The sequence below is a fragment of the uncultured Clostridium sp. genome, assembly GCF_963527835.1.
Lineage (GTDB): Bacteria > Bacillota > Clostridia > Clostridiales > Clostridiaceae > Clostridium.
The window spans coordinates 1-57,671 of sequence record NZ_CAURTC010000014.1 but is presented as its reverse complement, the minus strand read 5'-3'; the positions used below and the strand labels follow the sequence as shown (position 1 = coordinate 57,671).

Genomic DNA, 57,671 nt, shown 5'->3' with positions numbered 1-57,671 from the left:
TTGGGTATTAAATAACTATTAAATAGTTTATAGATAATCTAAGATAAATCTTTATTTAAACATAAAAAAATATATAAAAAAATAACAAAAAGAAAGATTTAGCTTATAGTATAAATAGAATTCTTAGCTTCAGATTAAATATCTTAATACTTGATAATTGAAGCTAAGAAGTTGTTATACAATTTTTATTTTTAGTACTGTTAAACAATAGTGAAAAAGTTAATGCTCAAGTTTTATCTAATTTTTATTAGAAATATAGAAGCATTTTTCTAAAATACAGATTTATTCAAAAGTTTTTATTAAATCAACTAAGTTTTGCTTTATATCATCGATTTTATTAAAATCTATTGCATTAATATATATCTTTTCTAAATCGTCATGATAAGATTTAGCTTTTGCAAGATATAGAGTCGCTTTTGAAATTGTTTCTTTATATTTGTTTTGAATAACAGATAAGTTATGAGCATATTTTTCGTCAGTACCTTTAGTTATTAATTCATCATACATATCTATCATATAATCATTTTCTTTAACTGGAAAATATTCATGTGGAGCAGTTGAATCAAAGATACAGATATCTAATTCTCTCATTATTACCATATCAAGGCTATCTGGATCGAATCCACAATGATACACTTCTGCATCAATTCCTCTTACTTTACATTCTTTTACTAACTTCTTTAACAAAGTAGATTTCCCAGAACCAGGTCTTCCTTTTATAAAATATCTATTAGAAACATTCTCTGTTAAGTTGTCAACAAAATTAACAGCTCCTTTAGGTGTAGCACCACCCAAAAATCTATCTTTTATTATAGCAGTTTTATCAAATTTACTATTTCCTACAAGCTTATTTATAACTTCTATTGTTAATTCATTTGCTTTTTTAAAATCCATATTTTCAATATATATTTTTTCCCAATCATCATGTGTAACAAGAGCTTTTTCAAATAACTTATAAGCATTAGTATAACAAGATGAAATATGCTTTTTAATTTTTAATATATCTTTTGTATGTTCTTTTAATTTATTAGTATCCCAAGCAACGCCTAAGTTAACATATTCTTCAATAGCACCAGGTGCAGTAGGTTCAATAACATGAGGAGCAGTTCCATCAACTATTGCTACTTTAATTTTTGGTATTATTACACCATCAAGAGAATCATTATCAGAAGAACAATGAAGAAATTCTATATCATAACCTTTATTGCACCATTCATTTGCGATAGATTTTATAAGTGTAGATTTTCCTGAGCCAGGTCCACCTTTTAGAATATATATTTTATCCAAATTATCTAAATTAGATGAAAATAAGTTAAAAAACCCTTTTGAAGTATTGGCAGAAGCAAAATAATTTAAAATTTTACCAGACATTTTCATCAACTCCTAAATTAAAATAATTTTAACACTAAATATTATATGACTAGAATTTTTATATGTGTAAATTTAAATAAATATACATTAATTAAGTATTAAGATTTTTTGTATGATTTAAAACAGTGTTGATATATACAATGCTACTTTACCTATTGTATATATCAACACACATTTAAAATAGAGATAAATTTTTATATTTAATAAAAGTATAAAAGTATATATAAAAACACATAATATCTTTGTAATAAATTATAGGGAGTGAATGATATGGATAAAAATCCAAGTATAAAATGTTCAGTTATGTCATGTAAATACAATAATGAAGCGCAAAGTTATTGTACACTAGATCAAATTAATGTAGGTACACATGAAGCTCATCCAAAACAAGTAGAATGTACAGATTGTGAATCTTTTCAATTAAAATAAGTTCAATTTAAATTTGAATTATAGTTAACCCAAACATTAAAAGAGATTTAAAGAAAGTTTTTCTTTAAATCTCTTTTTCTATTATAATTAAATTTAGTACAGTGATTTTAAAATTTAATTAATACTATATTGCAAGTAAAGGTTGATATATACATAATAAGTAAAGATGGACGTAATAATTGAACTTAGAATATGGAGGAATTTTATGGAATATAATTGGGAGAGAACTTTGCCCTTTTTTTATATAGATTTAGATATAGCAAAGGAGCTTTTTAAGGAAACTTTATTAAATGAAGAGGTAAATAATATAGTACCTATTAACGAAGGATGTAGAAGCAGCAATTATGTACTAGAAACTAATAATAGGAACAAATATATACTTAAAATATTTCCTGAGTATGATTGCTATTATGAAAGAGAGAACAACTTATTAAATCTACTTAAAAATGATATTTTAGTACAAAAAGTTTATTTAATATCTAGTAGTAATATTATAAAAAATAAAACCTTTGGTATCTATCAATACGTAGATGGCGTTAATTTAGGTAGAACAATTAGAAGTGGATTTAAAATTAATAAAAGTTTAATGGAAGAATTAGCTATAACATTAGCAAAGATACATAAATTTAAATATAAAGAATGTGGAAAACTAGATAAAGACTTAAAAGTAATACACAATTTATCCCCATTATATAGATTATATGAAGAAAATATGGGGATAAACTTTAGAAATAGATTAGGTGATTATATAGTTAAAAAAATAAACTATATAATAAATTGTAATAAAGAAGTATTACTAGAGTTAGAGAAAAATATCTCTTTAATTCATGGTGATTTTCAAGGAACTAATATACTTATAAAAGATAATAAGATATCTGCAATAATAGATTGGGAATTTTCTATGGCAGGAAATCCATTAATTGATATAGGTCAATTATTTAGATATGAGGATTGTTTTTCTAATGATTTAATTAAAATATTTGAAAAACAATACAATAAATGTTCAGATGATAAATTAATTAATCAGTGGTATAAAATATCTAAGCTAGTTGATTTAATTAGCTTAATTAAATTAATTAATACAAAAGAGGATATGCCTAATAAACATAAAGAAATAAAGAAACTTATAATAAACACATTAGAAATGTTTTAATAGAGTGTTGATATATGCCACTTCACCTATTGCATATATCAACACACATTTAAAATAGAACCTATAAAAATAAAAAATCATAATAAAGATGTTTTTTAGGAATACTAACTTTATTAAAGATTCTTAGTAGAACTATATGTATAGGGGAGAATAATAGAATGGAAGAGAAAAAGATATTTTTAGAGATAGAGAAGCATTTACTTAATGATGAAAAACCAGCCTTGTTTTTAAATGAAGCATTACATAAAGGTAGTTTTGATAAATATCCACTATCAATGATTAAAGATTTAAAGGAAGTACCTCAAAATCCCAAGTATCATCCAGAAGGAAATGTATTTATACATACAATGATGGTAGTTGATGAAGGTGCAAAAAGGCGTGAAATAAGTAATGATAAGAGAATATTTATGTGGACATTATTATTACATGATATAGGAAAAAAACCTACAACTAAAATGAGAAAAGGAAGATTGACTTCATATGATCATGATAAAGTTGGAGCAGAAATGGCAGAAGAATTTTTAAATTACTTTAATGAAAATCGGGAGTTTGTAAATTATGTGAGAAAATTAATAAGATGGCATATGCAAAGTTTATTTGTTGTTAAAAATACAAGATTTCAAGATGTTGAAGGAATCCTAAAAGATGTTGATGTAGATGACATAGGACTAGTCTCACTATGTGATAGATTAGGTAGAGGTGGATTAAATGATTCATCAATAGAACAAACAAAAAATGATATAGAATTCTTTAAAAAGGTATTAAATAGCAAGAAATAAGCTCTGTTTTAATAGAGTGTTGATATATTGATAAGTAAGTGGACTAAAACCCCTTTGTCTATTAGATATGCGAATATACATTTAGAATAGATTAAAATAAAATTTAACTTCTTAAAATTATGAAAATAAATAATTTTAACATTTAAAATTATTTTTAATAATATGAATTAGAGTAATTATTAAGGAGTATATAGATGTTCAAAATGTTTCCATTCAAATTTTGGGGAACTATAAATATAGAAAATTTGGGAAATATGATAGGATCTTTTTTGGAGGATATAGACTTATCGGGTTTAATAAATGAGCTTGATGAAGAATACGAAGAAGAAAATTCTAAAGAATCACAGGAATCTGAAGATTCAAAAGATGAAGATATGGCCGAATTCATACAATTAGAAGAATATGATGATATGTATATATTAACTATTGAATTGAGTGGAGTAGATTTAAGGCAAACCAGTATACAATATAATCCTGGAATATTATCAATAAATTTAAATAAGATGGAAGAAGTATCACAACATATAGGTATGTTTTCATCGAATTGTATGGTAAAGAAAAACTATAGAAAAGAATTTGATAAGATTGAATCTATAGATGAAAGTAAAATCATGAAAATATTAGAAGATGGAGTACTTAAAATATCTATGCCTAAAAAATATGCACTAAATGAAGACTCTAAAATAATAGATGTTAAAAATTATATAGAAAATTAAAATTAGGGAAGATTAAATCTTCCCTAATTTTGTAAAAGTCCTAAATATTATTTTCTTTTATTAGCTACTTCAACATTAACTTTTTTTCTGTTTATTTTACCGCCGATACATTTCTCTAATACTTTAGAAGAAACATCTTCATCTATAGTTACAAATGAGAAATTATCCATAAGATCTATTTTACCAATAGCAGAAGCTCTTACTCTAGTTTGATCTTTTATATAATTTATTAAGATCTTTGGAGTTAAGCCATCTTTTTTTCCAACAGAGAAGAATAAACGTACATCATTTTTTGAAGCACTAGGTGCATCTAATGTATCAGTATTATATTCAAAACTGCTTTCATTTTCGAATTTTATTTTCATTAAAGATGCTATTATAGAAATTGGATCATAAGCTTCATTTAATTCAATAGCACTTGGAACAAATGTGCTAAAATCACCACTATCAATAGTTTCTTTAATTTCAATCATTATGTTAGTAAATTTTCTACTATGTATTTCATTAGCTGTTGGAACTGATTTTTCTGTTATTGTACTCTTAGTTACTCTTTGAATTTGTTTAAGCATACCTAATTCTTTTGGAGATACTAAAGAATATGCAGTACCAGTTCTATTTGCTCTACCAGTTCTTCCTATTCTATGAACATATGATTCTACATCTTGTGGTAAATCATAGTTTATTACATGTGTAATACCGTCAACGTCAATACCTCTAGCAGCTACATCAGTTGCGATTAATAGGTTTAATGAACCTTCTTTAAATTTCTTTAAAGTAGTTAATCTATGTACTTGAGACATATCTCCGTGCATACCCTCAACTACATATCCTTTACCTTGAAGTTCTTCAACTAATTCGTCAACGCCCTTTTTAGTTCTACAGAATATGATAGCAGAAGAAGGATTATCTAAATCTAATAATCTACAAAGTGCTTCAAGTCTATGTTTATTGTTAATCATGAAATAGTTTTGTTCTATTTTAGATACTGTAAGAGAACTTCTCTTTATTGCTACATGTTTAGCATCTGCTTTCATGTAATTCTTAGCTAATTTTGCTATTGGAGCAGGCATTGTAGCTGAGAATAATAAAGTTTGTCTTTCAGCAGGAGTATTACTTATTATAGTTTCAATATCTTCGATGAATCCCATGTTAAGCATTTCGTCTGCTTCATCTAATACTAGGAAATCTACTGTATTTAATTTAAGTATTTTTCTGTTTATAAGGTCTAACACTCTACCTGGAGTTCCAACAACAATATCAATATTATCTCTTCTTAAAGCTTTGATTTGTCTATCGATAGACTCTCCACCATAAACAGGTAATACATTTGCTTTTTCATATTTTGAAAGCTTCTTAAGCTCATCATTTACTTGTACAGCAAGCTCTCTTGTAGGAGCTAAAATAAGTGCTTTAATTCCGTTCGTGTCATTTAATCTGCTAAGTATAGGACAACCATACGCTGCAGTTTTTCCTGTACCAGTTTGTGCTTGACCAATTAAGTCAAAACCTTCTAGTGTTACAGGTATACTTTCTTCTTGTATTTGAGAAGGGGTATTAAATCCTAAATCATCTATTGCTTTTACAATTGTGTCTTTAAGACCTAAAGAATAAAATTTGTTATCGTTCATTAAATATCCTCGTTTCTTTTATCTAAAATTGGTTACTTTATATTACTTAATTTACATAAGTCAAATAAAATAAGTTTAACAGAGTAGTTTATATAATGTCAAATCTAAAAAACTTACAAATTTTGAAAGTTTTGCAATTTATAAGTTTTGGAATTTCTAATTATCTCTATATTTACTGCACACTATTGATCTAACTTTATTTGGAAGTTCATCTTGCTCTTCCTTTGTTAGATTTTTTGTATAAATTGGTGCATGTACTACAAGCTCTACATTTGCCGACTTTATTCTATTGGTTTGTTCTAATAATTTGTAAGTTCCATTAATAGTAAGAGGAACTATAACGCATTTTGATTTTAAAGCTAATTTAAAACTACCTGCTTTAAAATCACCGATTTCTTTTCCCTTACTTCTAGTACCTTCTGGAAATATAACCATAGAATAGCCAGTTTTAAGTATGTTAATTCCTTGAACTATTGCTTCAGCAGACTTCCTTAAATTTTTTCTATCCATGAATACGCAATTTATGTATTTCATCCATGTACTAATAAAAGGAAGAGTTTCTAATTCCTTTTTTGCAATAAAGCCTTTTGGTACATCGATAGAACTCATTAATAATGGAATATCAAAATTACTTTGATGATTAGATATAAATAATATAGTTTCACCTTCAGGTATATTGTCTAATCCTATCACATTAACTCTCGCACCACAAGCTTTCATTATAAATCTTGCCCACTTAGAAGTAACTTTATGAATAAATTCTGTTTTTTCTTTTAAATTGCCTTTCTTTTCTAAGGATTTAATTTTTAATTTATTCATAGATACGAATAATAAACTAAAAATTATGGCTATAAAAAATATTATGGTCCTTATCATATTTACACATCCTTAAATTTAATTACTACATAATATAGTATATTATAAAAATGCATTATTTAAAAGATAGCAGTAAATACTTAAATGATAAGTATACAATTTAATTCTAGCCAAAAAATAAGAATTTTAGAATATATAATAAGATTTATTTAAATTTATTTTAATATAAAATTAAAGGAAAATAACATAAAAAAGGATATAATTATTATAGTAGATAAAATATTGTTAATTATATAAAAAATTACGATAAATAATACGATAAATAAAATGAAGATAAATAAAGTAGAGGAGAATCAAATGGATATAGATGCACTGGAGAAAAATAATGATCTTATGGGCCTTAGTGATGAAGAAGTAACTGAAAGAATTGCTGAAGGAAAAGTAAATTATATTCCAAAAGCTCCATCAAGAACATTATGGCAAATAATTAGAGCTAATTTATTTACTAGTTTTAATGCTATAAATTTTATATTAGCAATTATAGTAATAATAGCTGGATCACCTAAAAATTCGATATTTGCTGGCGTTATATTAGTTAATACTTTAATTGGTATAGCACAAGAGCTTAGAGCTAAAAAAACATTAGAAAAATTATCTGTTATAAATGAAGCTTACGCTAATGTTTTAAGAAATGGAGAGGTAAAAAAAATACCTTTAGAAAAAATTGTTTTAGATGACATATTGTATTTGGATACAGGAGCACAAATACTAGCAGATTGTGAAGTTATTTCATCAGTAGAACTAGAGGTTGACGAATCTATGTTAACTGGAGAATCCGACTCTATTATAAAATATAGTGATGATAAATTATTTTCTGGAAGTTTTGTTGTAGCTGGGGAAGCATATGCCAAAGTAACTAGCGTTGGTAAAGAAACATATGCATCAAGACTTGCAGAAGAAGCTAAAAAGTTTAAATTAATAAACTCAGAATTACAAAATGCTATAAATAAAATATTTAGAGTAATAATATGGATAATAATTCCGTTATCAATTTTACTTACAGTAACTCAACTTATGATAAATAATGTAACGTGGCAGCAAGCATCTATTTGTACTGTAGCTGGAATTATAGGAATGATTCCAGAAGGATTAGTACTTTTAACAAGTGCTACTTTTATAGTTGCAATAGTTAAACTAGCTAAGTATGATACGTTAGTTCAAGAATTATGTTCAACAGAAGTTTTAGCTAGAGTAGATGTACTATGCTTAGACAAAACTGGTACATTAACAGAAGGAAATTTAAAATTAGTTGAAATAAAAAATATTAGTGATATTAAATTAGAAGATATAGATACAGTATTAGCTGCACTTATGCAGAATCTTCCTAGTAGTAATGCAACTCAAAAAGCCATATTAGAAAGATACAAAGAGTTTAATAATAATTTAGAATGTACAAATAAAATAGTATTTTCATCTAAAAGAAAATGGGGTGGAGCTACTTTTAAAGATTTAGGTACTTGGGTAATGGGAGCACCAGAAATTATATTAAACAAAGAATATAGTGATATTAAATCATTAGTAGATGAGGAAGCTGCAAAGGGAAGAAGGGTATTACTTTTAGGTAAGGTTAAAAATAATAAACTTAATCATAAATTAAGTGGAGAAATTGAAGCGGTGGCTTTAATATTAATAGAAGACATAATTAGAGAACAAGCACCAGATGTACTAGAATATTTTAATAAACAAGATGTAGAAGTTAAGATAATATCAGGTGATAATCCACTGACTGTTTCAACTGTTGCTAAAAAGGCAGGAGTAAATGGATGGGAAAACTCAATAGATGCTAGAAATCTTCCGGAAAATGAAGAAAAATTTAATGAAATGATTAAAAGTAATACTGTTTTTGGAAGAGTAACGCCTCATCAAAAGAAGAGAATAGTTAAATCACTTCAAACTTTAGGGCATACTGTTGCTATGACAGGTGATGGGGTAAATGATGTACTTGCATTAAAAGAATCAGATTGTGGAATAGCAATGGCAAATGGATCAGATGCAACTAAAGCAGTGGCACAGTTAGTATTATTAAAATCAGACTTTTCAGCGTTGCCTAAGGTTGTTGAAGAAGGAAGAAAACAAATAAATAATTTAGAAAGAGTTGCTGAGTTATTTTTATCAAAGACAGTATATTCTATAATATTAGCTTTAGTTTTCTCATTATTACTTTTACCATTCCCAGTTTTACCAATACAAATGTCATTAGTAGGAAGTTGTGCGATTGGTATTCCAGCATTTTTCTTGGCTTTACTTCCTAATGAAGGTGGAGTAAAGAAAGGATTTTTACATAGAATTTTAACTGTTAGTATTCCTAATGGTATATTTTTAGCTTTATTTACAACATTAACATTTATAATTTCACTTTATGTAGGAGCTTCAATAGAGTATAGTAGAACTTTAGCATTACTTATGTTTGCTGGAGTAAGCATGATTATTTTACTTAAAGTATCAAGACCATTAACAACATTTAAATTTTGTTTAGTAGTATTAATGTTTGGTATAGTTGTAATTGCATTTATTACTCCAGCAGGAAGAGTGATTTTTACGTTAGAAAAATTAAAATTAAGACATTGGATAATATCTTTAGCAGTAATAATATTATCAGCGCCATTGATTACTAAAATTGTAGACTTAGTAAGGAAGAAAGTTAATAAAGTATTTAAATTCGAATATTAGGTATTGGGAAGTGATAGATTAATGTTTAAAAATGATTATATGAAGGAAATGGAAAACAGTTTAGATTTAATAAAGGAAGAAGTAAATAAAAAACTAATAAATGAGGAAATTAAAAAGGCTAAAATTGCAGTAAATACTCAGCTTAAAAATTTAGTTGGATTAGATATAAATGCTATTGATACTTTATCGTTTAATAGTGTTAGAGAAATAATTAGTAAAGATGCTTCTTATAATTTAGGGAAATATATTGCACTAGGAGAATTATTGCAATTACAAGGAAAGATTTGCTTAAAAGATAATGATGAATCAATGATGTTAAATTATTATTTAAAATCACTAGAAGCCTTTTATGAAATATATGATGAGGAAGAGATTAATAATGATAAGTATATTAAAGATATAGAATGTTTAATAAATGATTTAAGAGAATATGATGTTCCACTAGAAAGTGATATGGAAATCTTTAAGTTCTATGAATTAATGAATAAGTTAGATAAAGCAGAAGATATGTTGTTTTACATTATAGAGAAAAGCAATAATGATAAAAGTAACATAGAAATGGGATTAGAATTCTATAATAAATTAAAACAAAGACCAGAAGAAGAACTAATAAAAGGAAACTTACCATTAGAAGAAGTAGAAGATAGCTATTTAGAACTTAGTAAAAAACTTAAGTAAGTATGTTGAATATTTTAATATAAAGCTCACTGAGCTAAGGAATTTACTTTAAGAATACTAGAATAAAGCTTAGTCTAATTAATGCGTGTTCCCAATGAAACATTGTACGGTGTGAAAGTTCATGTTACCAAATATAAAATTTGGACACTTACTTTTGACAAGCAATTAATTCAACAAATCTTTATTAAGGATTCTAAAAAGTAAATTCTAATGTCAGATTCGCCTTTATATTAAAATACTAACATTAATAAAAGGTAATGCTTTTAGTAATTTAACTTGGTTGGAATGTTAAAGTGAGTATAGTCCCATTTTAGCTTGCTCCCAATATAAAATTGAGACAAGCAGCAAATGTGAATTAAAAAGAGGAAACTCGACTCCTGTATAGTCGCTGAGTAAGTTCGATGGACATAATATAAAATTCTGATTCTCAAAGTCCAATTACAATGCCAACTTTACATATTGCATATCTCAACATTTTAATTGCTTTAGTGAAGATGGATTGTATAAATAGCATTACTTGACAATGGATAATAACTATAATAAAATTTAATATATAATTTCATAATTCAAGTCCTCATAGTTAAATGGATAGAACAGTCCCCTCCTAAGGGACAGATGTAGGTTCGATTCCTACTGGGGATACCAATTAAAATCCACAAACTATTATATACTATAGTTTGTGGATTTTTTATTACCAAAGTACATTCTTAAATAAATATAATGTAACCTTATCTTTTCATTAAATAATAAATCTTTGGTGAGTCATATCTACCTTTGTTTTTATTATATATTTGTTCAATAATCTGCTTAAATTTTTTATTTTCTTTATTTCTTTTTTCTTATCAATCCAACCCACTCATAGTTGATTTCTCGCAATACCATATTCGCTGTTTAGCTCCGCTAACGTCATTCCTGTCTACTATCATATTCTTATATTCTTGTGTATATCTCTTACCATTACCCATATGGACACATCCTTACTTAAATAAATACATTTTACTTGTGTCCACTAATTTATACTAACACCAATAATACCTTTTAATGAGAATATTAAGAATTAAGACTAGAAACGTAAAGTACGAACAATGATCTTTGAAAACTGAATAATACGGTATTATAAAAAAAACTATTTTCCATTTTATGTGTGAGTGCTATTATGATAGCATGAAAAATACAGGATGAGTGTAATGTGCTAAATTACAATTATTTGATATTGTGATGCTAAGATTATTTATTTTTGGGCGTGATCTATCTATATGATAACTCATAGAAAAGAAATAGTCTATACTTTTTTTTATTTATCCGTATAATTATTATTGTTGCAACAAATAAATAATTGGATTGGAGAAAGAATATGATAAAGAAGAAAATAGCAAATATCCCTTTTGGACCATTTATTACAGTTTTAGCAGGGGCGATGGTTAATGGAAAGCCAAACTATGCCACACTAGGCGCATATGGTGTTGTAAGTGAGAAGCCTGTATTGTATATTTCATTGAAAAATTCCCACTATACAACTTCAGGCGTATTGGAAAATGGATTCTTTAGTGTAAACATACCATCCTCTGAGTCTATTGATAAGACTGATTTTTGTGGGTGTATCTCTGGTAATAAAGAAGATAAATCGAATGTTTTTGATTCATTTTATGATGATGCAGGAAATGCGCCAATGATAAAAGAATGTCCTGTAAATTATCTTTGTAAGGTGATACAGACAATTCCTATATTTGATTTTACGATGTTTATTGGAGAAATTGTTGCAGTATATGCGAATGAAGACTGTTTGGAAAATGGAAGACCAAATGCTCTAAAAGTTAAACCAACAATAATGATGGGTTCAGGGTACTTTGATCTAAAGGATAGAGTTGGTTCAATATTTAAAACATATAGTACAATAAGTACCGCTGATCCTAAACAATAAGTATTAATATAAGGATGATACAGAATTTTATTATCTTACGTCCTAACTTAAAATCGAATAATTAATAAAAATACCGCATTATTCAGAAATGAATCTTACGGTATTTTTATCTCTATTTTTTAAAATTTTAAACATAATATATATAATATATTAAAGTACAGTATACTAATATTTTTTTAAGTAGGTCTTGATAATTTTATTTTAAAACAAAAGAAAAGAATGCCCCATCTAATCCTAAAAGATAAGCATTCTTTTCCTTAACCGTTAAAAATCTAATAGCCCTAATACTAAAAAACGTTCTAGGAGAGTGTCATGTTACCCGCATGGCACTTTTTTATATCTTTATTATATTACAATTCAAATAAAAATAAACATAAAACATGACTAAAAAACTTTAGTAAGAATATTTAATCTTAAAGTATTGTTAGGGTATAAATTTAGCATTCCTAAGTACAATTACTCAGTTCACTTCAACTTATGTACATATCAACACTGTATCAAAGCATGTTATTGAAATTTTTTTGTTCATTATATGGATAATTATGTATTAAATTTTGTGCAGTTTAACGAAATAAGGGAAATATTAAATTTTATAATGCATTTTTTAGTAAATTCAATTAAAATATATATATGTAAACTAAATTCATGTTATACAAATTAAGTAATTAGTAAAAACGCATAAGTCATAACAAAGGAAAGGAAGTATATTGCATGGAGATTTTTGCTGAACAATTTATTCCTTCAGACAGATCGCATGAAAGTAGCCAAGTAATGAAAAAGATTTCAATAGTATTGTTTATACTATCTTTATTTATAATTTTTTTATCATTAATGATAGCTATATCAGTAATGTTATTATCAGTAGTTTTATTTTTAACTAGTATGTGTATGTATGTTGATTATGAGTATGAATTTTTTGATGGAACTTTAACTGTAACTAAAATATTTAATATGAGTAAAAGAAAAATTGCATTAAAGGTGGACAAAGGTTCTATAAAAAATTTATATGCTTTAGAAGCTAAGAATGATAATAATTCAAAAATAAAAAAATTTTATACTACTAATATTGAAGGTCTTAAGAAATATAATTTTGAATTAAATAATGGAAAGATAGTTCAACTAGCTTTAAATACTGAAATAGAAAAGTTAGTAAATATTTTTCTTAAAAATAATATGTAAGATAATATGTAAAAAAAGTCACATCATTTTTAATGATGTGACTTTTTATATTTTAATTTATAAAAATATAAAATGACTAGAATTAGGAAATAAGTAAATAAATTTTTTATTAGGATTTCATAAGACATTATTTTAAAAATGTTTTGGATTTTAGAGTGATAATTTTATGTAATTAACTATAATTTTTAACTTAGTATGAATAATATTATTTACTTTTTATATGGAACTGATGTCATAAAGTATTAAATTAAGATAGATAATAATACTTCGAAATATATAATTATAGTTTTATTATTATTATTATTTAAGGAAAAATACCTCTATAATTTAAATGAAATAACTTAAATTTTGTTTAATTTTAGTATTTACTAGCTCATGGTATTTAAAGTCAATAATTTATAACATTTTTATGGTAAGTTCAGTTATATTTTTAAAAGTGTTGACATAGAAATGTGGAACTGGTATCATAAATTCATGAAAACGGTTAGCTAGAAAAATTAATTAGGAGGAAATGAGTATGAAAGAGCAAGTTGTGGCGCAAGAGATATTAAAAAGTATCGGGGGAAAAGAAAATATAAAGTCTATAGAGCATTGTGCAACTAGACTTAGAATTATACTAAAAGATAAAGAGAAAATTGATGAAAAATCAATAGAAAATATAGATGGAGTTAAAGGTCAATTTTTTGCAGCAGGTCAATATCAAGTTATTTTAGGAACAGGATTCGTTAATAAAGTATACTCACAAATAGTTAATGAATCAGATAATTTATCCAATACTAGTGCAAAAGAAGATGCATATAGTGAAATGACAATGTTACAAAAGATTTCTAGAACTTTTGGAGATGTATTTGTTCCAATAATTCCAGTGTTAGTAGCAACAGGATTATTTATGGGATTAAGAGGCTTACTTCAAAATTTAGGTGTTGAAATGAATGAAAACTTCATTCTTTTCACACAAGTTTTAACAGATACAGCATTTGCGTTCTTACCAGCATTAGTTGCATGGTCAACAATGAAAAAATTTGGTGGAACACCAGTTATAGGTATGGTAATAGGTCTTATGCTTGTAGCACCTCAATTACCTAACGCTTATGGGGTAGCAGCAGGTACAGAAAGTCCAATATATTTATCAATGCTTGGATTATCAATACCAGTTGTAGGATATCAAGGATCAGTATTACCAGCATTAGTTTTAGGAATTATAGCAGCTAAAACTCAAAAGGCACTTAAAAAAGTTATACCAGATGTACTTGATTTAATAGTTACTCCTTTTATAACATTATTAGTTGCAATGATACTGGGATTATTAGTTGTTGGTCCATTAATGCATACAATGGAACTTTGGGTATTTGGAGCAATTAAAGGATTTATGTCTCTTCCATTTGGTTTAGGCGGATTAGTAGTAGGTGGAGTTCACCAAATAATAGTAGTAACTGGGATACATCATGCATTTAGTGCTTTAGAAGTTGAACTTTTAGCAACAACAGGAACTAATGCATTCAATGCAATGATTACTTGTGGAATAGTAGCACAAGGTGCAGCAGCAGTTGCAGTTGCATTAAAGACAAGAGATAAGAAAAAACGTTCATTATATATTTCATCAGCTATTCCAGCATTCTTAGGAATTACAGAACCAGCTATATTCGGAATAAACTTAAGATTTATAAAACCATTTGTATTTGGTTGTATAGGTGGAGCAGCAGGTGGTATGCTTGCAGGAATGCTTAAGTTAGCAGGAACAGGAATGGGAGTTACAGCTCTTCCAGGTACATTATTATATATGAATAGTTTACCAGGATATTTATTAATAAACGGTGTTGCAATGGCTGTTGCATTCTGTTTAACATATTTCTTATTTAAGTCAGAAGAATAAAAAATAAAATAAAAAAATTGTATAGATTTAGTGAGATTAATTTCTTACTAAATCTATATCATTATATAAAACTATTTTAAATTTTTGTTATTACACATAAGATAATAGTATTGATAGTATGCAATAATATTATTATAGTTATCATGGAGTTATTAAAACTTATGTGGAGGATTTTATGAAAAGAAAAGTAACGATTCAAGACATTGCGAATATGGTTAATGTATCAAAAAGTAGTGTGTCTAGATATTTAAATAATGGATATGTAAGTGAAGAAAAAGCTAAAAAAATACAAGAGGCAATAGAAAAAACAGGTTTTGAAACTAACTTTTTTGCTAAAAGATTAAAAACTAAAAATAGCAAGTTAATAGGAATAGTGCTTCCAAGAATTGATTCTGTCACAGTTGGAAAGTTATTAACAGGAATTAACAGAGTATTAGATAAAAATGATTACCAAGGAATAATTTTAATAAGTGAACTAGATATAGAAAAAGAAATTTCTAATATAAACAATTTATATCAACAAGGTGTTGATGGAATAATAATTAATGCTATGGCTATTACTAAAGAGCATATACAGCTTATAAATAAGTTAAATATACCAATAATGTTTACAGGTCAAAAGAGTGATTATGTTAATTACATGAAAATTGATGATTACGAAGCAGGTAAAATTATGGGGAATTATTTTAAAGAAAATGGTCATAAAAGAGTTGTTTTCTTAGGTGTAGATGAATGGGATATAGCAGTTGGAGTAGATAGAAAAAAAGGTTTTATAGATGAATTTAAAAAGGATAATTTAAATTCAGATGTTAAATTTGTAGAGACTGATTTCTCGTTTAAAAAAGCATATGAAAAGGCTAAAGAAGTTGTAGATTATAAACCAACAGCAATAGTTTGTGCAACTGATAATGTATGTTTAGGGGTACTTAGATACCTTCATGAAAATAATATTAAGGTTCCAGAGGATATTTCTATAGCAGGATTTGGAGGATATGATATAGGAAGTGTTTCATATCCAACACTAACAACAGTCGCTTTTGATTATGATCTTATAGGAGAAAGAACAGCACAAGGCATTTTAGATTTAATAAATGAAAAAGAGATAAATAAAGATGATAATAGTTCATTAAGGTTAATTGAAAGAGAAAGTGTAAGAAAAATAACTTAAACAAAAGAGAGGAAAACTATGCAGGATAAAAATGTATACGAAGAAATAAATAAAGATTTAGATTGGTACTATAAAAATTCAAATAATAGCAACTGGAGAAATAATTTTCATTTAGAAATGCCATTTGGTTTAGTAAATGATCCTAATGGATTAAGCTATTACAATAATAAATTTCATATATTTTATCAATGGAATCCATTTGGATGTGAACATAAAAATAAACACTGGGGATTAGTAAAAACAAGTGATTTTATAAATTTTACTAAGCCAGAAATAATATTAAAGCCTGTAGATTGGTTTGATAAAAATGGATGCTATTCAGGTGGAGCTTATGTTAAAGATGATACATTAAAATTATTTTATACTGGTAATGTAAAAGACGAAAATAACAATAGGGAATCGTATCAATGCATAGCTAATTATTATAAAGATGGAACTTTTGAAAAGAAAGGACCAGTAATATTTAAGCAACCAGAAGGATATACAACCCATTTTAGAGATCCATTTATTTTTAAAGAAGACAATACTTATTATATGGTATTAGGTGTTCAAACTGATAGGTTAAAGGGAAGAACTTTATTATACAAATCAATTGATATAGAAAAATGGAAGTTTATTGGAGAATTAAAAACCGATTTAGATGACTTTGGATACATGTGGGAATGTCCTAATTTAATTAAAGTGAGTGATAGTAAATTTGCATTTTTATTTTCACCACAAGGATTAGAGGCAGAAAACTTAAGGAATCAAAATATATATCAATCAGGATATATAATAGGTGATTTAGATTTAAATGATGTTTCATTAAACAATCATAGCGACTTTAAAGAATTAGATATGGGATTTGATTTTTATGCACCTCAAGTATTTAAACATGAAAATCAGAATATAATGCTTGGATGGATAGGTATGCCAGATAAAGATTCAGAATATCTAAGTTCAGAAGAAGGTTGGATGTTTTCTTTAACAATGCCTAGAGCATTAGAATACAAAAATAATGTAATATATCAAAAGCCATTGAAACAATTAGAAGCTTTAAGAGATAAAAAAGAAATAGAAATTAGTAATGATGAATTTGATTTATATAAGATGAAGCTTAATTCAAGAAATAAAGAAATAAAATTAAATTTAGATATAAAAGAATCTGAAAATATAGATATAGCATTTAACTTTGGAGATGAAAATATAAGATTAAATTATAATAAGAAATCTGAAGTGTGCACTATAGATAGAAATAATATGGAATTAGGCGGAAAAGGCATTAGAAAGTTTAAGTTAAAGGCTGAAGATAATCTTGATCTACATATATTTATAGATAATTCAGTTATGGAAATATATTATCAGGATGGATTAGAAGTAACTACATTTATGTATTTCCCTGAAGAAGAGTGTTTAGATATTGAAATTAAAGATAATAGTAAAGTAAAAATTAATGAATTAAATGTATGGAATTTAAGGAGTGTAAGATATGAATAGTAATGTTTTTTGTATTGGTGAACTTTTAATCGACATGGTATGTGTTGATAATAAAGGATTAAAATATGGAGAAAAATTTGAAAAAAAAGCAGGTGGAGCTCCAGCTAATGTAGCGGCAAGTATAAGTAAGCTAGAAGGAAATACATACTTTTTAGGCCAAGTTGGAAGTGACTTCTTTGGTAAATACTTAGTTGAATTATTAAAAGATTTAAATATAAATACAGATATGACTGTTGAAAAAGGAAGCACTACAATTGCTTTAGTTGGAATAGATGAAAATGGAGAACGTAACTTTGACTTTTTAAGAGGTAGTGATGGAGAATATTCATTTGATAATATTGATACATCAAAGATAAGTGAATGTGACATAATACATTTTGGATCAGCTACAGGATTTTTAGATGGAGAATTAAAAAATACTTACTATAAACTATTGGACTATGCAAAATCTAAGAACATATATATATCATTTGATCCTAATTATAGAGATGCATTAATAACTGATGAAAAGTTAGATTTATTTGTAAAAGACTGTATAGAATTTTTAAAAAAGAGTGATTTTACAAAATTAAGTGATGAAGAATTAACTTTAATAACAAAGGAAGAAGACTTGGAAGCTGGAGTTAAAAAGTTACATGAATTAGGTGTTAAAGTAGCAACTATTACTTTAGGTTCAAAAGGAACTTACTTAAGCGTATTAGGACAAAATGAAATAATACCATCAATAAAAATTAAGCAAGTAGACTCAACAGGTGCAGGAGATTCATTTGTAGGTGCTGTATTAAAACAAGTAGCTGAAATTGAAGATAAGAAAAATATAGGTTTTGAAGAATGGAAAAACATTATTACATTTGCTAACAAAGTAGGTGCAATAACATGCACTAATTATGGTGCAATAGCGTCAATGCCTACACTAAGTGATTTAAAATAACGGCTTTGTTTTAAAAACCTATTGATTTAAAATATAGATAAAATATTAGTAAAATAAATTAAGGTATTTATAATTAGTATGAAGTTTGTGGACTAAGAAATTAGTTTTGAGAGTGCTAAATATCAATATTCTTAGAAAAATAACTCAAAACATCAGTATGATAAATTAAGATATTAATATTGGTATTTTAATAAATTAAGCTGATGTTTTTTATATTAATCCAATATATTACTTTTAATAATATTATGATATAATGTTGAGTAAAATATAATTATTAAATCAATTAGGAGAGTGATTTTTGTTGGACCCTAGTTATACGTGGGAGATAGTAACTTTAATAATATTACTTATGCTGTCAGCATTTTTTTCAATGTCAGAAACAGCATTAATGTCTATAAATAAGATTAGACTAAGACATATGGTGGAAGAAGGCGTGCCAGAAGCAAAATTAGTAGAAAAACTTACAGAAGATCCAAATAAATTATTAGGAGCTATATTAATCGGTAATAATATAGCCAACATTGCCGCATCAGGTCTTGCTACCGTGCTTGCAACTAATATATTTGGTTCAGGTGGAGTAGGAATAGCTACAGGGGTTATGACTATATTAGTATTAATTTTTGGAGAAATAACGCCTAAATCTATTGCAAAGCAAAGGTCAGATTCTGTTGCTTTAAAAGTTAGTAAACCTATAAAGTTAATAGTTATTATATTTAAACCTTTTGTATATATGTTTACAGCTATATCATCATTTTTTATAAAAATTTTAGGTGGAGATCCTAAAGCTACGGAACCATTTATTACTGAAGAAGAATTAAAAACAATGGTAGATGTAAGTGAAGAAGAAGGCGTATTAGAAAATGTTGAAAAAGAAATGATATTCAACGTATTTGATTTTGCTGATCTTCAAGTAAAAGATGTAATGGTTCAAAGAGTTGATGTTACTGCTTTAGATTCTGAATCAACTTATGAGGATGTATTAAAGATTATAAAAGAAGAACAATTTTCTAGAATACCAGTTTATAATCAAACTATAGATGATGTTATTGGTATATTAAATGTGAAGGATTTACTAATGCTTGAAAATCCTAGAGAAAACTTTAAAATGACTAAATACATAAGAGAACCGTTTTATACATTTGAATTTAAAAGGATTGTAGAATTATTTAAGGAAATGAAAAAAGAAAGAAATCACATTGCTGTTGTGCTAGATGAATATGGTGGTACTGTTGGAATAATTACTATAGAAGATTTGATAGAAGAAATTGTTGGTGATATAGAAGATGAATATGATGATGCCAATACTAGCATTGAAGTGATTAAAGAAAATGAATATATAGTAGATGGTAGTGTGAGACTTCATGATATTGGTGATTTAATAGGTACTGATATGGAATCAGATGAATTTGACTCTGTTGGAGGCCTTATAATTGGAGAACTTGGAAGAATGCCCGAAGAAAAAGAAGAAATTGAGTGCGATAATATGAAATTTATCGTAGAAAATATAGATAAAAATAGAATTAAAAAAGTTAGAATATTTACAGATAACGAATAATCATAAAAGACTGCTGGCAAAAATAATCAGCAGTCTTTTTTGTGGAGGTGAAAATATGAATTTTTTAGATATTGCTAAGGAAGAAGCAAGGATAGCAATGTCCAAAGGTGAAGTTCCAATTGGTGCAGTTATAGTAAAAGATGATATTGTTATATCAAAAGCACACAATTTAAAAGAAACATTAAAAGACGCAACGGCTCATGCAGAAATATTAGCCATAAGAAAAGCAGCTAAGTTCTTGGGGGATTGGAGATTAAAAGGTACGGAAATGTATGTTACTTTAGAGCCATGTTCTATGTGTGCTAGTGCTATAATTCAAAGTAGAATATCAAGGCTACATATAGGAACTTTCAATAAGGATATGGGTGCTTGTGGGTCTATAATAAATCTTATAGATAATAAAAGATTAGATTCGTTTGTTAATGTTAATTGGTTATATGATGAGGAATGTTCAAAATTACTTATGGAGTTCTTTAAATTAAAAAGAAAAATTAATAAAAATAAATTATTATAGAAGATGTTATAATGTATGTTATAATAAAAAACTTATAATATACATTATAAATAGTAGTAAAAATTTTATAAATTTGGAGGAAATTAATGCAGTTTATTCAGATGTTTGATAATAAGATTTTAGAGTTTATACGAACCAACTTATATAATCCAATGATGGATAAAATCTTTCCTATAATAACTTATTTAGGAAATATGGGATTTATATGGATAGTTATAGGCTTGGCATTTATAGCTAATAAAAAATATAGGAAATATGGTTTTATAATGCTATGTACACTATGTATTGGTGCAGTAATTGGTGATGGAATCATAAAACCACTAGTTGAAAGAGAAAGACCTTTTAATTTTGTTGAAAATATACAATTGCTTATAAAGGCACCTACAAGTTTTTCATTCCCATCTGGACATACCATGTCTTCATTTGCAGCAGCGACAATTATATATATGGCAAATAAAAAAATGGGAATTGGTGCATTTATATTAGCAACGCTTATAGGATTTTCAAGAATATATTTATATGTTCACTATCCATCAGATGTATTAGTTGGATGTATATTAGGAATACTTTTAAGTACTGTTGTTTATAAGATAATAAGCCCAAAATACGATAAAAAGTTTAGTTAAATAAAAATAGAGCTACGTTCTAATAATGTGTTAATATACACATATATAAATGGACGGAGTAATTAAACTTAGTAATACTAAAAGTACAATTACAATACCATTTTACTTATTTCATATGTAAATACATATTTAAAACAGAGACTGAAAAAATTCTACGCTGATATTATTTAGTGTAGAATTTTTTTTGTTACATATGCATTATTGAAATTATAGTTATAGTTACAATATCATAACGAAAGTACCGAGTGTTATTAAAAGTCCACCTATAATAGTTTTTAATGTTATAGTTTCTTTAAGTATTACAAATGCTAATATCATGCTTATAACAACACTAAATTTATCCACTGGAACAACTTTTGACGCATCACCTAATTGAAGGGCTTTATAATAAAACAGCCAAGATAGTCCTGTAGCGATTCCAGATAATATTAAAAATACCCAACTCTTTTGACTTATATTAGATATTTGGCTTTGAGTTCCTGATATAAAAACCATTCCCCATACCATAATTAAGACTACAACTGTACGAACTGCAGTGGCAAGATTAGAATTTATATTATCGATACCTATTTTAGCTAATATAGATGTTAAAGCTGCAAAAAGTGCAGATAATAATGCAAAATAAAACCACATATTATTTCCTCCTTGAAATTTAAAAATTTTCTTCATAAATTTGTCCTCCTAATTAAAGAATAAACTTATATGTATATTAACATAAATATAATCATTATTTTAAAATATAGATTTGATTTAAATTAGATTTTTTATTTTTCAGGAAATTATATCCTTTAAAAGCTTGTGGATATATGAAATAATTAGTAAGACCTATAATAAAAACAATGTTAAAATTAATTATCCTAAAATAAAATATTTAAGTAGAAGTGATATTTGAACTAATTGAATTTAGTAAAATAAGATACAAATGAAGAGGAGTGTGGTATTTATGAACCCAATAGCTTTTAAAGTAGGAAATTTTGATATTAGATGGTATGCCATTATGATTTTAACTGGAGTTCTATTTGGATTAATATTGGCTTATTATAATTGCAATAAGAAAAATTTAAGCTTTGATATTTTAAGTGACGGATTTCTTGTAGCTTTTCCAATAGCTATTATTGGAGCAAGATTATATTATGTTTTATTTGAATTTGAAAATTATAAAGAAAATTTAATTGATATATTTAATATAAGACAAGGTGGTTTAGCTATACATGGTGGACTAATAGCAGGATTAATAGCTGCATTTGTATATGCAAGAGTAAGAAAAATAAATTTTTTAGATTATTTAGATGTGGCAGCACCATCAATAATATTGGCTCAATCTATTGGTAGATGGGGTAATTTTATGAATAGTGAAGCACATGGAGGAGAAGTAACTTATGAATTTATAAGCAAGTTTCCACAGTTTATACAAAAAGGAATGTATATTAATGGAACATATTATCATCCTACATTTTTATATGAATCTGTTTGGAATTTGATAGTATGTATTATCCTAATTATTATACTTTATAAAAAGAAAAAAAATAGTAATGGAATAGTTATATCTAGTTATATTATTTTATATTCTGTAGGCAGATTTTTTATTGAGGGACTTAGAACTGATAGTTTAATGTGGGGTGGAATAAGAGTTGCTCAATTAATAAGTATAATAGGAATAGTTTTAGGGCTTTCTTTAATTATTTATATTAGAAAAATTAAAAATAAGTAAGAAAATATTCAGTTGAATTAGGCTTTTTTATATGATATTATAAAAAAAGCATTATGCCTTTGGAGAAATGTCCGAGTGGTTGAAGGAGCACGCCTGGAAAGCGTGTATAGGGTTCACGCTCTATCATGGGTTCAAATCCCATTTTCTCCGCCAAGAATTTATTGGTTTTTCTATTTATGACATGTAGATAGATTATAGAGTTTAATAAAATATATAATTAAGAAACACATTTTTTAATAAATTTACATTATGTGTTTCTTATTTTTTTGTTTAGAAACATATAAGTTAAATATGGTGAAATATAGATAAAAATATATAGTTAAATAATATTTAAACAAAAGGTTGAATCAAAAAAATATATATGATATTATGAATTGGCAATGTAGAAATATTAATATTTTTTAATTTAAATAAATATTAATATTAAAGGAAAAACTTAAGAGAAATTCATAATAATATATAAATTTACAAAACTATATTAATAGTATTGTCTTGTATTTATAGATAGTATGTGTTACTATATAAAAGTATAGAAAATGCATAATGTTTAACATGGTTTGATGCCTGATGGAGGCATAGTTTTTTCAAGATGAAAAAATGTTATTGAGGTTCAAATCCTCTTCATACCACCATTCCGTGCTAGATGGGGAGTTAGCGGTGCCCTGTAACCTGCAATCCGCTATAGCAGGGTTGAATTCCTCGTAGAGGTATTAATTTTTTATAGTCTGACCTTTGTAAGTGGTGTTGATGACTGGGTCCCACGCAATGGAAGCGTATGAACCTCGTCAGGTCCGGAAGGAAGCAGCGATAAGTGCACACTGCATGTGCCGTGGATCAATCTGGTCTGAGCTAACTGCTAAGGTAACGTATAGGGAATTTTTATCGAAGCGAGGTGCACGGTTTATTTACATAAACCTTCACCGAGAATGAAGGATTTTTTTTCGAATTAAATTAGGTTATTCTTCAATAGGATTAACAATATAGGACAAAACAATAGGATAAGAAAATGAGGGAATTTAAATTTTAAATTCCCTCATTTTCTTATCCTTTAAACTATTTTAGTTAAGTTTATAAAATTATATTCTAATCCGCTTTTTTCATCAGTTATAACATCTGATTTATAATCTACTTTAAAATCATCATAATTTATTTGTGGAAAATAAGTATCCCCATCAAAATCTTTATTGATCTTTGTTAAGTATAGTTTATTACAATGAGATAATAACTGTTTATAAATTTCTCCACCACCAATTATAAAAACTTCATCATCAGAATCACTGTATTTATTTAATAACTCATCAAAATCATAAATTATTTCTACACATTCAGAATTAACTTTAAAATTTTTATCTCTAGTTAAAATCACATGTTTTCTATTAGGTAATACTCCAGGAAGAGAGTCAAAAGTTTTTCTTCCCATTATAATAGTTTTTCCACTGGTAATTTCCTTAAATCTTTTTAAATCTTCAGAAATATGCCATATTAATTTATTATCACTTCCAATAACATTATTTTTAGCAATAGCTACTATTATTGATAACATGTATAAGTCCCCTTTCTCAACTAAATTTTAAACTGAAACAGGCATTTTTATTGATTCATGATGCTTGTAATTTTCAAGTTTTATATCCTCAGGAGTAAAATCATAAAAATCTTTAATTTCAGGATTTATCCAAAGTTTTGGAGCATCATAAGCTTGATCTTTTCTTTCTAATTGAGTTTTCATTCCGTAAATTTGGTTTTCGTAAATATGAGCATTATTTATTACATGAGTAAATAATCCAGGTTTAAGTCCTGTTACTTGGGCTAATAAATGAACTAATACAGCATATTGGCTGGTATTAAATGGAACTCCAAGTGGCCAATCTCCGCTTCTTTGTACAAGCATACAATTAAGTCTACCATCAGTTACATCCCACATAGTTAGGAAGCAGCAAGGACATAAAGCTCCGCCGTCTAAATAAGGTATTTGCCATAAATTAAGCATCATTCTTCTATCTTGAGGATTATTTTTTAAAGAATCTATAAGTTTATCTATTTGATCAAATTTTTTAACAACCCAACCATAAGATGTTCCAATAGTTCCATCTTCCATTTCCCATTCATCCCAGATATGTACGTTTTGTTCTTGAAGTTTTTTTACATCGTTAGATTGATCCTTAAAAATCCATAAAAGTTCTTTAACAGCTGTTTTAAAAGCAACAAATTTAGTTGTTAATATAGGAAATTCTTTTTCTAAATTAAATTGCATTACTTGATGGGGTATTTTATAAGTAGGCATACCAGTTCTATTATTATCATAATACCCATTATCTAAGATATTTTTAGCTATTTCTAAATATTTATCATCATATAAACTCATTTTATCTACTACCTCCAAAATTTTTACTAAGTTATGTTTAAGTATTTAGATAATTATAATTTATGTAACTTATTAATATATCAAAATCAGTTTAAAATATAATCTTTTACTAAAATACTAATATTCATTTTAACATATGGACATATTAAAAAACAGTGTTGATATTTTGGATATTGAAGCAAAATTAAGAGAATATATTAGATAATGAAAGCTATATTTAATGCAGAAATTTTGTTGATAATAATTAAATAATAGACAATTAAGATTTATTATGGATAAAGTTGGATGAAAAATTAAAAAAATGACTAAGCCATAGGTAATTAAAGACAAGAATATTTTGTTGAAATATTAAATATTATGGCTCTATTTTAAATATTAGGAGTTTACTAAAATATAGCCAATATTATTTATTTATGCGATTATGATAATTATAAATAAATATAGTTTATATAATTTATTATTTGATAGGTATTAGTGTATAATAAATATATAATTTAATGGAAAAAAGAAAGGTGGCGAAACCTTTGGGATATACAGCTTTATATAGAGAGTGGAGACCAAAGACATTTAATGATGTAGTAGGTCAGGAACATATAACAACAACATTAAAAAATGAAATTTTAAATGATAGAATTGCACATGCATATCTTTTTTGTGGAACTAGGGGAACAGGTAAAACATCAACAGCCAAAGTTATGGCTAAAGCATTAAATTGTTTTAATCTTCAAGATGGAGAGCCTTGCAATGAATGTGAAATGTGTAAAAAGATAAATGAAGGTTTATCAATGGATGTTACAGAATTAGATGCAGCATCTAACAATGGAATAGATAGAATAAGAGATATAATTGATGATACAAAATATCCTCCACAAGAGGGTAAGTACAAGATTTATATATTAGATGAAGTTCATATGTTATCAGGGGGAGCGGTAAATGCATTTTTAAAGACATTAGAAGAACCACCAAGTAATGTTATATTTATACTAGCAACCACTGATCCTCAAAAATTACCTATAACTATTTTATCTAGATGTCAAAGATTTGACTTTAAAAGAATTAATCAAAAAGAAATTGCAGATAGATTAAGAAAAATAACAGAAGCACAAAATGTCAGTGTTGATGATAAGAGCCTAGATTTAATTGCGAGAGTAGCTGATGGTGCTATGAGAGACTCTTTAAGTATTTTAGATCAAGCAATAGCTATGGGAGATAATCACATAAAATATGATAATTTAATAAGTATATTAGGGTTGGTTACAAATGAATATTTATTTGACATAACTAATTCAATAGTAGAAAGAAATATAGAAAAAGCTATGGTCATAATTGATAAATTAGTTTTTTCAGGTAAGGATATTCATTTATTTATAAAAGATTTAATAGGACACTTTAGAAATTTACTTATGGTTAAAGTTTCTAATACTCCAGAAGAGATTTTGGATATGTCTCTTGAAAATATTGAACTTATAAAAGAGCAAGGTAAAAAAATACGTATTGAAGAAATAATGAGAGGAATTAGAATTCTTCAAGAAGGAGAAGCTAATTCTAAAGTAAGTAAACAAAGCAGATTATATTTAGAGCTTAGTATAATAAAGATGTGCAAGATAGAATATGATACATCAAGTGAAGTAATGCTTGCTAGAATAAATAAGCTAGAAGAAAATATAAAGAGTGGTAAAATACAAGTAGTATCAAATTCACAAATAAATGAAAATCTAGCTTCAAATGACTTGGAATCAAATAATAAAATTAAAGTTAAAGAAAAACAAATAACAAAAGAACAATCTGTTGTAAAAGAAGAAGTTAATGTAAATGTTAATTCATCATTAACAATAGATAATATAAAAAGAGCGTGGTCAGAAATCTTAGAGGCCTTTAAAGCAAAAAGAGCTATGGTTGTATATGCATCAATAGTGACTGCAAGGCCATATAAATTTGAAAATGGTGTTGCTACGTTGCTATATGAAGCATCATATGCTTTTAATAAGGAAAGATTAGAAAAATTAGAATATAAAAAACTTGTTAATGAAGTATTTTCTGAGGTGTTAAAAGATAAAATAATAGTGAAATATGAAGTTGAAAATAATAAATCTGATGAATCAAGTAAAGAAGAACTATTAAAACAAAGGTTAGATGGTATGCCTTTTGAAATATTAGACGAGTAGAATCAGTATTTTAATGTAGTAAACAATAAGAAAATGTTTTATAATAAAAAGTAGAAATTTATTAAGAGGAGGATTTGTATGGCAAAAGGAGGATTCCCTGGAGGTTTCGGGGGAGGAAATATGAATAATCTTATGAAACAAGCGCAAAAGCTTCAAAAACAAATGGAAGATATGCAAAAAGACCTTGAAACAAAGGAATTTGAAACATCAGTAGGTGGTGGCGCTGTTTCTGTAACAGTAACTGGTAAAAAAGAAATTAAATCTATTAATATAAAACCAGAAGTAGTAGATCCAGATGATGTAGAAATGCTTGAGGATTTAGTACTTACAGCAGTTAATGAAGCTTTAAGAAAAGCAGAAGAAGAAACTGCTAGCAAAATGGGAAAATTAACTGGTGGAATGCCGGGAGGATTATTTTAAATAATAAAATAAAAAATTATCTAATAAAATCCTAAGTAAAAATAAAGCATACAGAATAGAGGGTATTCCCTCAAGCTGTATGCTTTTAACTATCTAAATTCGAATCTTTAATATGTAAAAAGTACAGTTGATAGTATTATAAAAAATAATTAAGAATTATATTAAAATATAATTGACTGTTTTATTATAGAATATTATAAATACAGGATTTCGTGCTTTAATACATGAGATATATAAAGGAGATTACAATATGGAATTTTATCCAGTGGCCATAGAAAAATTAATTGAAGAGTTTGCAAAATTGCCAAGCATAGGTAAAAAAACAGCACAAAGATTAGCTCTGCATATATTAAACCTTCCTGATGATGAGGTAAGAGAATTTGCAACAGCATTAGTTAAAGCAAGGGGGACAATAAAGTATTGTTCAACATGTGGAAACTTTACAGATAAAGATCCTTGTGCATTATGCTCAAATCCTAATAGAGATAAGAGTACAATATGTGTTGTGGAACAACCAAAAGATATAATGACAATGGAAAAAGTAAAAGAATTTAATGGGGTATATCATGTATTGCATGGAAATATATCACCTATGCAGGGAAGAGGTCCCCAAGATATAAAGATAAGAGAACTTGTTGCAAGAATGAATGAAGATGTAAAAGAAGTTATATTAGCAACTAATCCTAATATAGAAGGCGAAGCAACAGCTATGTATATAGCAAAGGTATTAAAGCCACTAGATGTTAAAGTAACTAGAATTGCAGCAGGAATACCAGTTGGTGGAGATCTAGAATATGCAGATGAAGTAACTCTATCTAAAGCACTAGAAGGTAGAAAAGAAATATAAATTTGTTTTACAAGTAAGTTGATATTATAGTATAAGGGCGCAGTGGCGTTGAAATTTACTTTTTAGAATTCTTAATGAAGATTTGTTGAATTAATTGCTTGTCACAATGTTTCATTGGGAGCATGCATTAATTAGACTAAGCTTCACTTTTAGAATTCTTAAAGCAAATTTCTCTGTCCACGAGCATTATACTATAATATCACTGGCTATTAAAAACAAATTATAGAGATAAAAATGGAACCCAATAGATATTGGGTTCCAGAAAAAAGGTGTTATATAGATGGGAGTTAGAACTTTTTATTGATATGAGTGAAAAGCTTTTATAGTAATATATTATGAATTCTTTAAAAAAAGTGTTACTATAATACAAAAAAATATATATAATTTAAGTATATACATCCAAACCTATGGCTAAAATTCTAAATAGTAGTGTTTGGAGGTAGTTATATGAATAAAAATAAAATAATTGAATATTTAATTAATAGAACCAAAGATATAGATGTAAATAAGGAATTAATAGAGCAATTAGAGGATACTAAGTCTGAAATTGATGCAGCACGAAGTATGTTCGATAATGTGAATGATTCTAAATTAATAGAAGTAGCAATCTATGCAGAAGAAATGGCTAAAAAAAGATATGATTATCTATTACTTATAGCTAAATCAAAGGGAATTAAAGTAACTGATGATTATGTTTTTCAAAGAAATATTTCTTCAAAATAATAAAAAAGGAGTTTGTGTATGAATGAGCAATATATAATATATGGTCTTATCGGATTAGTTTTATTATTTGTAATGATAAAACTTTTAAAATGGCCATTAAAGATTCTTATAAATGGAGTCCTTGGAGTTGTAATATTATATGTAGTAAATTTAGTTGGTGCTAATTTTAATTTTGGATTAGCAATAAATCCAATTACTGCATTAATTGCGGGCTTTTTAGGTATACCAGGGGTAATACTTTTAGCAATATTACAAGTATTTTTATAGATGATTAAATCTATAAAATTTTAAAGAAATCAATATTATAAAAATAAATAATTATGTTAAATAGAGTTTGTTGTTTATTATTGTAGTTACTTATAATTAAATAATACAAGCTCTTTTTTTTATTTATTATTAAGAGAATGATAAATTTTAAAGATACAGGTATATTTATATTGAGAATTATAAAACATATTTAATAAATATTAAGAAATTATATAGATATTTATTAATTTGTTGTACTTATAATTCTAGGTATAGCTCATGTTAAGGAGGAAAATGTATGAATGTTTTAGAAATAGAAAATCTTCATAAAACATTGGGAAATACTGAGATAATTAAAGGAATAAACCTTTCTATAAAGCAAGGGGAGATATTTGGTTTTTTAGGTCCTAATGGTGCGGGAAAAACTACAACTATAAGAATGTTAGTAGGTTTAATAAAACCTAGTAATGGTGAAATAAGAATATGTGGTTATGATTTAAATAAAAATAAAGAAAAGGCACTTAAAAACGTAGGAGCTGTAGTTGAAAATCCTGAATTATATAAATATCTTTCTGGAAGAGAAAATTTAATGCAAATATCAAGAATTAGAAGTGTATCTAAAAAAGAAGTAGAAGAATTAGTGAAGCTTGTAGGTCTTGAAAAAAGAATAGATGATAAAGTTTCAAAATATTCTCTTGGAATGAAGCAAAGATTAGGACTCGCAGTAGCTTTAATGGGAAATCCTAAACTACTTATATTAGATGAACCTGCTAATGGATTGGATCCAACAGGAATATTAGAATTTAGAGAACTTATAAAGAAAGCATCTAAAGAAAAAGAAATCTCAGTATTTATTTCCTCTCATATATTAAGTGAAATTCAAAATTTATGTGACAAAGTGGCTTTTATAAATGAAGGTGTAATTCAATCCATAGAGAATATGGATAACAAAGGAATATACACTGGTAAAGATGATATAATATTAAAAACTAAACGTCCTGTTAATACAGTATTAGATATAATTAAGACATTACCATATGTTATTAGGAGTAAAGCAAATGGCGATGAAATAGTTTTACTTATAGAAAAAGACATGACTTCTAAGTTAATAAGAAAATTGGTAAACGAAAATATAGAAATTTGTGAAATTTATAAAAATAAGCAAGAGTTAGAAGACAGATATATGGAACTTATGAATGGAGGATCTATATAAATGATATTTTCATTAATAAAGAATGAACTTATAAAAATACTTAAAAGAACAAAAACATGGATTGTGTTTGGATTATTTTTAGTATTTATGGGAGTTTGTATGTTTGGTTTATATCATGAAGATAAAAATATGCAAAAGTATAATTCTCCACAGTATAAAATAGAACAAATACAAAAGAGCATTAACTATACAGAAGAAGAAATGAGCAAAATAGAAAATAGTAAAGATAAGGAATATTTAAATACACTTAAAGATGACTTAAAGCATTATGAAGAAGAAAAGATAAAATATGAGAATCAAATAAAAAATCAAGATAATGTAGAACAATGGAAAGTAGAAATTGCAGAAGAAATAAAAGGACACGAGGAAAATTTAAAAAGTAAGGATATTACAGAAGATGATAAAACTTGGATTTCAGAAAGAATAGATAAGCTTAAATACTTAGAGCAAAATAATATAAAACCTTTATATGGATATGAATTTAATGCGTACAATTATATAGATACAGTCATGACTATATTAGGTCTGGCTTTGTTAGCTGTAGGGATATCTGTTTTTATGAGTGATATTGTATCAGGAGAATATAATCCACCAACATTAAAATTCTTACTAGTGCAACCAGTATCAAGAGGAAAAGTACTGTTATCTAAATTTGTAGCAGTTACAATTACTGTATTAACAATGATTATGTCAACAGAAATTTTAACATTTTTAGGAATTGGAACTGTAAATGGATTTAATTCAGGAACTTATCCTAAAACAATAGGGGCAAGATATGCTTTAGATTCTTCAAATATAGCAACTCAAAGGTATCCAGATTTAATTAGAATATCTAATACTGGAAACATAGGAACGTTTAACGAGTTAATAATAAAAGCTCTTTTATTACAAATGTTATTTATAATAACTTGTTGTTCTGTAGTATTTTTAATATCAACATTATTTAAAAATAGCAATATAACAACTGCTATATCAATTATAATAACAGCATCAGGAACTATAATATTTCAAATATTTGATTTTTCATCAAAGTTTGCACATCTTATATTTCTAAGTTATGCTTCAGTCGGGTCAGTGATAACTGGAGATATAGCATATATGTATAGAAACGTAAATATAACTCCGTCTAAAGGAATAATTGTAATGCTAGCAACAACAATAATTAGCTATACAATTGCACATATTGTATTTAAAAATAAAGAAATATTAATTTAAAATTTTGAATTTATGTTTGTAATAATGGTATTATAACTTAGTAGCAAATAATTATGATATTATAATTTCAAAGAAAGGAATTGATGTTATGCCAGCAGGAAATGGAGTTAATTGTGAAGATTGCCCAGAATTAAAAAATGGAAAATGCAATTCGCATGATTTAACATGTTTATGTTATAGATGTCCAAGAAAACTAGCACAATGTATGTGTGTAAAGTATTGTAGAGAAACGGAATCGGTATTATTTTTCGATGAAGAATATGATAGATATTAATAGAAAAAGATCCCTAATAATTTTATTAAAAAATTATTAGGGATCTTTTTTATTTATTTATTTTTATGAATTTAGATTATTATTATATAAATTAATTAACTTTTGTTAAAAAAAGAGCCTGTGATAAGTAAAATTATAATTTTGTTTAAAGATTAAGAGATATATTTTAAAGATTTAAAAGTTTATAAATCCTAAGTTTAGATAAATATTTAGTTGAAAGAGGGAGGCTAATAAAAAATCTATATGAAATTTAAAATTAATTAATAATGTGAAAAATACTTTATTTGGCACCGATATATTGATAAAAATACCAAATAATGTTATTATGGTGTAATAAATTAAGATGTAAAATTTTGTTAATTTAGATACTAACTTTCCACTTTGTTTTATATGTATTTAATAATATATTTCACAAATGATATAGAAGGAGCATAAATATATTAAAGAGAATATAAAATGCTTAGATTTGAGAAAAATATATACCTATAATTGTTATATTATAGCTAAAATCTATTGTTAATAAATTAACAATGAAAGTGACGAAAAGTATTAAAAATGGTTAAAAATTTAACAATAATAAAACGGTATAATTTAAAGTGATAAAGCATTGAATTGAATGTAAATAAATAGTAAAATATACAAATAAATCAATATTAAATAAGCATTAATAAGCAATATAATTTATTAATAAAATGGGGTGGTTTTAAAATGCATAAAAAATTATTTATTCCAGGACCTGTTGAGGTTCGAGAGGATGTCCTTGAAAAAATGGCAACGCCGATGATAGGACATAGAAGTAAGGATGCTTCAATTTTACAAAGAAGAATAAGCGATAATTTAAGAAAGTTATTTTACACAAATAGTGAAATATTACTTTCTACAACTTCTGGTAGTGGACTTATGGAAGGTGCTATAAGATGTTGTACTGCTAAAAGAGCAGCTGTATTTTCCGTAGGGGCTTTCGGAAAAAGATGGTATGACATGGCAGTTAATAATAATGTTCCAGCTGATTTATTTTCAGTTGAAATGGGACAATCAATAGATCCAACAGAAGTAGAAAAAGCATTAAGTACAGGAAAATATGATTTAGTAGCTGTTACTCATAATGAAACATCAACAGGTGTAATGAATCCAGTTGATGAAATAGGAGAGATAGTTAAGAAATATCCTGATGTAGTTCTTATTGTTGATACAGTAAGTTCAGCAGCAGGAACAAAAATAGAAGTTGATAAATGGGGTATAGATGTTTGTATCACATCATCTCAAAAAGCCTTAGGTTTGCCTCCAGGACTATCAGTATGTACTTTTTCACAAAAAGCTAAAGAGAGAGCAGAAAAAGTTCCGAGTAGAGGATATTATTTAGATTTATTAAAATTATATCAATATATTCAAAAGAAAGATTATCAATATCCTTCAACACCATCACTTTCTCACATGTTTGCTCTTGATTATCAATTAGATAATATACTTAATAAAGAAGGACTAGAAAATAGATTTGCAAGACATGTTGAAATGGCACAAATTGTTAGAGCATGGGCTAAAAAATATTTTGCTATTTTCCCAGATGAAAATCATCTATCAAATACTTTAACAACAATTAAAAATACTAGAGGAATAAATGTAGCAGAACTAAATAGAGAACTTGGTAAAAGAGGATTCCAAATTTCTAATGGATACGGTGATTTAAAAGAAAAGACATTTAGAATAGCTCATATGGCAGATTGCACAATAGAAGATGTGAAAGAATTGCTTAAAAATATAGAAGAAATTTTAGGTCTATAGATTTTAGATATGTTTTGAAAACTGTGTATATATTCATAAGCAAAGGCGGACTGAGTAATTGAACTTAGGAATGCTAAAATGAGTATAGTCCCATTTTAGCTTGCTCCTAATGTAAAATTAAGACAAGCAGTAAATATGACAATACTCATTAAGAATTCTCAAAGTCCAATTACAATGCCACTTTACCTATAGAATATATACACATATATTAAAATAATAATCTAAATCTTAGGAATTTACTTTAACAACACTAAAATAGATACTAGTCTAATTAATGCGTGTTCCCAATGAAACATTGTACTATGTGAAAGTTCGTGTTGCCAAATATAAAATTTGGACACTTACTTTTGGACACTTACTTTTGAAAGCAGTAAATGTGACAATATTCATTAAGAGTTCTAAAAAGCAAATTCCAATGCCACTGCGCAATTATACTATAATACCAACAGTGATTAAAAGCATAATCTAAAGTTGGAGAATTGTTTATGAAATGACTTAGGATATAAGGTTATATTTGAATCTATGTTTTTATTAGGGCATTTGAAGGAGCTAGAATAAGTGGTTATTTCAGATGCCTGAGTTATATAGAAAATTTAGTTGAGAATTGAGAGTGGAAAAATGGAGAGTTTAGAAAAAATCACCTAGGGAATTTTAAAATAAACATTATTAGAAAGTCTTTAAGACTTTCTAATAAAACTCTCAACTCTCAATTATCCACTTTCAACTGAAAAAAGATTGGAGGAAGTATTATGATTAAGGTATTAACAAACGATGGTTTGCAACCTAAAGCTATAGAAAAATTAAAAAGTTTGGGTGTTGAAGTTATAAATGAACATTTTGATCAAGATATTTTAGGAGAAAAATTAAAAGAATTTGATGCATTGGTTATAAGATCAGCTACTAAGGTTACAGCTGATGTTATTGATAAAGAAATCGGTGGAAATTTAAAGTTAATAATTAGAGCAGGGGTAGGGATAGACAATATAGATATACCTTATGCTGTTAAAAACAATTTGAGCGTTACGAATACACCATCAGCGAGCTCTGATTCAGTTGCAGAACTTGCATTAGCTCATATGTTTGCAGTTTCAAGATTTGTTGGAATAGCTAATGTAACTATGAGAGATGGTGAATGGAATAAGAAAAAATATCAAGGCTTTGAATTAGCAGGAAAGACACTTGGGATTATTGGAATGGGTAGAATAGGAAAATCCTTAGCTAGAAAAGCTACAGTCTTAGGCATGAATGTTATATATAACACAATAGAAGGAAAACATGATGAATTGAGTTATCCATTTGTGTCATTTAAAGAAGTTTTAAAAGAATCTGACTTTATATCATTACATGTTCCATATGATAAAGAAAATGGATCATTAATAGGAAAAGATGAATTAAATTTAATGAAAAAAAATGCGTATTTAATTAATTGTGCTAGAGGAAAAGTTGTTGATGAAGATGCATTATTAGAAGCACTTAATAATGAAGTTATTGCAGGTGCTGGAATTGATGTATTTGAAGAAGAACCAACAAAAAATGAAGCTTTAATTAATCATCCTAAAGTTAGTGTAACTCCTCATATTGGTGCAGCAACTAAAGAAGCTCAAACTAGAATTGGTGATGAGATAGTTTCAATTATAAAAGACTTTTTTAAATTATAGTATTTAATTAAAAAAAATATATTTTAGCATAGCAATAATATATTGATAAGAAAAGATGGACAGAGTAATTGAGCTTAGAAATACTCATTAAGGATTATCAAAGTTCAATTATAATGCCGCTTTACTTGTTACATAGATTAAAACATAGACTAAAAAATAATAATATTTATAAATAAAGTAGTTTATTAATCTTATGATATTGTTTACAATAGAGGTAAGGGATATTAAAAACAAGAAAATTAAATTTTAAATTACGATTATTATATTTTATTTTAAATGATCTTTAAAACAAACATTTATAAATAAAATAAAAATACTTTAAATAATTAGGAGGAAGTTTAAATGGCTGTAGTTAGACCTTTTAAAAGTATTAGACCAATTAGAGAATTAGCATCAAAAATAGCGGCTCTGCCATATGATGTTATGAATAGTGAAGAAGCGCGAGATATGGCAAAGGGAAACCAATATTCGTTTCTTCATATTGATAGAGCAGAAATAGATTTAGATTCTTCAATAGATGTACATGATAAAAAGGTTTATGAAAAAGCCAGAGATAATTTAAATAAAATGATTGATGATGGTGAGTATATACAAGATATTAATCCTTGTCTATACATATATAGACAAATAATGGATGGAAGATCTCAAACAGGAATAGTATTTTGCGCATCTATTGATGATTATCTTAATGGCGTTATAAAAAAACATGAATTTACTAGACAAGATAAAGAAGATGATAGAATAAAACATGTTGATTGTTGTGATGCAAATACAGGTCCTATATTTTTAACTTATAAAGAAGATCAAATTGCATCAGAAATTATTGAAGCATGGATTGAAAATGAAAGCAAGAGAAAACCTCTATATAATTTTGTGTCAGAAGACGGAATTACTCATGTTGTTTGGGCAATTGATAATGAAATCGTAATAGATGAAATCATAGACCTATTTAAAGAAATAGATTATTTATATATAGCAGATGGACATCATAGATCAGCTTCGGCAGTTCAAGTTGGATTAAAGAGAAGGCAAGAAAATCCTGATTACACTGGAGAAGAAGAATTTAATTATTTCTTAGCAGTAGCATTTCCAGATAATGATTTAATGGTGATGGATTATAATAGAGTAGTTAAAGATTTAAATGGATTAACTAAAGATGAGTTAATAGATAAGTTAGAAGGTAAATTTAATATATCAGATGCTCCAATTAATGAGCCATTTAAACCATATAAAAAGCACATGTTTGGCATGTACTTAGAAAACAAGTGGTATGTATTAGAAGCTAAAGAAGGAACTTTTGATGATGAAGACCCAATTTTAAGTCTTGATGTATCAATACTACAGAATAATCTATTAACTCCTATACTAGGAATAGAGGATGTAAGAACATCTGATAGAATAGATTTTATTGGTGGAATAAGAGGTTTAGAAGAATTAGAACGCAGAGCAAATACTGATATGAAAATAGCATTCTCAATGTATCCAACAGAAGTTAGAGATATACTAAAAGTATCAGATATTGGTGAAGTAATGCCACCAAAATCTACATGGTTTGAACCAAAATTAAGAAGTGGATTATTTGTTCATAAATTAAAATAAATCTTAAAATATCCAAGTTGATGACAGTCAGAAACTTGGATATTTTTTTATGGTCCCACTTTTAATTAAAAATTAGCATAGATGCTTTTTTTAGATATAAAAAGTAGTATAAATTAATATGAATTATTGTATAATACAATTTTAACTGAACTATTGAGACTAATTATGAATAATTAAAATGTATAATTAGGAACAATATAAATAAAGTTAAATATTAAAAAAGCAATTTATATATGGTATTATAATAATTTTTACATTACATAATTGGGGAGGAAAAAATAATGCAACCAGAGGCAGGGTCTATGAATATAACTTCGCAAATAATTTTAATAGTCATTTTAACATTATTGAATGCATTTTTTGCGTCAGCAGAGATGGCTATAGTATCATTAAACAAAAATAAAATAAAGATTCTTGCAGAAGAAGGAAATAAGAAAGCAATAATTTTATTAAAACTTATGGAAGAGCCAACTAAATTTTTATCTACCATACAAGTTGGAATAACTCTTGCAGGATTTTTCAGTAGTGCTTCTGCTGCTACTGGAATATCACAAGATTTAGCACGTTATTTAAGTAAATTTAATATACCTTATAGTGGAAAAATAGCATTAATAATAGTAACTGTTATTATATCTTATATAACATTAGTATTTGGGGAGTTATTCCCTAAGAGAATAGCACTTAAGAAGTCTGAGGCTATTGCAATGTTTTCTGTAAGACCTATATTATACGTATCTAAAATAACTGCACCATTTATAAAACTTCTTTCAGCATCAACAAATATATTAGTTAGTTTAGCAGGTTTAGATAAAGAGGGATTAGATGAAAAAGTGTCAAAAGAAGAAATAAAATCATTAGTAGAAGTAGGGCAAGAACATGGTGTTATAAATGAAACTGAAAGAGAAATGATAAACAGTATATTTGAGTTCGATGATAAGCTAGCAGATGAAGTAATGACACCAAGAACAGAAGTATACTTAATCAACATAGACAAACCATTAGAAGAATATTTAGACGAATTATTAGAAGAAAAGTATTCTAGAGTACCTATATATGAAGAGGATATTGATAATATTATAGGTATATTATATATGAAAGATTTTATTCTTGAAGCACGTAAACATGGATTTGAAAATGTGAATATAAGAGAAATATTACATTCACCATATTTTGTACCTGAAACTAAAAATATTGATGATTTATTTAATGAACTTAAAAGTTCTAAAAAGCATATGGCAATATTGATAGATGAATATGGAGGCTTTTCAGGCATAGTTACAATAGAAGATTTAGTAGAAGAAGTTATGGGAAATATAGATGATGAATATGATGAAGAGGAATGCTTTATACAAAAGATAGATAGCAACACATTTATAGTTAATGGGTTAATGCCCATAGATGATTTAAATGATTATCTTCATATACAATTAGTTTCTGATGAGTGTGATACTATAAGTGGATTTTTAATTAATATTATGGGAAAAATACCAAATAATATAGAGGAAAAAGTAATAGAGTATGAGAATATAATATTTAAAATAGAATCAGTAAAAGAAAAGAGAATAGAAAAAATAAAAATATGTATACAAAAAGATAAGTAGAAAATATTTAAAAATTAATAATATGAATGGAGAGGAGATGTGTGAATTTAATTAATTATTAGGCTATGTTTTAGTAGTGTGTTGATATATACATAAGTAAAATGGACTGAGTAATTAAACTTAGGAATGCTAAAATGAGTATAGTCCCATTTTAGCTTGCTCTCAATATAAAATTAAGACAAGCAGTAAATGTGACAATACTCATTAAGAATTCTCAAAGTCCAATTACAATGCCACTTTACCTATTGTATATATCAACATATATTTAAAACAGAGCCAATTATTAAAGAATAAAAATAAAAAATGAATATTAATTTATAGTCAGGGGGATTGGGAGATGGGGAATTTTAATGAAACTAAAATAGACGGATTATACGTTATAGAACCTGGAGTTTTTAAAGATGAAAAAGGATATTGTATAGAGATGTATAATAAAAAGCAATTTTTAAAAGCTGGAATTAATATGATATTTGTTCAAGAATTTGAGCTTGAATCAAAAAAAGGTATGCTTAGAGGTATTCATTTTCAAAAAGATCATACTCAAAGAAATTTAGTAAGAGTAATTAAGGGCGAAGTTTTTTATGTAGCAGTAGATTTAAGATATGGTTCACCTACCTTTGGAAAATGGGAAAGTGTTATATTAAATGAAGAAAACAAAAAACAATTTTATATATCTGAGGGATTTGCACATGGATTTTTAGTACTTTCAGATGAAGCTATATTTAATTATAAATGTACAGATTTTTATGATCCAGAATATGAGGGCGGAATTATGTGGAATGATCCTGATATAAATATAAAGTGGCCTTTAGAAACAATAGAAAATATAATTTTATCAGAAAAGGACAAGTCAAATTCACGCTTTAAAGATTTAAATCTTAAAAGATATCCACAAATTTATAAGAATAAGTCTTATTATTGTTGATGATAAATTTAAAATTGTGAATAAGTTATTACTGTTTAAAAATATTAACGAATAAATAAAAAGTTTGATAATGGATTTAAACAGTAAAAATAAAGAATAAAAAGAAAATAAGATAGAGCATAAAATTAGAAAAATAGAGACTTTAAATAGTTCTATAATTTTTAATTTATGCTCTTTTTCATGATTGAAATTAATACATAATTAGCGGATTACAAAAAGTTAGAAATATTAAATTAGCTATTAGAATCTTGTTCAGTATAATTTGCCCAGTTAAATGGTTTTAAATTTATATATTTAAATGCATAAAACATCAATATTCCACCAACTAAAGTGAATAATATACATTTAATTACTATATTAATATAAATTAAATCAAGCATATCTAATGGAAAGGCTAGTAAGTTATTAAAAAAGTGAGCGAATATAGTTAAATATATAGAATTAGTTTTTATATAAATATAACCCAAAAATAAACCTAATATAAAAGCATTGACTCCTTGCTGAAGGTTTAAATGCATGATAGCAAATATTAAAGCTGAAATAATTATGGCTATTTTATTTGAGTATTTTTTTAGTAATCCATTAAGTATTATGCCTCTATTTATAAACTCCTCTTGCAAAGGCGCTATTATTATAATTGAAAAATACATATATATTGGATCAAGATTAAGAGATTCTTCAAAATCTTTTAAAAATTTTGGTTCAGGAATTAAATCTATTAAGTAAGATAAGTTACCATCAAAAAATATTCTATATCCTAAAATTAATAAAGCTATAAATATAAAGTCTTTTCTTGAAAATTTTAATTTATTATTTTGTATATTAGTAGGATAAGAAAATATTTTATTCATTAACCATATTGATAGTGATGTAGCTACTATAGATAAAATTATTTTTATTAATGAATAAATACCAATGTTAAATTTATCTAATATAAATATAGGGATAGAAATTATACCGTTTATTATGAAAAAGAGAAATACAATTGATAGGCCTTTGAAAAAGCCTAATTCAGAAAAAGAAATTTTATCGTATTCTAAATTGGTTATGGGTTTAAAAAAATTAAGTTTTGAAAAGTTCATAGACATCCTCCTAAATTTAATAGTCTAAGTTAATAGTATACATTTAATTGAATTATATTTAAATATAGTTAAATTAAGAAAATATTAAAAATAATATAATCAGTATTGAAAAATCAAATTCAAGAAGATATAGCATATGAACAAATTACTTTGAAAGAATATATTGATACGTTTACGGGTAAACCAGTAAACAAGAGCAAAAAATAAGCACCTTTTAGGTGTGGTTGGTGAAAGCATACGGCTGGCAGACTCGTTCAATGTGTGAGTAACACGGCCAGCAGCAAAACCTTATAGGCGTAGAGCAAGTAACACATTTTACGGGTGATCATACTAAATAGTTCATATTTTATAGAGAAAAGATATTTAAAGTTTAAGTTAGCAACAGTTTATATATTTCCTTGATTTTAAATAATAAGGGTATATAAACACATTTGTTTCTTTTAATAAAAAATAAATTGTAATAAATTTATATATTTATAAAATAATCACATAAAAATTAATATCTAGTCAATTATAATATGGATAAAAATTAAATTTATAAAAATTTTTTCAAATATTGAAAACTATATACATATATCATATACTAGTAATTATAAAAGGATATTTACAATAAATGGGAGGGGAAATAATGTTAAAGAAAAATAAAAAACTACTTGCGTTATTAGTGTGTGTATCAGTTTTAACTACCTCTGTTATACTACCAAGTAAAGGTATAGTTGCTTTAGGGGATATTATAGATTTAGATTTAAGTAATGGTGTAGAAAATGAAAATGTAGCAGAAAGTAGTGAAGAAAAAACTGAAGGATCAGAAATTGGAAATAGCAAGAGTAAAGATGAAGAGAAGAGTCAGAAAAATGCTAGCGAGTTAAATGAAGATAAACAGTCTAATGAAGTTGTTGATAAAGTAGAGAGTTCTGAAACAGATTCAAAAGATGAACTTAATTTTGATAAAAATGTAACCGATAACATAAAGCCGGAAGATAAATCAGAGGATAAAGATAAGGACAAAGAAAATGTTGATAAGAATGAAGAGGTCATAGAAGATTCTAAAGAAGCTAATGGTGTTATTAGTATTGAAGATGCTTTAAAAATAGAAAAAGATCAAGAGGCCACTGTAGAAGGGGTAGTTTCTTTTAATGATAGTAATAAGACATTATATATAGAGGATGAAACCGGTGGCATAGCTATATCTAATTATAAAACTGAAATTAAGTTTGATAAAGTAAAGAAAGGAAATAAGGTTAAAGTTACAGGTAAAAAAGGTGATTTTCATAAATTAGCACAACTTCAAGTAAAGGAATTTGAAGTTGTTGAAGAAAATTCTGATTTAGAATCAGAAACTGTAACAATTTCAGAATTAAAATCAGGCAATTATGATTCTAAATATGTAAGAATAGAAAATGCTGTAATAGAAGAAGGAAAAGATAGTAAGGATAAAAAGATTTATAAATTAAAACAAGGTGATGATACTTTAGATATTTTTAATAATCCTTCTGATATAAAGAATGGTGATCATGTAAATGTAGAAGGCACTATGGGGAGATTTGATGAAAATATTCAAATTTATGGGAAATCATGTACTTTTGTTAAAACAGATATAGGAGTAAATCATAAAAATATTGAGAGTGCTGATGTTAATGAGGATTTAAATATTGGAGCAGATGTAACAGGAATTGAAATTAATACTGTAGAGTTAAATTATAAGGTTACTGGAGCTGAAAATTTTGAAAAGTTAGAAATGACTAAAGGTGAAGGCAATAAATATAGTGCAACTATAGGTAAGAAAAAGTTGGATTTAAAAGGACTAGATTATTATATATCTGCTAAGGATAAAAATGGAGATAGTAAGACAGATATTTATTCTGTAAAAGTTACAAATGGTGTTGCACCTGAAATATATGATATGTTCCCAGCTGAAAATTCTAAGGTTAAAATAGATGAATTTTCTAATATAAAAGCTTCAATTAAGTCTGAAAAAGATATAAATACAGATTCAATTAAAGTGTACTTAGATAATAATGAGGTTACGTCAAATGCTAAAGTTACAAAAGAATCTATTGAGTATACACCTAGTGACAAGCTTAATATTGGACCACATACGGTAAAAATAGAAGTTAAAGACAGTGTAGGAAATTTAACTACTAAGGAATGGTCATTTAGAATATTTAAGGAAGGTAATTTAAAACATTTATTTGGACAACTTCATGCACATACTAATATTTCAGATGGAAGTGGTTCATTAGATGAAGCTTATACATGGGTAAAGGAAAATGGTGCTGATTATTATGCAGTAACAGATCACTCAAATTGGTTTGATAATGAGCTTGAGGCTAATCTTGCTGATGGATCAAAAAGTGAAAAATGGACGCAAGCTCATAAAATAGCTGATAAATATAATGAACCAGGAGATTTTACTGCTATTTATGGATATGAAATGACATGGTCAGGCTCTACTGGTGGATGGGGTCATATAAATACATTCAATACACCAGGATTTGAGACAAGAACTAATAAAGCTATGGACTTACAAAACTACTATAAAACAATTCAAACTCAGCCTCAATCAATATCTCAATTAAACCATCCAGGTAAAACTTTTGGTGATTTTGCTGACTTTGGATTTTATAGTGAAGGTGCAGATAAGTATGTAAATCTAATTGAAGTAGGAAATGGTGAAGGTCCAATAAGGGGATCTGGATATTTCCAAAGTTATGAGTATTATACAAGAGCTTTAGATAAAGGATGGCATGTTGCACCAACTAACAACCAAGATAACCATAAGGGAAAGTGGTTTACAGCTAATAATGCTAGAACAATAGTACTTGCAGATGATAATTCAAGGGATTCCATATATGAGGCTCTTAGAGAAAAGAGAGTATATGCTTCAGAAGATACTGACTTGACAATAGATTATACAGTAAATGATGAAGTTATGGGAAGTTCATTAGGAAATGTAGATGGTAAACTTAATTTTAAGATAAATGCAAATGATCCTACAGATAAGATAAAGAAGGTTTCAATAATAGCTAATGGAGGAGTTGAAGTTGAATCTAAAACTTTTAATTCTAACGATATTAATTGGGAGTTAACTTTAGATCCAGAATATAGTTATTATTATGTTAAAGTTGTAGAAGAAGATAAGGATATATCAGTAACATCACCAGTTTGGGTTGGAGATGCCTTAAGTGTTGGACTATCAAATGCATCTGTTGATACTGATATGACATTACCTGGTGAAAATGTAGAATTTAATGTTGGATTCTTTAATAATGGTGAAAAAGAAGTTAAGGATGTTAAATTTGAATTCTTTAAGAATAATATAAATGCTGATAGTAAGATCGGTGAAAAAGTAGTTGAAAGTGTGGGAAGCACTAAAACAGAAAATGTTAAGTTTAATTGGAAAGCAGATAAAGAAGGGGAATATACTTTATATGCAAAAGCAACTGTTAAGCTAGACAAGGGAGAAAAAACATTTACTACTAGCGCTAAAGTAAAGATTGTAAATCCTGAAAAGATTAAAAAAATATTAGTTGATGGAGCTCACTATAATCAATATGTAACAGGTGACTATGCTGGAAAGTATACTGCATTTAAGAGTTTATTGACAGAAAAAAATGGGCTAACATTAATTAATAAGGATAAAATAACTGATGAAACTTTAAAAGATGTTAAGATATTAGTCCTTACAAATCCACAAAGCACTGAAAATACTACTGCTGGATTAAAAGCAAGTAAATTTGATGATGATGAAATACAAGCTATAAAGAGATATGTAGAAAAAGGTGGAAATTTAATAGTATCAACTAGAGCAGACTATAAAGATGGAAAAGGTGACTATAGTAATGGAAAACAAATGAATTCCGTTTTAGAAGCTATAGGAACTAAGTTAAGAGTAAATGATGATGAAGTAATTGACACTACTACTAATGGTGGACAAGAATATAGATTATATTTAAAGAATTATGATTCGCCAAATTACAATTTACTTAATGGAGTTAAGAATGGTGAAGATGAATATAGTTTCTATAATGGTGCATCAGTAATTTTAGCTGAAGGTGCAAGTCCAGATGGAGTTGATTTCTTAGTAAAAGGATTTCCAACTACTGAAACTAAGGATGCTGATGGAGATGGAGATAATGTAGAAGTTCCTAAAGGCAGCGTAAATACAATGGGTGTGGAACAATTAAGTAATGGTGCAAAAATAGTAGTTTCAGGAAATACTTTCTTCTCTGATTTTGAGATTGATGGTGCTAATGGAGATAAATATTCTAATGTAAAAATTACAAATAATATTGTTAATTGGATGATGCCATCTAAGGAAATTAAGACAATTAAATTAGGTGATATTAGAAAAGACAGCAATAATGATGGAACACCAGATTTATATGGTCAAAAGGTTACTGTAGAAGGATATGTTACTTCACAATCTGAAGCTATAGAGCCTAAAAATTCATTCTTTGAAGTTGTTTATATTACAGATGAAACTGGTGGAGCTTGTGTATTTGGAGTATCTAGCACTAAATTAAAAGTTGGTCAAAAAGTTAGAATTACAGGAGTGGTTGATGCTTATCAAGGTGAGCTTGAAATTTCATTAGCAGATAGAGATTCTGGTCCTGTATCAGGAAATATTGAATCTAAAAATGTTCAAATATTAGATGAGAATATAGTTGATGTAAAACCTGTAGAACTTTCAACTAAAGATAGTATGTTACCTATGAATGGCGGAAAACTTGTTAAGGTACAAGGTAAAGTTGTTAAAATGGACAAGCAAAATCTATACATTGATGATGGATCAGGTGAATCAAGAGTATATGTTGAAGGATACATTTGGGATGGAATAAATAAAGAGGAATCTTTAGGAAAATGGGATAAAAACATTGAAGTTGGTGATAAAGTTTCAGCAATTGGTTTAGCATCATGGGATCCTGAAGGTGGAAGATTAAGAGTAAGAAATACTGGTGAAATTAAATTCCAAGAAGATGTTGTAAGCAAGCATTGGGAAAATAAAGATTTAACAAGAAAGAGAGTTAATTAAGCTTTAGATTAACAGATTAATTATTTATTATTAGAAGAAGTATATCATTATATAGAAGGCATTTAGTATTGAGATATGTTTATATAAAGAAGTTATTGTGGAAAATAAATTATATATTTATTTAAAAATATAGAGTTATATGAAACACTCATTGAAAATGTCCTTCTGTATAGTGAAATAAAGGGAGCGTTTTTCTGTGGAGATAAAAAAGTATAAAACAGATATTATATTCATAGTGGTAACTTTGATTCTGGGTTTAGTTATTATATATTCATCAAAGTTTATATTTACTGGTGGATTTATGGAAGATAAAGCAAATCGAGGTGTTGAATATTATAAGGCACAAGTAATTCAAGTTAATAAGGAAAAACTTCAAGAAGATAAGTATATAGAAGATATGGAGTTAGGCTATCAGGAAGTTAAAGTAAAAATTTTAGATGGGCCATACAAAGACAATGAATATAATGTACTCAATAATATAAGTAGACTCTACAACACTAAGGTTAAAGGGGGAAGTAAAGTTATTGTTGCATTATATATTAAAGATGGAAATATAAATGATATGATGATTTCAAGCTTTACAAGAAGTCATGTATTAATAACTATGGGAATGTTATTTTTAATTTCAATATTATTAATAGGTGGATTTAGAGGATTAAAAGCAATTGTTTCATTAATATTTACAATTGTCTGTGTTATATATTTAATGTTACCTTTAATGCTTAGAGGGGTAAGTCCTATATTTTCATCGTTTATAGTAGCTACTATAAGTATAACTATAACACTAATATTGATATCTGGAATTAATAAAAAAAGTACAGCAGCTATACTTGGAACTTTATCTGGAGTAGTTATAGCAGGCATATTTGCTTATGTATTTGGATTATGGGCTAATCTTTCAGGAGTAAATTTAACTGATGCAGAAAGTATTATGTATATATCAGAAACTACAGGCCTTAAAATAAGAGGAATAATGTTTGCAGGAATATTAATATCTGCTTTAGGAGCTGTAATGGATGTTGCTATGTCAATATCTTCATCTATATTTGAAATTCATTCTATAAACAAGGATATGTCAATAAGTAATTTGTTTAAAAGTGGAATGAATATAGGAAGAGATATAATAGGAACAATGGCTAATACTTTAATTTTAGCTTTTGCAGGTGGCTCTTTAAATTTACTTATTTTAATATATTCTTCTAATATGACCTTTAATAGATTAATGAATCTAGATGTAATAGGGACAGAAGTAATTCAAGGACTTGCAGGAAGTATTGGAATAATATTAACAGTTCCAATAACAGCAATAGTTACTTCGTATTTATGTAAATATAAAAAACAAATATAATGTTTAATTAGTTATGGAAGGGGTAAAATTTTATGAAAAGTGTTAGATTAAAAAAGATTACAGCGGCAGTAATGGCACTATCAATTATAGCTTCTGTATCTCCTGTTGGAGCATCAGCAGCATGGAAGCAAGATAATAATGGATGGTGGAATGATAACGGAAGCTCTTATTCTGTTGGTTGGGAAAATATAAATAACACATGGTATTACTTTGGACAAGATGGTTACATGAAGACAGGTTGGGTAAACGACAATGGAATATGGTATTATAGTGACGCTTCAGGTGCTATGAAAACAGGATGGATAAATACAGGTGGAAACTGGTATTATACATCTCAAAATGGAGCAATGCAAATTGGTTGGGTAAACGACAATGGAACATGGTATTATGCTGACAATTCAGGTGTTATAAAAACTGGATGGGTAAATAATAATGGAAAATGGTACTATACGTCATCAAGTGGAGCAATGCAAACTGGTGTAGTTAAGGTTAGTAATAAGGTTTATTCATTGAGTGAAAGTGGAGAAATGCAAAAAGGTGATGTTGTTATTGAAGGTAAGACCTATAATTTTGCTGAAAGTGGAGAATGCATTAGTAGTGAAACTCCTAAACCAGTTAAAGAGTTTACAGCAGGTAATATAGATATAACTGCAAACCAAAATTCAAATAATAATAATACAAATAATAATGCTGGAACTGAACAAAAAAATGATTCGGAAAAAGTTAATGATACTTCAGATAAGAAATCAAGTGGATCTAAAAACAATCATAGTAGTTCAGGCTCAACCAATTCGGTTATTTCTAAATTAAATATAGAAAAACAAGATATATCTTTTAATTATGAAATTAAAAATAACGCTGAGTATGATGTGAAATGTGAAATGTATAATTCAAATAATAAGATTGTAGATACTGTAAAATGGGATAAGCCAGATAAAATAAATGGTTCAAAGGCTACTATTTTTATAACAGATATATTAGGGGAAATGAATCAAAATGATTATATAGTATCAAAAGTTTCTACTAAAGCAGATAAAAGTACAAGTTTTAAATCAGATAAGATGCAAGTAATAAGTAAAACTAAACTAAATAATCAAATAATTAATGCAATTACTAAAAAAGAAGATAGCAAATTTAACTGTACAGTTCAAGGTAAAGAAAATTTTGAAGAAGGAACTTATGTATTATATGGATTTGAATCTGAAAATAGTGCATATGTAAAAACTGTTTATTGTGATGGCAATACTAATACATTAGAATTTAAGAATGTAGGTTATAGCTGGATTAAAAATGGAACATCTAAGATAAAACTTTCAAGAATTTATGACACTCAAAAAGTAAGTGATAACCTAGCAAACTGTAAAGTTCAATTTACAGATTTCTTTACTATAAAATAATTTTTAAGGTGACAGTCATTGAAGTAGTGACTGTCACCTTTTTTTAGTTTAAATTCCCCTTAAAGCCCAATCCAGTGACTGTTGCTATTTTATAATACTATAAAATTTTCATCATATCATGAATTAAACAACCTGGTAACTGTCACCATATTATAGTTTTGGTAACATATTTCTTAATATATTAGTTGAATTTTTAACTGCAATTGGAGTGAATTTTTCGTAATCCATATGAGCTCCATTATTTGCATTATCAGAAATTGATCTAATAACTACGAATGGAATTGAATTCAAGTAACAAACTTGAGCTATGCTGGCACCTTCCATTTCACAAGAAATAGCACCAAATTCTTTTTCAAGCCATTGAATTTTTTCTAAGTTAGCAATAAACTGATCACCAGAAACTATTCTTCCTGTAAAGCTGTTTAATTCAGAAATTTCTTCACAAGATTTTTTTGCAGCAGCAACCATGTCTTTGTCACATTTAAAATCAAATGTATCAAGTCTTGGAACTTGACCAATCTTATCTCCAAATACTGAAGTATCCATATCGTGTTGTACTAGATTTTCAGCTACAACAATGTCGCCAGGATAAATATCTTTACCAATACCACCAGCAACACCAACGTTAACAACTTTATCAACATTATATTCAGATATTAATATTTGAGTACATACAGCTGAGTTTACTTTACCAATACCACAAACAACAGCAACAACATTTTTTCCGTTTATAGTTCCTTTGTGAAAAATCATGTTTGCTTTTTCTTTTTTTTCTTCAAGATTTAAATCTTTTAATAATATTTCTAATTCTTCTGCCATAGCAGCTATTATTCCAATTGTCATAATAAAAATCCTCCTAAAAATAAATTACGTTTTGTTAAGTTATATTATAAACATTAAAAGAAAAATTTAATAGCAATTTTAACATTAATATGTATAAAATAATATCCAAGTTAGTTGAGTAGAATACTCTTATTTTATGATATAATATGAGAAAAAGATTTCATAGTATAATTTATCTTTTTATATAAGAAACTAAATTTATATAATGTAGAAATTTTATAATATGATTTATTTAATAGGGTATATTTTAAATATGTATTGATATATGCAATAGGTGAAATAGCATTTTACTCAGTCCACTTTGATTATGCATATATAATATACTGCTAAAATATAACTATTTAATAATATAAATTAAAGTTATAAGGAGAGAAAAAAATGTTAGCGCAACATTCTTTATCAAGAACAGAACTATTAATAGGAAAAGATGGTTTAGATAAATTAAAAAACAGTAAGGTAATGATTTTTGGAATTGGTGGAGTTGGAAGTTACACTGTTGAAGCACTGGCAAGAGCTGGAGTTGGAGAATTAATATTAGTTGATGATGACACTATTTGTCTAACAAATCTAAATAGACAAATACATGCTACATACAATACTATAAGTAATTCTAAAGTTGAAGTTATGAAAGAAAGGATTTTTTCTATAAATAAGAGCTGTAATGTTATAACTCATCAAATGTTTGTTACTCAAGATAATATAGCTGATATAATCCCTAAAGATATTGATTATATAGTAGATGCAATAGATACAGTTTCAGCAAAACTTGGATTAGCAGAGTATTGTTATAAAAATGATATAAGAATAATGAGTTCTATGGGTACAGGAAATAAATTAGATCCTACTCAATTTAAAGTTACTGATGTTTTTAAAACAAAAGTATGTCCTCTAGCTAAAGTAATGAGACATGAATTAAGAAAAAGAGGAGTAGAAAAGTTAAAGGTAGTATATTCAGAAGAAATTCCTTTAAAACCTAAAGCAGAAGATGTTGTTACTTGTAAAACAGGATGTGTTTGTACAGGTGGAACTAAAAAATGTGCCATTAAGAGACAAATACCTGGAAGTATATCTTTTGTACCACCAGTTGCAGGAATGATAATTGCGGGAGAAGTTATAAAAGATATTTTAGAGATTAAGTAATTAAATACAAAATTTATTTTATCCACAATAAAAGTAGGTTTAAATGTTTTCTAAATTAAATAATTGAAATAAGTGTGTAATATTTAATTATTCTACTTATGTATGGTGAATAGTATATAAATATACAGTAGTTTTTACTTTTAAATAGTAAAAAACATCTATAAATGTATAAATAAGAAGAATGTATATTTTATTTTTCTGTTTTTTAAGTATGCTTTAAGAAAACACATGAAAGAATCTATAATTAGAAGACTAATTTTGCTGTTCTATCATATAGGTCAGCATATGACAAAAAAACGTAATAAATAACGAGCTTAATTTTAACTGAAATTTACATACTACACAATATGTTGAGTATTGAAACAAAAGTTATCAACAACATATTGTGGATAGTGTTGATAACTTTATAAAAAACATAGAAATATCATGCGATAATAAAATATTGCATGATATTTTATTTTATGGTAAAATGCTTTTTAACTCTTAAAATAAAATAGGGAAAAGTGGAAAATATAAAAGTAGTTATTACTGATTATATTGAAATTTTAAATGGAGTAAATAATTTAGATAATATAAATGTTATATAAATGTAGGGATTATATAAAGAATATTTTTATGTATAATTATTAATTAATTAATTTAAATAATATCTATGGTATACCAAAGTTAAAAATATTATAATAGATATAAGGTAGCACTTTCATTAATAAATGTAAGTGCTATTTCAATTAAATGCAGTAGGAGAATTTTAATGGAATCTAATTTAAAGATTAAAATAGAAGCAAGCAAGCTATCAAGGAATGAATATATAATTAAAGATAAGAGTGACATAACTGTTGGTAGATTTTATATAATTGAATTTACTGATTCAAGCAAAAAATGTGATATTAAGCTTAATTTTTATAAGACATGTAAGTATGAATTATTAAAAGAAACATTAATATTGATCCTTAGAGCTGTGTTTAAAGATTTAAATATATTTAAAGTTAATATTAGGGCTGTAGATGGAATAGAAGTTAATTCATTTTTAGATTTAGGCTTTACTTTAGAGGGAGTATTTAGTAACAATGAATATCATAATGGTGAACTTTTAGATGAACTATCATTTGGAATAACTCGTACTGAATATAATCATAAAATAAAATCTTCATTTATAGAGTTAAAGGGCGAAAATATAGTATTAAGAAATTTAACGCCTGGAAATGCAAATGATTTATTAGAATACTATATAAGGAATAAAGATTATTTAGCTCCATTTGAACCTAATAGAGACAATAACTTTTATACATTAGATGGACAAAAAGATCTTTTAAATGAGAGTTATAGGCAGTTTTTAAATGGAAGTTCTATTGAAGTGGGTATATTTAAAAATAATAATTTCATTGGAAAGATAAAAGTATCTAGTATAGTTCATGGGAGTTTTAAAAATGGAATATTAGGATACTCTATAGATAAGCTAGAGCAAGGACATGGATATATGAAAGAAGCTGTTAATCTTTTTATTGATTATCTTTTTATTGAAGAAGATTTGCACAGGGTAGAAGCGTCAGCATTATTAGAAAATGAAAAATCAAAGGGTGTATTAAAAGGCTGTAGATTTAATGAACTAGGTATAAATAAAAAATATTTATTTATTAATGGCCAATGGAAAGATCATATTACTTACTATATTACTAAAGATGAGTTTTATAGGAAGTAATCTAAATAACATATACAGTGTTTATTCAATATGATAAAATTTCTACTATGTAAAATTATTTACTTTAATATTTAAGGGTATATAGCAGGCTAAATATTGAAGAATTAAAGAATAAATATAGAAATTTAGTTAAAAATTTATATTTACAATTAAATTTAATGATATAATTTAGATATGAGTTATTATAAATAATAGATTTTGTATATAGAAAGGATAATAAAATGACAATAATACTTAATAAAAGTGAAGTAGTATCGAAGGTTTTTAATAATAATATAGTTTTAGTTGATTCATCTAATAAAGAAAAAATACTTTTTGCTAAAGGTATAGGATTTGGTAAAAAGCCAGGTCATGTTATACCTGAAAATACAAAAATAGAAAAAATATTTACTATAGAAAACAAGGAAAATATAAAGAGCCTTCAAGGTATTATGGAAAAAGTTGATGATGAATTCTTTGCAGTTTGTGAAGAAGCTATATATGAAATATCTAAACAATTGAATGAAGAATTGAATGAGCATATACATATTGGATTAATAGATCATTTATTTTTTGCTGTTAAAAGGATGAAAAATAATGAACAAATAGAGAACCCTTTTTTAGTTGAAACAGAAACTTTATATTCAGAAGAATTCAGATTAGCTAAAATAGTGGCAGAAAGAATTGCAAAATATTCAAATGTATTTATACCTGATGGTGAAGTTGCATTTATAGCACTTCATATACATTCTTCATTAAATAATGGTAAACTTTCTAATACAATAAAAAATACTTATTTAAGCAGTACTATAGCAGAATATGTTGAAGATAGATTAGGAATAAAAATAAATAAAAAATCTTTAGATTATGCAAGATTTTGTACTCATATTAAATTTGCACTTCAAAGAATAATGGATAATACGAGTCTTCATAATGATTTATCTAAAATTATAAAGAAGACATACAAGGAATCATATTCAATATCAGAAGGAATTGCTAAGATTATTGAAGGTGAATTTAAAGTTAAGGTTACAAAGGATGAAGTGGCATTTTTAACTATTCATGTTGAAAGATTTAAAGTATCTAAAATTAATTAAACCTTTGCAAGGGTAAAAAAATATGATATTATATTTATATAACTAAGGTGTAACTGGTAATGCAGGCAAGACTTAATATAAGTAAAGAAAAATTTATTACAATACTGTTCATTGTTGAATAAATTTTTCTGGGCTTATATTTAAGTCTTTTTTATTTGCATAATTTTTGGCTGGCCGGCTAAAAATAGCAATATATACTTACATAACATTGTATTTTATTTTATAAGTTTAGGAGGAATTATTATGCTTCAATATTTACAAAGAATAGGTAAAGCTATAATGTTACCAATCGCAGCTTTGCCAATCGCAGGTATATTATTAGGAGTTGGTGGAGCTTTACTTGGAATTGCAGGATTAAATAACCCACCAGCAGTGTACGAACCACTTATAGCATTTGTTAGTATTCCAGCAGTTACAGCTATATTAACAGTAATGAAGAATATAGGTGATATTATATTTGGAAACTTACCAATATTATTTGCAGTTGGTGTTGCAGTAGGTCTTGCTAAAAAAGACAAAGGTACAGCAGCATTAGCTTCAGTATTTGGATTTATCGTAATGAATCAAGTTATTTCTACATTACTTGCTTTAGGCGTTACTCAACTTGGAGTTCTTACTCCAGACAGTTTTGGTAAATATGGTACTTATATTACAACTAATTTAGGTATATTTACTTTAAATATGTCAGTATTTGGTGGTATTATCACAGGTATTATTACAGCAATATTACATGATAGATTCCATGAAATCCAATTACCACAAGTAATAGGATTCTTCTCAGGATCAAGATTCGTTCCAATAATAACAGCAGTTACTATGGCGTTTGTAGGAGCTATATTAGCATTCCTATGGCCAATAGTTCAAGATGGTATAGGAATGATTGCTAACTTAGTTAGAGATGCAGGATTTATAGGAACATTCTTCTATGGAGTTATTGAAAGAGCATTAATTCCATTTGGATTACACCATGTATTCTATACTCCATTCTGGTTTGGATCATTTGTTGATGGTCAAATATTAGTTAATGGAACTTGGCAAACAGTAGCGGGTGCAAACACTGCATACTTTGCTCAATTATCAAGCATGACTGATTTAGTAGGTGCATCAGCTGATACTATGTCAACAATAGTTGGCGGAACTACAAGATTTATGGCAGGTAAATTCCCATTCATGATGTTTGGATTACCAGCAGCAGCTTTTGCTATGTATAGAGCAGCAGCTCCAAGCAAGAGAAAAACAGTTGGATCATTATTATTAGCAGCAGCTATTACTTCATTATTAACAGGTATTACTGAACCATTAGAATTCACATTCATATTCGTTGCTCCAATATTATACGGAGTACACTGTATATTAGCAGGTTTATCATTCATGTTAATGGATATATTCAATGTATTCATAGGAATGACATTCTCAGGTGGATTAATTGACTTTAGTTTATTTGGATTACTTCCAGCAGGAGCAGGAGTTCCAACTAAATGGTTTATGGTTATATTAATAGGATTAGTTTATGCAGTAGTTTACTATTTCTTATTCTTATTCATGATCAAGAAGTTTAACTTAAAAACTCCTGGTAGAGATGAAAATGAAGAAGAAACTAAACTATATACTAAAGCTGACTACCAAGGTAAAAATGGAAGTGCTAAAAGTGAAATAGTTGAAAAAGCACCAGCTGTATTAGCAGCATTAGGTGGAGAAGAAAACATTGTAAGTGTTGACGCTTGTATAACAAGACTTAGAGTTGAAGTTAAAGATAAAGCTAAAGTTGATAAAGCTGAATTAAAAACTTTAGGTGCAGCAGGTGTTATGGAAGTCGGTAATGGAATTCAAGCTATATTTGGAGCTAAAGCTGACGGATATAAAAATGCTATCAATGATATATTAGGTATTAGTTAATAATTAGTTTATAAAAATTTTGCCCTAGTAGATAAATATTGAGTTATCTACTAGGGCATTTAAATTTTGTTAATCTTTTTAGAAAAGTGTTGATATATAAGTAACACTGGACTGAGTAATTGAACTTAGAAACTTCACTGTGACTATTGTATATATGACCATATGCTTAAAATATAGATTGATTGTGATGGAGATGTTAAAAATATTGTAATTTTAATTGGTTGATAGTAAGGGTGGAGAACTAGATCTGAAGAGGAAAGTCCTTTGATTTATTTGAAAATTTTCAACTATCATATAGAAATTTTCAACCAAATAAAAAGCATAAAAAAGCTGTCCAAAATATGCAAATATTTTGGACAGCTTTTTTAAAAATTATAGAGAATATTCTATTATTGAAGTTTCTCCAGCTACAGTATCTACATTTTCAGTAGCTTTTATTGATTTTAATGTATCAACATTAGTTATTAAAACAGGAGTTATTAATGGAAGTCCTTTTGATTTAATAAATTCTCTATCGAACTTAATTATAGGAGTTCCAGCTTTAACTTTAGTTCCTTGTTCCACTAATTGTTCGAATCCTTCTCCGTTTAAAGATACTGTTTCGATACCGATATGAACTAAAAGTTCTGTACCATTTGCTAATGTCATTGCGAATGCATGTTTAGTATTAAATACTAAAGTTAATTCTCCATCAGCAGGAGCAACAGCTATATTGTCAGAAGGTTCTATTGCTAAACCATCTCCAGCCATTTTTTGAGCGAAAACTGGATCGGGAACTTCTGATAAAGGAATTGCTTTACCTGTAATAGGTGCTACTAGTTTTAAAGTGCTATCTTCTTTTTTATTCTTTTTAAATAATCCAAACATAAATTATATCCTGATAATCAGGATAATTCACATCCCTTCTTTACATTATGTATTCGTATATTGTATTTTTACCTACATGTTAAAAAATATAAGTACATTACTGTTAATGTTTAATAAAAAAAAGCATAAGATTTCTTGATATAAGAAAACTTATGCCTGATTTAACAGTAACACGTCTAGATAATTATATAATCTTATATTAAGTATGTCAATAAGCTTTTAGTTACGTTTACAACTATAGCTTTATCATTATATATGGGGAAGAGATAAACTATATATAATAATAAAATTAGTGTAATTATTATATGATGATAACTTTTTAGATTAGTATATTAAAGAAAGAAATAGTTATAACACAAATGATTTTTTATTTCATTATATAAGATTAAAAAACAAACTCAATTGAAGTTCTTCAATAATATATAAATAAAATATTGATAAGTACTTAAAATATAACTTTGAATTTTGAATAGAATCATTGTTTAAAGTTCATAATTAGAAATATAAGATTTAAATATGTGGTTAATTTAAATTATTTTATCATAATATAATTACTTGTATATAAAATATTTACTTAAAATCCAGAATTATAACAGAAAAATAGACGAAATTATAATAATATTAAGTATAGTATTCAAATAATTAATGAATACTATACCACGTGTATCAGTAGTAGAATAATGAAAAAAATAGAAGAATAATGAATAATTATGGATTTAAACCATAAAAATACGAGAAATAAGTCTAAACTACTATAAAATATATGGTAAGATAAAACACGTCGTTAAGACACGTTAACAAATTTAAAAGAATGATTTAATTTCTCTTTAAGCAGAGCTTGAGAGTAAATATAAAGAAAGTTTTTTAAAAGAAAAATGTTGACAGAAAAGTAACAAAATGTTATACTGATGAAGTCGCTTAAGGGTGACACAATAAAACAAAAATTGATAAGAAAGTCAACGATGAAAATTTGGTCTTTGAAAATTGAACAGAAATCAAGAAAC

46 protein-coding genes, 2 tRNA genes, 1 other RNA gene and 1 pseudogene are annotated in these 57,671 nt (G+C 26.8%); 40 read left to right on the top strand and 10 right to left on the bottom strand.

What is annotated here, in order from left to right; genetic code table 11:
- Positions 1-282: 282 nt before the first annotated feature.
- On the bottom strand, positions 283-1,371 hold the full coding sequence (locus tag RYM86_RS08915) for a PRK06851 family protein (RefSeq protein ID WP_315079702.1): 1,089 nt from the start codon (positions 1,369-1,371) through the stop codon (positions 283-285).
- 270 nt (positions 1,372-1,641) lie between these two features.
- Here RYM86_RS08915 and RYM86_RS08910 point away from each other — a divergent pair, with 270 nt between their 5' ends.
- The 4 genes from RYM86_RS08910 to RYM86_RS08895 all read left to right on the top strand — a co-directional run bounded on the left by RYM86_RS08910 (position 1,642) and on the right by RYM86_RS08895 (position 4,448).
- The gene (locus RYM86_RS08910; RefSeq protein ID WP_315079700.1) at positions 1,642-1,800 is read left to right on the top strand and encodes a DUF1540 domain-containing protein; all 159 of its coding nucleotides are present in this window, start codon (positions 1,642-1,644) and stop codon (positions 1,798-1,800) included.
- A 205-nt stretch (positions 1,801-2,005) separates the two neighbouring features.
- Positions 2,006-2,953, top strand: coding sequence for an aminoglycoside phosphotransferase family protein (locus RYM86_RS08905; RefSeq protein ID WP_315079699.1), 948 nt, complete (start codon positions 2,006-2,008; stop codon positions 2,951-2,953).
- Positions 2,954-3,111: 158 nt separating this feature from the next.
- Entirely contained in the window at positions 3,112-3,732 is a 621-nt protein-coding gene (locus tag RYM86_RS08900) for an HDIG domain-containing metalloprotein (RefSeq protein ID WP_315079698.1), read from the top strand.
- A 194-nt stretch (positions 3,733-3,926) separates the two neighbouring features.
- Entirely contained in the window at positions 3,927-4,448 is a 522-nt protein-coding gene (locus tag RYM86_RS08895) for an Hsp20/alpha crystallin family protein (RefSeq protein WP_315079697.1), read from the top strand.
- Between the two features lie 47 nt (positions 4,449-4,495).
- Here RYM86_RS08895 and RYM86_RS08890 read toward each other — a convergent pair whose 3' ends face one another.
- A complete protein-coding gene (locus RYM86_RS08890) occupies positions 4,496-6,076 on the bottom strand; it encodes a DEAD/DEAH box helicase (protein WP_315079695.1) in 1,581 nt (526 codons plus the stop codon).
- 156 nt (positions 6,077-6,232) lie between these two features.
- Positions 6,233-6,952 carry a lysophospholipid acyltransferase family protein gene (locus tag RYM86_RS08885; protein WP_315079693.1) on the bottom strand — a complete coding sequence of 240 codons (720 nt, stop codon included), beginning with the start codon at positions 6,950-6,952 and terminating at the stop codon, positions 6,233-6,235.
- Between the two features lie 297 nt (positions 6,953-7,249).
- On the opposite strand from RYM86_RS08885, the gene RYM86_RS08880 reads away from it, so the two are divergent.
- The 3 genes from RYM86_RS08880 (at position 7,250) to RYM86_RS08870 (ending at position 10,945) form a co-directional block, all read left to right on the top strand.
- Positions 7,250-9,622, top strand: coding sequence for a cation-translocating P-type ATPase (locus RYM86_RS08880; protein ID WP_315079691.1), 2,373 nt, complete (start codon positions 7,250-7,252; stop codon positions 9,620-9,622).
- 21 nt (positions 9,623-9,643) lie between these two features.
- Complete coding sequence (locus RYM86_RS08875) at positions 9,644-10,300, top strand: DUF6483 family protein (protein WP_315079688.1); 657 nt, start codon at positions 9,644-9,646, stop codon at positions 10,298-10,300.
- A 570-nt stretch (positions 10,301-10,870) separates the two neighbouring features.
- A tRNA-Arg gene (locus RYM86_RS08870) sits at positions 10,871-10,945 on the top strand.
- Positions 10,946-11,142: 197 nt separating this feature from the next.
- Here RYM86_RS08870 and RYM86_RS08865 read toward each other — a convergent pair.
- Positions 11,143-11,265 (bottom strand): hypothetical protein, encoded by a 123-nt coding sequence (locus RYM86_RS08865; RefSeq protein WP_315079686.1) that lies wholly within the window; start codon positions 11,263-11,265, stop codon positions 11,143-11,145.
- 389 nt (positions 11,266-11,654) lie between these two features.
- Here RYM86_RS08865 and RYM86_RS08860 point away from each other — a divergent pair, with 389 nt between their 5' ends.
- From RYM86_RS08860 to RYM86_RS08820, 9 genes are all read left to right on the top strand, one after another.
- A complete protein-coding gene (locus tag RYM86_RS08860) occupies positions 11,655-12,221 on the top strand; it encodes a flavin reductase family protein (protein WP_315079724.1) in 567 nt (188 codons plus the stop codon).
- 711 nt (positions 12,222-12,932) lie between these two features.
- Positions 12,933-13,400 carry a hypothetical protein gene (locus tag RYM86_RS08855; RefSeq protein ID WP_315079685.1) on the top strand — a complete coding sequence of 156 codons (468 nt, stop codon included), beginning with the start codon at positions 12,933-12,935 and terminating at the stop codon, positions 13,398-13,400.
- Positions 13,401-13,917: 517 nt separating this feature from the next.
- The gene (locus RYM86_RS08850; RefSeq protein ID WP_315079683.1) at positions 13,918-15,273 is read left to right on the top strand and encodes a sucrose-specific PTS transporter subunit IIBC; all 1,356 of its coding nucleotides are present in this window, start codon (positions 13,918-13,920) and stop codon (positions 15,271-15,273) included.
- 175 nt (positions 15,274-15,448) lie between these two features.
- The gene (locus tag RYM86_RS08845; RefSeq protein WP_315079681.1) at positions 15,449-16,441 is read left to right on the top strand and encodes a LacI family DNA-binding transcriptional regulator; all 993 of its coding nucleotides are present in this window, start codon (positions 15,449-15,451) and stop codon (positions 16,439-16,441) included.
- 18 nt (positions 16,442-16,459) lie between these two features.
- The gene (locus tag RYM86_RS08840) at positions 16,460-17,917 is read left to right on the top strand and encodes a sucrose-6-phosphate hydrolase (RefSeq protein ID WP_315079678.1); all 1,458 of its coding nucleotides are present in this window, start codon (positions 16,460-16,462) and stop codon (positions 17,915-17,917) included.
- On the top strand, positions 17,910-18,848 hold the full coding sequence (locus RYM86_RS08835; protein ID WP_315079676.1) for a carbohydrate kinase: 939 nt from the start codon (positions 17,910-17,912) through the stop codon (positions 18,846-18,848). Before RYM86_RS08840 ends, RYM86_RS08835 begins: the two co-directional genes overlap by 8 nt.
- Positions 18,849-19,149: 301 nt before the next feature.
- Positions 19,150-20,403, top strand: a complete 1,254-nt coding sequence (locus tag RYM86_RS08830) for a hemolysin family protein (protein WP_315079723.1) — start codon at positions 19,150-19,152, stop codon at positions 20,401-20,403.
- 55 nt (positions 20,404-20,458) lie between these two features.
- The gene (locus RYM86_RS08825; RefSeq protein ID WP_315079673.1) at positions 20,459-20,917 is read left to right on the top strand and encodes a nucleoside deaminase; all 459 of its coding nucleotides are present in this window, start codon (positions 20,459-20,461) and stop codon (positions 20,915-20,917) included.
- An 86-nt stretch (positions 20,918-21,003) separates the two neighbouring features.
- Positions 21,004-21,543, top strand: a complete 540-nt coding sequence (locus RYM86_RS08820) for a phosphatase PAP2 family protein (protein ID WP_315079671.1) — start codon at positions 21,004-21,006, stop codon at positions 21,541-21,543.
- A 219-nt stretch (positions 21,544-21,762) separates the two neighbouring features.
- On the opposite strand, the gene RYM86_RS08815 is transcribed toward RYM86_RS08820, so the two are convergent.
- Entirely contained in the window at positions 21,763-22,176 is a 414-nt protein-coding gene (locus RYM86_RS08815; RefSeq protein ID WP_315079722.1) for an EamA family transporter, read from the bottom strand.
- A 310-nt stretch (positions 22,177-22,486) separates the two neighbouring features.
- Here RYM86_RS08815 and lgt point away from each other — a divergent pair, with 310 nt between their 5' ends.
- The 3 genes from lgt to ffs all read left to right on the top strand — a co-directional run bounded on the left by lgt (position 22,487) and on the right by ffs (position 24,154).
- Positions 22,487-23,254, top strand: coding sequence for a prolipoprotein diacylglyceryl transferase (lgt, locus tag RYM86_RS08810; RefSeq protein ID WP_315079670.1), 768 nt, complete (start codon positions 22,487-22,489; stop codon positions 23,252-23,254).
- A gap of 61 nt (positions 23,255-23,315) precedes the next feature.
- Positions 23,316-23,407: transfer RNA gene (locus RYM86_RS08805), tRNA-Ser, on the top strand.
- A 481-nt stretch (positions 23,408-23,888) separates the two neighbouring features.
- An RNA gene (ffs, locus tag RYM86_RS08800) (signal recognition particle sRNA large type) lies at positions 23,889-24,154 on the top strand.
- A 148-nt stretch (positions 24,155-24,302) separates the two neighbouring features.
- On the opposite strand, the gene RYM86_RS08795 is transcribed toward ffs, so the two are convergent.
- Entirely contained in the window at positions 24,303-24,797 is a 495-nt protein-coding gene (locus RYM86_RS08795) for a dihydrofolate reductase (protein ID WP_315079669.1), read from the bottom strand.
- Positions 24,798-24,824: 27 nt separating this feature from the next.
- The gene (locus RYM86_RS08790; protein WP_315079667.1) at positions 24,825-25,616 is read right to left on the bottom strand and encodes a thymidylate synthase; all 792 of its coding nucleotides are present in this window, start codon (positions 25,614-25,616) and stop codon (positions 24,825-24,827) included.
- 524 nt (positions 25,617-26,140) lie between these two features.
- Between RYM86_RS08790 and dnaX the strand changes: the two genes are divergently transcribed.
- From dnaX to rfbC, 13 genes are all read left to right on the top strand, one after another.
- Positions 26,141-27,781, top strand: a complete 1,641-nt coding sequence (dnaX, locus tag RYM86_RS08785; RefSeq protein WP_315079721.1) for a DNA polymerase III subunit gamma/tau — start codon at positions 26,141-26,143, stop codon at positions 27,779-27,781.
- A 78-nt stretch (positions 27,782-27,859) separates the two neighbouring features.
- Positions 27,860-28,201 (top strand): YbaB/EbfC family nucleoid-associated protein, encoded by a 342-nt coding sequence (locus tag RYM86_RS08780; RefSeq protein ID WP_252234746.1) that lies wholly within the window; start codon positions 27,860-27,862, stop codon positions 28,199-28,201.
- Positions 28,202-28,451: 250 nt separating this feature from the next.
- Positions 28,452-29,048: a recombination mediator RecR gene (gene recR, locus RYM86_RS08775; RefSeq protein WP_315079664.1), complete on the top strand. Its 597-nt coding sequence runs from the start codon at positions 28,452-28,454 to the stop codon at positions 29,046-29,048.
- 447 nt (positions 29,049-29,495) lie between these two features.
- Positions 29,496-29,771 (top strand): YaaL family protein, encoded by a 276-nt coding sequence (locus RYM86_RS08770; protein ID WP_315079662.1) that lies wholly within the window; start codon positions 29,496-29,498, stop codon positions 29,769-29,771.
- Positions 29,772-29,789: 18 nt separating this feature from the next.
- The gene (locus RYM86_RS08765) at positions 29,790-30,038 is read left to right on the top strand and encodes a pro-sigmaK processing inhibitor BofA family protein (protein ID WP_004443386.1); all 249 of its coding nucleotides are present in this window, start codon (positions 29,790-29,792) and stop codon (positions 30,036-30,038) included.
- Positions 30,039-30,315: 277 nt separating this feature from the next.
- Positions 30,316-31,230: an ABC transporter ATP-binding protein gene (locus tag RYM86_RS08760; protein ID WP_315079657.1), complete on the top strand. Its 915-nt coding sequence runs from the start codon at positions 30,316-30,318 to the stop codon at positions 31,228-31,230.
- Positions 31,231-32,445 carry an ABC transporter permease subunit gene (locus tag RYM86_RS08755; protein WP_315079654.1) on the top strand — a complete coding sequence of 405 codons (1,215 nt, stop codon included), beginning with the start codon at positions 31,231-31,233 and terminating at the stop codon, positions 32,443-32,445.
- An 88-nt stretch (positions 32,446-32,533) separates the two neighbouring features.
- Complete coding sequence (locus tag RYM86_RS08750; RefSeq protein WP_252216207.1) at positions 32,534-32,719, top strand: hypothetical protein; 186 nt, start codon at positions 32,534-32,536, stop codon at positions 32,717-32,719.
- 708 nt (positions 32,720-33,427) lie between these two features.
- Positions 33,428-34,501: an alanine--glyoxylate aminotransferase family protein gene (locus tag RYM86_RS08745; RefSeq protein ID WP_315079650.1), complete on the top strand. Its 1,074-nt coding sequence runs from the start codon at positions 33,428-33,430 to the stop codon at positions 34,499-34,501.
- A gap of 749 nt (positions 34,502-35,250) precedes the next feature.
- Positions 35,251-36,159, top strand: coding sequence for a D-2-hydroxyacid dehydrogenase (locus RYM86_RS08740; RefSeq protein WP_315079647.1), 909 nt, complete (start codon positions 35,251-35,253; stop codon positions 36,157-36,159).
- 342 nt (positions 36,160-36,501) lie between these two features.
- Entirely contained in the window at positions 36,502-37,758 is a 1,257-nt protein-coding gene (locus RYM86_RS08735) for a DUF1015 family protein (protein ID WP_315079645.1), read from the top strand.
- A gap of 281 nt (positions 37,759-38,039) precedes the next feature.
- The gene (locus RYM86_RS08730) at positions 38,040-39,359 is read left to right on the top strand and encodes a hemolysin family protein (RefSeq protein ID WP_315079643.1); all 1,320 of its coding nucleotides are present in this window, start codon (positions 38,040-38,042) and stop codon (positions 39,357-39,359) included.
- A gap of 337 nt (positions 39,360-39,696) precedes the next feature.
- Positions 39,697-40,284, top strand: coding sequence for a dTDP-4-dehydrorhamnose 3,5-epimerase (gene rfbC, locus RYM86_RS08725; RefSeq protein WP_315079641.1), 588 nt, complete (start codon positions 39,697-39,699; stop codon positions 40,282-40,284).
- 233 nt (positions 40,285-40,517) lie between these two features.
- On the opposite strand, the gene RYM86_RS08720 is transcribed toward rfbC, so the two are convergent.
- On the bottom strand, positions 40,518-41,366 hold the full coding sequence (locus tag RYM86_RS08720) for a type II CAAX endopeptidase family protein (protein ID WP_315079639.1): 849 nt from the start codon (positions 41,364-41,366) through the stop codon (positions 40,518-40,520).
- Between the two features lie 105 nt (positions 41,367-41,471).
- On the opposite strand from RYM86_RS08720, the pseudogene RYM86_RS08715 reads away from it, so the two are divergent.
- The 4 genes and pseudogenes from RYM86_RS08715 to RYM86_RS08700 all read left to right on the top strand — a co-directional run.
- Positions 41,472-41,573 (top strand): annotated as a pseudogene (locus tag RYM86_RS08715) (IS200/IS605 family transposase); the annotation flags it as partial.
- Between the two features lie 421 nt (positions 41,574-41,994).
- A complete protein-coding gene (locus RYM86_RS08710) occupies positions 41,995-46,401 on the top strand; it encodes a CehA/McbA family metallohydrolase (RefSeq protein WP_315079637.1) in 4,407 nt (1,468 codons plus the stop codon).
- A gap of 196 nt (positions 46,402-46,597) precedes the next feature.
- Positions 46,598-47,749 carry a YibE/F family protein gene (locus RYM86_RS08705; RefSeq protein WP_315079636.1) on the top strand — a complete coding sequence of 384 codons (1,152 nt, stop codon included), beginning with the start codon at positions 46,598-46,600 and terminating at the stop codon, positions 47,747-47,749.
- A gap of 32 nt (positions 47,750-47,781) precedes the next feature.
- Positions 47,782-49,146, top strand: coding sequence for an N-acetylmuramoyl-L-alanine amidase family protein (locus tag RYM86_RS08700; protein WP_315079635.1), 1,365 nt, complete (start codon positions 47,782-47,784; stop codon positions 49,144-49,146).
- A 150-nt stretch (positions 49,147-49,296) separates the two neighbouring features.
- Here RYM86_RS08700 and RYM86_RS08695 read toward each other — a convergent pair whose 3' ends face one another.
- Positions 49,297-49,989: a 5'-methylthioadenosine/adenosylhomocysteine nucleosidase gene (locus tag RYM86_RS08695; protein WP_315079634.1), complete on the bottom strand. Its 693-nt coding sequence runs from the start codon at positions 49,987-49,989 to the stop codon at positions 49,297-49,299.
- Positions 49,990-50,367: 378 nt separating this feature from the next.
- Here RYM86_RS08695 and RYM86_RS08690 point away from each other — a divergent pair, with 378 nt between their 5' ends.
- From RYM86_RS08690 to RYM86_RS08675, 4 genes are all read left to right on the top strand, one after another.
- Positions 50,368-51,129: a tRNA threonylcarbamoyladenosine dehydratase gene (locus RYM86_RS08690; RefSeq protein WP_315079633.1), complete on the top strand. Its 762-nt coding sequence runs from the start codon at positions 50,368-50,370 to the stop codon at positions 51,127-51,129.
- Between the two features lie 751 nt (positions 51,130-51,880).
- On the top strand, positions 51,881-52,828 hold the full coding sequence (locus RYM86_RS08685) for a GNAT family protein (RefSeq protein ID WP_315079631.1): 948 nt from the start codon (positions 51,881-51,883) through the stop codon (positions 52,826-52,828).
- 221 nt (positions 52,829-53,049) lie between these two features.
- Positions 53,050-53,904: a glucose PTS transporter transcription antiterminator GlcT gene (glcT, locus tag RYM86_RS08680; protein ID WP_315079629.1), complete on the top strand. Its 855-nt coding sequence runs from the start codon at positions 53,050-53,052 to the stop codon at positions 53,902-53,904.
- A 243-nt stretch (positions 53,905-54,147) separates the two neighbouring features.
- On the top strand, positions 54,148-55,800 hold the full coding sequence (locus RYM86_RS08675) for a PTS transporter subunit EIIC (protein WP_315079628.1): 1,653 nt from the start codon (positions 54,148-54,150) through the stop codon (positions 55,798-55,800).
- Between the two features lie 372 nt (positions 55,801-56,172).
- Here RYM86_RS08675 and RYM86_RS08670 read toward each other — a convergent pair whose 3' ends face one another.
- Entirely contained in the window at positions 56,173-56,667 is a 495-nt protein-coding gene (locus RYM86_RS08670) for a PTS glucose transporter subunit IIA (protein WP_315079626.1), read from the bottom strand.
- Between the last annotated feature and the right edge of the window lie 1,004 nt (positions 56,668-57,671).

Excerpts from the sequence above, each read along its gene's own strand:
- RYM86_RS08750 (WP_252216207.1), top strand. The coding sequence starts at position 32,534 with ATGCCAGCAGGAAATGGAGTTAATTGTGAAGATTGCCCAGAATTAAAA.
- RYM86_RS08790 (WP_315079667.1), bottom strand. The coding sequence starts at position 25,616 with ATGAGTTTATATGATGATAAATATTTAGAAATAGCTAAAAATATCTTA.
- RYM86_RS08685 (WP_315079631.1), top strand. The coding sequence starts at position 51,881 with ATGGAATCTAATTTAAAGATTAAAATAGAAGCAAGCAAGCTATCAAGG.
- RYM86_RS08905 (WP_315079699.1), top strand. The coding sequence starts at position 2,006 with ATGGAATATAATTGGGAGAGAACTTTGCCCTTTTTTTATATAGATTTA.
- RYM86_RS08840 (WP_315079678.1), top strand. The coding sequence starts at position 16,460 with ATGCAGGATAAAAATGTATACGAAGAAATAAATAAAGATTTAGATTGG.
- RYM86_RS08765 (WP_004443386.1), top strand. The coding sequence starts at position 29,790 with ATGAATGAGCAATATATAATATATGGTCTTATCGGATTAGTTTTATTA.
- RYM86_RS08835 (WP_315079676.1), top strand. The coding sequence starts at position 17,910 with ATGAATAGTAATGTTTTTTGTATTGGTGAACTTTTAATCGACATGGTA.
- RYM86_RS08710 (WP_315079637.1), top strand. The coding sequence starts at position 41,995 with ATGTTAAAGAAAAATAAAAAACTACTTGCGTTATTAGTGTGTGTATCA.
- RYM86_RS08850 (WP_315079683.1), top strand. The coding sequence starts at position 13,918 with ATGAAAGAGCAAGTTGTGGCGCAAGAGATATTAAAAAGTATCGGGGGA.
- RYM86_RS08915 (WP_315079702.1), bottom strand. The coding sequence starts at position 1,371 with ATGTCTGGTAAAATTTTAAATTATTTTGCTTCTGCCAATACTTCAAAA.
- RYM86_RS08820 (WP_315079671.1), top strand. The coding sequence starts at position 21,004 with ATGCAGTTTATTCAGATGTTTGATAATAAGATTTTAGAGTTTATACGA.
- RYM86_RS08670 (WP_315079626.1), bottom strand. The coding sequence starts at position 56,667 with ATGTTTGGATTATTTAAAAAGAATAAAAAAGAAGATAGCACTTTAAAA.
- RYM86_RS08700 (WP_315079635.1), top strand. The coding sequence starts at position 47,782 with ATGAAAAGTGTTAGATTAAAAAAGATTACAGCGGCAGTAATGGCACTA.
- RYM86_RS08895 (WP_315079697.1), top strand. The coding sequence starts at position 3,927 with ATGTTCAAAATGTTTCCATTCAAATTTTGGGGAACTATAAATATAGAA.
- lgt (WP_315079670.1), top strand. The coding sequence starts at position 22,487 with ATGAACCCAATAGCTTTTAAAGTAGGAAATTTTGATATTAGATGGTAT.
- RYM86_RS08720 (WP_315079639.1), bottom strand. The coding sequence starts at position 41,366 with ATGAACTTTTCAAAACTTAATTTTTTTAAACCCATAACCAATTTAGAA.
- RYM86_RS08865 (WP_315079686.1), bottom strand. The coding sequence starts at position 11,265 with ATGGGTAATGGTAAGAGATATACACAAGAATATAAGAATATGATAGTA.
- RYM86_RS08760 (WP_315079657.1), top strand. The coding sequence starts at position 30,316 with ATGAATGTTTTAGAAATAGAAAATCTTCATAAAACATTGGGAAATACT.
- recR (WP_315079664.1), top strand. The coding sequence starts at position 28,452 with ATGGAATTTTATCCAGTGGCCATAGAAAAATTAATTGAAGAGTTTGCA.
- RYM86_RS08855 (WP_315079685.1), top strand. The coding sequence starts at position 12,933 with ATGGAGATTTTTGCTGAACAATTTATTCCTTCAGACAGATCGCATGAA.
- RYM86_RS08795 (WP_315079669.1), bottom strand. The coding sequence starts at position 24,797 with ATGTTATCAATAATAGTAGCTATTGCTAAAAATAATGTTATTGGAAGT.
- glcT (WP_315079629.1), top strand. The coding sequence starts at position 53,050 with ATGACAATAATACTTAATAAAAGTGAAGTAGTATCGAAGGTTTTTAAT.
- RYM86_RS08890 (WP_315079695.1), bottom strand. The coding sequence starts at position 6,076 with ATGAACGATAACAAATTTTATTCTTTAGGTCTTAAAGACACAATTGTA.
- RYM86_RS08875 (WP_315079688.1), top strand. The coding sequence starts at position 9,644 with ATGTTTAAAAATGATTATATGAAGGAAATGGAAAACAGTTTAGATTTA.
- RYM86_RS08880 (WP_315079691.1), top strand. The coding sequence starts at position 7,250 with ATGGATATAGATGCACTGGAGAAAAATAATGATCTTATGGGCCTTAGT.
- RYM86_RS08675 (WP_315079628.1), top strand. The coding sequence starts at position 54,148 with ATGCTTCAATATTTACAAAGAATAGGTAAAGCTATAATGTTACCAATC.
- RYM86_RS08755 (WP_315079654.1), top strand. The coding sequence starts at position 31,231 with ATGATATTTTCATTAATAAAGAATGAACTTATAAAAATACTTAAAAGA.
- RYM86_RS08910 (WP_315079700.1), top strand. The coding sequence starts at position 1,642 with ATGGATAAAAATCCAAGTATAAAATGTTCAGTTATGTCATGTAAATAC.
- RYM86_RS08735 (WP_315079645.1), top strand. The coding sequence starts at position 36,502 with ATGGCTGTAGTTAGACCTTTTAAAAGTATTAGACCAATTAGAGAATTA.
- RYM86_RS08690 (WP_315079633.1), top strand. The coding sequence starts at position 50,368 with ATGTTAGCGCAACATTCTTTATCAAGAACAGAACTATTAATAGGAAAA.
- RYM86_RS08780 (WP_252234746.1), top strand. The coding sequence starts at position 27,860 with ATGGCAAAAGGAGGATTCCCTGGAGGTTTCGGGGGAGGAAATATGAAT.
- RYM86_RS08815 (WP_315079722.1), bottom strand. The coding sequence starts at position 22,176 with ATGTGGTTTTATTTTGCATTATTATCTGCACTTTTTGCAGCTTTAACA.
- RYM86_RS08845 (WP_315079681.1), top strand. The coding sequence starts at position 15,449 with ATGAAAAGAAAAGTAACGATTCAAGACATTGCGAATATGGTTAATGTA.
- RYM86_RS08730 (WP_315079643.1), top strand. The coding sequence starts at position 38,040 with ATGCAACCAGAGGCAGGGTCTATGAATATAACTTCGCAAATAATTTTA.
- RYM86_RS08900 (WP_315079698.1), top strand. The coding sequence starts at position 3,112 with ATGGAAGAGAAAAAGATATTTTTAGAGATAGAGAAGCATTTACTTAAT.
- RYM86_RS08885 (WP_315079693.1), bottom strand. The coding sequence starts at position 6,952 with ATGATAAGGACCATAATATTTTTTATAGCCATAATTTTTAGTTTATTA.
- RYM86_RS08740 (WP_315079647.1), top strand. The coding sequence starts at position 35,251 with ATGATTAAGGTATTAACAAACGATGGTTTGCAACCTAAAGCTATAGAA.
- RYM86_RS08745 (WP_315079650.1), top strand. The coding sequence starts at position 33,428 with ATGCATAAAAAATTATTTATTCCAGGACCTGTTGAGGTTCGAGAGGAT.
- rfbC (WP_315079641.1), top strand. The coding sequence starts at position 39,697 with ATGGGGAATTTTAATGAAACTAAAATAGACGGATTATACGTTATAGAA.
- RYM86_RS08770 (WP_315079662.1), top strand. The coding sequence starts at position 29,496 with ATGAATAAAAATAAAATAATTGAATATTTAATTAATAGAACCAAAGAT.
- RYM86_RS08825 (WP_315079673.1), top strand. The coding sequence starts at position 20,459 with ATGAATTTTTTAGATATTGCTAAGGAAGAAGCAAGGATAGCAATGTCC.
- RYM86_RS08695 (WP_315079634.1), bottom strand. The coding sequence starts at position 49,989 with ATGACAATTGGAATAATAGCTGCTATGGCAGAAGAATTAGAAATATTA.
- RYM86_RS08860 (WP_315079724.1), top strand. The coding sequence starts at position 11,655 with ATGATAAAGAAGAAAATAGCAAATATCCCTTTTGGACCATTTATTACA.